The organism is Rhizobium leguminosarum (assembly GCF_010668065.1).
Taxonomy (GTDB): domain Bacteria; phylum Pseudomonadota; class Alphaproteobacteria; order Rhizobiales; family Rhizobiaceae; genus Rhizobium; species Rhizobium leguminosarum_S.
Map to the genome: position 1 here is coordinate 514,417 of NZ_WUEN01000003.1, position 57,671 is coordinate 572,087.

Annotated in this window: 50 protein-coding genes and 2 pseudogenes (1 of these 52 running past the window's edge); 24 read left to right on the forward strand and 28 right to left on the reverse strand. The window is 61.0% G+C overall.

Annotation, left to right across the window (positions count from 1 at the left end; genetic code table 11):
• Positions 1-147: 147 nt before the first annotated feature.
• Together GR198_RS10845 and GR198_RS10850 are read left to right on the forward strand one after the other, a co-directional pair.
• On the forward strand, positions 148-357 hold the full coding sequence (locus tag GR198_RS10845) for a hypothetical protein (protein ID WP_246711085.1): 210 nt from the start codon (positions 148-150) through the stop codon (positions 355-357).
• A gap of 126 nt (positions 358-483) precedes the next feature.
• Positions 484-1,503, forward strand: a complete 1,020-nt coding sequence (locus GR198_RS10850) for a GntR family transcriptional regulator (protein ID WP_164068862.1) — start codon at positions 484-486, stop codon at positions 1,501-1,503.
• 22 nt (positions 1,504-1,525) lie between these two features.
• On the opposite strand, the gene GR198_RS10855 is transcribed toward GR198_RS10850, so the two are convergent.
• Genes GR198_RS10855 through GR198_RS10875 form a run of 5 tightly spaced genes read right to left on the reverse strand, consistent with a single transcriptional unit; the run spans position 1,526 to position 5,782 of the window.
• Positions 1,526-2,497, reverse strand: coding sequence for a biotin-dependent carboxyltransferase family protein (locus tag GR198_RS10855; protein ID WP_164068863.1), 972 nt, complete (start codon positions 2,495-2,497; stop codon positions 1,526-1,528).
• Positions 2,487-3,362, reverse strand: coding sequence for a 5-oxoprolinase subunit B family protein (locus tag GR198_RS10860; RefSeq protein WP_164068864.1), 876 nt, complete (start codon positions 3,360-3,362; stop codon positions 2,487-2,489). Before GR198_RS10860 ends, GR198_RS10855 begins: the two co-directional genes overlap by 11 nt.
• The gene (locus GR198_RS10865) at positions 3,362-4,747 is read right to left on the reverse strand and encodes an acetyl-CoA carboxylase biotin carboxylase subunit (protein ID WP_164068865.1); all 1,386 of its coding nucleotides are present in this window, start codon (positions 4,745-4,747) and stop codon (positions 3,362-3,364) included. Before GR198_RS10865 ends, GR198_RS10860 begins: the two co-directional genes overlap by 1 nt.
• Positions 4,744-4,986, reverse strand: coding sequence for an acetyl-CoA carboxylase (locus GR198_RS10870; RefSeq protein WP_017957430.1), 243 nt, complete (start codon positions 4,984-4,986; stop codon positions 4,744-4,746). The genes GR198_RS10865 and GR198_RS10870 overlap by 4 nt, the downstream gene beginning before the upstream one ends.
• Positions 4,987-5,005: 19 nt before the next feature.
• A complete protein-coding gene (locus GR198_RS10875) occupies positions 5,006-5,782 on the reverse strand; it encodes a 5-oxoprolinase subunit PxpA (protein ID WP_164026930.1) in 777 nt (258 codons plus the stop codon).
• Between the two features lie 251 nt (positions 5,783-6,033).
• On the opposite strand from GR198_RS10875, the gene GR198_RS10880 reads away from it, so the two are divergent.
• Positions 6,034-6,942 carry a LysR family transcriptional regulator gene (locus tag GR198_RS10880; protein ID WP_164068867.1) on the forward strand — a complete coding sequence of 303 codons (909 nt, stop codon included), beginning with the start codon at positions 6,034-6,036 and terminating at the stop codon, positions 6,940-6,942.
• A gap of 350 nt (positions 6,943-7,292) precedes the next feature.
• On the opposite strand, the gene GR198_RS10885 is transcribed toward GR198_RS10880, so the two are convergent.
• From GR198_RS10885 to GR198_RS10920, 8 genes are all read right to left on the reverse strand, one after another.
• The gene (locus GR198_RS10885; protein WP_164068869.1) at positions 7,293-8,231 is read right to left on the reverse strand and encodes a choline/ethanolamine kinase family protein; all 939 of its coding nucleotides are present in this window, start codon (positions 8,229-8,231) and stop codon (positions 7,293-7,295) included.
• Between the two features lie 11 nt (positions 8,232-8,242).
• The gene (locus GR198_RS10890) at positions 8,243-9,211 is read right to left on the reverse strand and encodes a phosphotransferase family protein (RefSeq protein ID WP_164068872.1); all 969 of its coding nucleotides are present in this window, start codon (positions 9,209-9,211) and stop codon (positions 8,243-8,245) included.
• 12 nt (positions 9,212-9,223) lie between these two features.
• Entirely contained in the window at positions 9,224-10,510 is a 1,287-nt protein-coding gene (locus tag GR198_RS10895; RefSeq protein ID WP_164068874.1) for a Zn-dependent hydrolase, read from the reverse strand.
• Positions 10,503-11,267, reverse strand: coding sequence for a DeoR/GlpR family DNA-binding transcription regulator (locus GR198_RS10900; protein WP_029871543.1), 765 nt, complete (start codon positions 11,265-11,267; stop codon positions 10,503-10,505). The genes GR198_RS10895 and GR198_RS10900 overlap by 8 nt, the downstream gene beginning before the upstream one ends.
• A gap of 114 nt (positions 11,268-11,381) precedes the next feature.
• On the reverse strand, positions 11,382-13,205 hold the full coding sequence (locus GR198_RS10905; protein WP_164068875.1) for an ABC transporter ATP-binding protein: 1,824 nt from the start codon (positions 13,203-13,205) through the stop codon (positions 11,382-11,384).
• On the reverse strand, positions 13,202-14,125 hold the full coding sequence (locus GR198_RS10910) for an ABC transporter permease (RefSeq protein WP_029871545.1): 924 nt from the start codon (positions 14,123-14,125) through the stop codon (positions 13,202-13,204). The genes GR198_RS10905 and GR198_RS10910 overlap by 4 nt, the downstream gene beginning before the upstream one ends.
• Positions 14,125-15,105, reverse strand: a complete 981-nt coding sequence (locus GR198_RS10915) for an ABC transporter permease (RefSeq protein WP_164026924.1) — start codon at positions 15,103-15,105, stop codon at positions 14,125-14,127. Before GR198_RS10915 ends, GR198_RS10910 begins: the two co-directional genes overlap by 1 nt.
• Before the next feature lie 131 nt (positions 15,106-15,236).
• A complete protein-coding gene (locus GR198_RS10920; RefSeq protein ID WP_011648952.1) occupies positions 15,237-16,820 on the reverse strand; it encodes an ABC transporter substrate-binding protein in 1,584 nt (527 codons plus the stop codon).
• Positions 16,821-17,124: 304 nt separating this feature from the next.
• On the opposite strand from GR198_RS10920, the gene GR198_RS36105 reads away from it, so the two are divergent.
• Complete coding sequence (locus GR198_RS36105; RefSeq protein WP_164026954.1) at positions 17,125-17,268, forward strand: carboxymuconolactone decarboxylase family protein; 144 nt, start codon at positions 17,125-17,127, stop codon at positions 17,266-17,268.
• A 265-nt stretch (positions 17,269-17,533) separates the two neighbouring features.
• Here GR198_RS36105 and GR198_RS10930 read toward each other — a convergent pair whose 3' ends face one another.
• Together GR198_RS10930 and GR198_RS10935 are read right to left on the reverse strand one after the other, a co-directional pair.
• Positions 17,534-18,544 (reverse strand): Lnb N-terminal periplasmic domain-containing protein, encoded by a 1,011-nt coding sequence (locus tag GR198_RS10930; RefSeq protein ID WP_164068876.1) that lies wholly within the window; start codon positions 18,542-18,544, stop codon positions 17,534-17,536.
• Between the two features lie 405 nt (positions 18,545-18,949).
• Complete coding sequence (locus tag GR198_RS10935; protein ID WP_164027122.1) at positions 18,950-20,131, reverse strand: MFS transporter; 1,182 nt, start codon at positions 20,129-20,131, stop codon at positions 18,950-18,952.
• Positions 20,132-20,289: 158 nt separating this feature from the next.
• On the opposite strand from GR198_RS10935, the gene GR198_RS10940 reads away from it, so the two are divergent.
• Positions 20,290-21,213 (forward strand): LysR substrate-binding domain-containing protein, encoded by a 924-nt coding sequence (locus GR198_RS10940; RefSeq protein WP_164068877.1) that lies wholly within the window; start codon positions 20,290-20,292, stop codon positions 21,211-21,213.
• A gap of 126 nt (positions 21,214-21,339) precedes the next feature.
• Here GR198_RS10940 and GR198_RS10945 read toward each other — a convergent pair whose 3' ends face one another.
• The 5 genes from GR198_RS10945 to GR198_RS10965 all read right to left on the reverse strand — a co-directional run bounded on the left by GR198_RS10945 (position 21,340) and on the right by GR198_RS10965 (position 26,242).
• Positions 21,340-22,140: an ABC transporter permease gene (locus tag GR198_RS10945; RefSeq protein ID WP_011648956.1), complete on the reverse strand. Its 801-nt coding sequence runs from the start codon at positions 22,138-22,140 to the stop codon at positions 21,340-21,342.
• Positions 22,128-22,985: an ABC transporter permease gene (locus GR198_RS10950; RefSeq protein ID WP_029871551.1), complete on the reverse strand. Its 858-nt coding sequence runs from the start codon at positions 22,983-22,985 to the stop codon at positions 22,128-22,130. The genes GR198_RS10945 and GR198_RS10950 overlap by 13 nt, the downstream gene beginning before the upstream one ends.
• The gene (locus GR198_RS10955) at positions 22,982-24,037 is read right to left on the reverse strand and encodes an ABC transporter ATP-binding protein (protein WP_164068878.1); all 1,056 of its coding nucleotides are present in this window, start codon (positions 24,035-24,037) and stop codon (positions 22,982-22,984) included. Before GR198_RS10955 ends, GR198_RS10950 begins: the two co-directional genes overlap by 4 nt.
• 105 nt (positions 24,038-24,142) lie before the next feature.
• Complete coding sequence (locus GR198_RS10960) at positions 24,143-25,180, reverse strand: ABC transporter substrate-binding protein (RefSeq protein WP_130853701.1); 1,038 nt, start codon at positions 25,178-25,180, stop codon at positions 24,143-24,145.
• 87 nt (positions 25,181-25,267) lie between these two features.
• On the reverse strand, positions 25,268-26,242 hold the full coding sequence (locus GR198_RS10965; protein WP_164068879.1) for an isopenicillin N synthase family dioxygenase: 975 nt from the start codon (positions 26,240-26,242) through the stop codon (positions 25,268-25,270).
• Between the two features lie 101 nt (positions 26,243-26,343).
• Here GR198_RS10965 and GR198_RS10970 point away from each other — a divergent pair, with 101 nt between their 5' ends.
• Genes GR198_RS10970 through GR198_RS10985 form a run of 4 tightly spaced genes read left to right on the forward strand, consistent with a single transcriptional unit; the run spans position 26,344 to position 31,363 of the window.
• Positions 26,344-27,456: a carbohydrate kinase gene (locus GR198_RS10970; RefSeq protein WP_026237200.1), complete on the forward strand. Its 1,113-nt coding sequence runs from the start codon at positions 26,344-26,346 to the stop codon at positions 27,454-27,456.
• A gap of 30 nt (positions 27,457-27,486) precedes the next feature.
• The gene (locus tag GR198_RS10975; protein WP_011648962.1) at positions 27,487-28,416 is read left to right on the forward strand and encodes a pseudouridine-5'-phosphate glycosidase; all 930 of its coding nucleotides are present in this window, start codon (positions 27,487-27,489) and stop codon (positions 28,414-28,416) included.
• 21 nt (positions 28,417-28,437) lie between these two features.
• On the forward strand, positions 28,438-29,247 hold the full coding sequence (locus GR198_RS10980) for an enoyl-CoA hydratase/isomerase family protein (RefSeq protein WP_011648963.1): 810 nt from the start codon (positions 28,438-28,440) through the stop codon (positions 29,245-29,247).
• 10 nt (positions 29,248-29,257) lie between these two features.
• Positions 29,258-31,363 (forward strand): acetate--CoA ligase family protein, encoded by a 2,106-nt coding sequence (locus tag GR198_RS10985; RefSeq protein ID WP_164068880.1) that lies wholly within the window; start codon positions 29,258-29,260, stop codon positions 31,361-31,363.
• On the opposite strand, the gene GR198_RS10990 is transcribed toward GR198_RS10985, so the two are convergent.
• Genes GR198_RS10990 through GR198_RS11000 form a run of 3 tightly spaced genes read right to left on the reverse strand, consistent with a single transcriptional unit; the run spans position 31,341 to position 37,249 of the window.
• A complete protein-coding gene (locus GR198_RS10990) occupies positions 31,341-32,339 on the reverse strand; it encodes a nucleoside hydrolase (RefSeq protein WP_164068882.1) in 999 nt (332 codons plus the stop codon). The genes GR198_RS10985 and GR198_RS10990 overlap by 23 nt on opposite strands.
• 26 nt (positions 32,340-32,365) lie before the next feature.
• Positions 32,366-35,836, reverse strand: a complete 3,471-nt coding sequence (locus tag GR198_RS10995) for an indolepyruvate ferredoxin oxidoreductase family protein (protein WP_164068883.1) — start codon at positions 35,834-35,836, stop codon at positions 32,366-32,368.
• Positions 35,837-37,249: an FAD-binding oxidoreductase gene (locus tag GR198_RS11000; RefSeq protein WP_164068885.1), complete on the reverse strand. Its 1,413-nt coding sequence runs from the start codon at positions 37,247-37,249 to the stop codon at positions 35,837-35,839. It abuts the gene before it with no gap.
• Between the two features lie 201 nt (positions 37,250-37,450).
• On the opposite strand from GR198_RS11000, the gene GR198_RS11005 reads away from it, so the two are divergent.
• The 3 genes and pseudogenes from GR198_RS11005 to GR198_RS35760 all read left to right on the forward strand — a co-directional run.
• The gene (locus GR198_RS11005; RefSeq protein WP_164049485.1) at positions 37,451-38,206 is read left to right on the forward strand and encodes a FadR/GntR family transcriptional regulator; all 756 of its coding nucleotides are present in this window, start codon (positions 37,451-37,453) and stop codon (positions 38,204-38,206) included.
• 33 nt (positions 38,207-38,239) lie between these two features.
• On the forward strand, positions 38,240-39,235 hold the full coding sequence (locus GR198_RS11010) for an MDR family oxidoreductase (protein ID WP_028742507.1): 996 nt from the start codon (positions 38,240-38,242) through the stop codon (positions 39,233-39,235).
• Positions 39,236-39,333: 98 nt separating this feature from the next.
• A pseudogene (locus tag GR198_RS35760) lies at positions 39,334-39,466 on the forward strand (LysR family transcriptional regulator); the annotation flags it as partial.
• 167 nt (positions 39,467-39,633) lie between these two features.
• Here GR198_RS35760 and lhpI read toward each other — a convergent pair.
• A complete protein-coding gene (gene lhpI, locus GR198_RS11020; RefSeq protein ID WP_164068887.1) occupies positions 39,634-41,391 on the reverse strand; it encodes a cis-3-hydroxy-L-proline dehydratase in 1,758 nt (585 codons plus the stop codon).
• A 182-nt stretch (positions 41,392-41,573) separates the two neighbouring features.
• Positions 41,574-41,870, reverse strand: coding sequence for a hypothetical protein (locus GR198_RS11025; RefSeq protein WP_164049487.1), 297 nt, complete (start codon positions 41,868-41,870; stop codon positions 41,574-41,576).
• 348 nt (positions 41,871-42,218) lie between these two features.
• Here GR198_RS11025 and GR198_RS11030 point away from each other — a divergent pair, with 348 nt between their 5' ends.
• Positions 42,219-43,403 (forward strand): MFS transporter, encoded by a 1,185-nt coding sequence (locus GR198_RS11030; RefSeq protein WP_164049488.1) that lies wholly within the window; start codon positions 42,219-42,221, stop codon positions 43,401-43,403.
• Between the two features lie 62 nt (positions 43,404-43,465).
• On the opposite strand, the pseudogene GR198_RS35770 reads toward GR198_RS11030, so the two are convergent.
• Positions 43,466-43,671 (reverse strand): annotated as a pseudogene (locus GR198_RS35770) (hypothetical protein); the annotation flags it as partial.
• Positions 43,672-43,864: 193 nt separating this feature from the next.
• Between GR198_RS35770 and GR198_RS35360 the strand changes: the two are divergent.
• Entirely contained in the window at positions 43,865-44,041 is a 177-nt protein-coding gene (locus GR198_RS35360) for a hypothetical protein (protein WP_018071841.1), read from the forward strand.
• A 34-nt stretch (positions 44,042-44,075) separates the two neighbouring features.
• Positions 44,076-45,128 (forward strand): ribosome small subunit-dependent GTPase A, encoded by a 1,053-nt coding sequence (rsgA, locus tag GR198_RS11035; RefSeq protein ID WP_164051321.1) that lies wholly within the window; start codon positions 44,076-44,078, stop codon positions 45,126-45,128.
• 87 nt (positions 45,129-45,215) lie between these two features.
• Here rsgA and GR198_RS11040 read toward each other — a convergent pair whose 3' ends face one another.
• Both GR198_RS11040 and GR198_RS11045 read right to left on the reverse strand, forming a co-directional pair.
• Entirely contained in the window at positions 45,216-45,464 is a 249-nt protein-coding gene (locus GR198_RS11040; protein ID WP_164049490.1) for a hypothetical protein, read from the reverse strand.
• Positions 45,465-45,729: 265 nt separating this feature from the next.
• On the reverse strand, positions 45,730-46,737 hold the full coding sequence (locus tag GR198_RS11045) for a nitroreductase family protein (RefSeq protein ID WP_164049491.1): 1,008 nt from the start codon (positions 46,735-46,737) through the stop codon (positions 45,730-45,732).
• A gap of 338 nt (positions 46,738-47,075) precedes the next feature.
• Between GR198_RS11045 and GR198_RS11050 the strand changes: the two genes are divergently transcribed.
• The 9 genes from GR198_RS11050 to GR198_RS11090 form a co-directional block, all read left to right on the forward strand.
• The gene (locus GR198_RS11050) at positions 47,076-47,846 is read left to right on the forward strand and encodes an aspartate/glutamate racemase family protein (protein ID WP_164068889.1); all 771 of its coding nucleotides are present in this window, start codon (positions 47,076-47,078) and stop codon (positions 47,844-47,846) included.
• Positions 47,847-47,879: 33 nt separating this feature from the next.
• Positions 47,880-48,797 carry an ABC transporter permease gene (locus GR198_RS11055; RefSeq protein ID WP_164049493.1) on the forward strand — a complete coding sequence of 306 codons (918 nt, stop codon included), beginning with the start codon at positions 47,880-47,882 and terminating at the stop codon, positions 48,795-48,797.
• A complete protein-coding gene (locus GR198_RS11060) occupies positions 48,797-49,600 on the forward strand; it encodes an ABC transporter permease (protein ID WP_105008346.1) in 804 nt (267 codons plus the stop codon). Before GR198_RS11055 ends, GR198_RS11060 begins: the two co-directional genes overlap by 1 nt.
• Before the next feature lie 47 nt (positions 49,601-49,647).
• Positions 49,648-50,751 carry an ABC transporter substrate-binding protein gene (locus GR198_RS11065; protein ID WP_033183206.1) on the forward strand — a complete coding sequence of 368 codons (1,104 nt, stop codon included), beginning with the start codon at positions 49,648-49,650 and terminating at the stop codon, positions 50,749-50,751.
• 67 nt (positions 50,752-50,818) lie between these two features.
• Positions 50,819-51,883 carry an ABC transporter ATP-binding protein gene (locus GR198_RS11070; RefSeq protein WP_164049494.1) on the forward strand — a complete coding sequence of 355 codons (1,065 nt, stop codon included), beginning with the start codon at positions 50,819-50,821 and terminating at the stop codon, positions 51,881-51,883.
• Positions 51,884-51,967: 84 nt separating this feature from the next.
• Entirely contained in the window at positions 51,968-53,509 is a 1,542-nt protein-coding gene (locus GR198_RS11075; protein ID WP_164068891.1) for a hydantoinase/oxoprolinase N-terminal domain-containing protein, read from the forward strand.
• 7 nt (positions 53,510-53,516) lie between these two features.
• Positions 53,517-54,605: a DUF917 domain-containing protein gene (locus tag GR198_RS11080; protein WP_003550865.1), complete on the forward strand. Its 1,089-nt coding sequence runs from the start codon at positions 53,517-53,519 to the stop codon at positions 54,603-54,605.
• A gap of 4 nt (positions 54,606-54,609) precedes the next feature.
• A complete protein-coding gene (locus tag GR198_RS11085) occupies positions 54,610-55,698 on the forward strand; it encodes a DUF917 domain-containing protein (protein ID WP_164051324.1) in 1,089 nt (362 codons plus the stop codon).
• 72 nt (positions 55,699-55,770) lie between these two features.
• Positions 55,771-57,671, forward strand: partial view of a helix-turn-helix transcriptional regulator gene (locus tag GR198_RS11090; RefSeq protein WP_164068893.1) — the 5' portion only. Its footprint extends 850 nt past the window's final position; only the first 1,901 of its 2,751 coding nucleotides appear in the window; it begins with the start codon at positions 55,771-55,773; the stop codon falls past the right edge of the window.

Sequence of the window (57,671 nt, forward strand, 5' to 3'; positions counted from 1 at the left end):
TCAAGCACGCGGCGGAAATCGATCGGCAGTCTGACGTTTTTGTCGTTCACCCCAGGAATGCTTCTAGCGGCATTCCTATGCTGAATTGATGACATAAATGGTTTTTGTATTCAATAGGCTTTTTTGGAAACCGTTGAGATTTTGTGCATGGCAACGCGAAGTCATAAAATGATGGCATCGATAGATGGCAAAACTCGAAAAGGAGAGATGAATGCTCCGGCTCGCTATGCGCATTTTTTCGGCGAATACTCGGAAAAAGTCGCATATTTCTGCATCAAATGCGCTTTCCATGCGCAGCTCTCCGCACCGCCAGACCCTTTCGACGAGGAAGCGGCCCAGCGGGACAAAAAAGTGTAGCCCGCTCCCCTTCTCGCAGAAAATGCAATTTCGGTATGCAAAAGACATTTATTTTGACATAGTCCGAAACTGCGAAATACACTAAAGAGAATTTCGATTTTGTTGCCATCCGCGGTTGGATGGAGGATGCCCCGCCCAATGATACGCAATCTCCCAGCACAGACGGCCCAGCGTCGGTACGAGATTGCCGAGCACATCCTGCGCGACAACATCGTCGGCGGGCAGCTGCCGCTGGGTCTGGTCCTGCTGGAGGGGCCGATCGCCGATATTCTCCAAACGTCGCGCGCGCCGGTGCAGCGCGCCCTGCTTCGTCTGGAGGCCGATGGCCTCGTCCACCGCTTCCAGGGGCGTGGCTTTCTGGTCGGCCCTCAGGATGCGGGCCTCACGCCGAACCGAACAGATATCAAGTCCTTTGGCCTCGTCATCGCCCAGCATGCCGACGAGGCGTTGCAGAGCCGGTCGTCCTGGGCGCGCATCTACAACACGGTCGAGCGCGACGTGGCCGGCTGCGTCGTCTTTGGCCAGTACCGCATCATCGAGATCGAACTCGCCAATCATTTCAAGGTCAGCCGCACGGTCGTGCGTGACGTCCTCAGCCGGTTGCAGGAACGCGGCCTCGTCCGGAAGAACCAGAGTTCCCACTGGATCGCTGGCCCGTTGACGGCCCAGACGATCAAGGATCACTTCACGCTTCGACGCATGCTGGAGCCCGCGGCGCTCAAGGCCGGCGCTGCCGCCGTCGATCGCGAACGCCTGACCGAACTCTTCACCCGCTTGGCCGGCCTCGAAGCTTCGCAGCAGGTCGACCACCTCGAAAAGCTCGAGGAACTCCAGGAGCAGATGATCGACATCTGCGTGCTGACGACGGCAAACGAGAAGACGCGGGAACTGATCCGCAACAACCTTTTGCCCGTCAACGCCGCCGAACGGCTGCTGCGTCATCTCGGCCTGCCCGATGATCCGACCGCGATTACCGAGATGCGGCTGATCGTCGAGCTTTTGATGCGCGGCGCCGTCGATGCGGCCGCCGCGATGCTGGAGACCCATCTCGACGCCTCGATGAAGCGCATGATCGCCCAGATGAAGATCGTTGCCATCATCCCCGGCCCGAGCGTGACCGCCGATTACCTGACGCACGTCGAGTGATCGATCGGCCATCGTCGTCACCTCACGACAGGCTTTGGCGGAGGCGGTCGAGCAGTGCTGCCCGATCGGCCCTCGCCTTCAGCGCCTCGTCCATCGTCACCTCGACGAAGCGCGCCGGCGTATGCGGCTGTAACTGGCCGATGAGGTCCATGTCCGCCGAGATTACAGTGCCGACCATGAAATAACCGCCGCCGGAGACCGCGTCGCGATGGAGGATAATCGGCTCCGTCCCGCCCGGTACCTGGATCGAACCGTAGGGGTAGCAGCTGTCGACGATGTTCGACGGATCGGAACCGGCGCCGAAGGGCTGCTTGCGGTCCAGGAAGTCGAGCTTGCGCCCGCCGCGGAAGCGGTAGCCCATGCGGTCGGCCTCAGGCGCCACCTTCCACTCGTCGGCGAAGAAGCTCGCCTTGGCGGCATCCGTCAGCCGGTCCCAGTAGAGCCCCGGCAGCACGCGCAGCTCTGCCGGCGTTCCGGGTCTGCGCCGCAGCTCTTCGGCGACGCTTTTTCCTTCCTCGGCAAGGCCGGCCTTTCCAACCGGCAGTTCGTCGCCGGCTGCCAGCGCCCTGCCCTTGTAGCCGCCGAGCGCGCCGATCGGATAGGTGGAACGGCTGCCGAGTGCTTCCGGCACGTCGATGCCGCCCGCGACCGCGATCAGGATGCGCGCGCCGGATTTCAGGAAGTCGAAGCTCAACACCTGGCCGGCCTTGACCTTGAAAGCCGTCCAGCCGGGCTGCCCCATGCCGTCGACCTTTACCGGCATGTCGGCACCGGTGACGGCCACGAGCCTGTCCTCGGCGAATTCGAGCTTCGGCCCCATGAAGACCGCCTCGAGACCCGCCGCCCCTTCGTCGTTGCCGACGAGCAGATTGGCGGCACGCATGGCGTAGCGGTCCATCGCGCCGCCGATCGGGATGCCGAGGTGGAAATAGCCCGGACGGCCGAGATCCTGGACGCTGGTCGATAGTCCCGGGTGCAGCACCTTAATGGCCATGGAGAACGCCCTCCAGCGCGGCGTTGTAACCGTGGATATCCTTGCTGAATTCGCGAAGATCGAACCGGACCTCGCGGATCGGCGGGCTGAAGAGCCTCTTGTCGACCTCTTCGACTGCCGTGTCGTAACCGTCGCGATCGACTGGCTTGAACTTGACGATATCTCCAGGACGGAAGAACACCATGAAATCGCGCAGGTAACTCGTTTGCTGCGTCGGGTCGAAGATCGGCATCGGCGTGACGCCGAACATCTGGTAGCCGCCGGCGCCGCGCACCGAATAGATGCAGCCGAAGCAGCCACCATGGCCGACCGTCAGTTTGGGCGTATCGGTGCGCGGCCTCAGATATTTCGGCACTTCGATCTGCCGCTGCCGCTCGACCATCTGGTACATGAAGGGCAGTCCGGCCACGAAACCGACCATCGACACGAACCAGGGCGAACCCGCATGCGCGGCGACGAAATCCCCGACACCGCCGTAGCCGTTGATCCGCGCAGCATAATCGAGGTCGGTGCCGCCAGGTTCCTGATGCCGCTCGCGAAAACGCATCAGCGTCTCGTGCGTCCACGGATCATTGTAAAAGACCGGGATCTCGATGATGCGGGTCTTCAGGACCGGCTCGGATTTTTCCGCCACGCCCTCGATAGCCTGGACCTCCCGCAGGATGTCATCAGGCTTGATGAGATCGGGATTGAACTTCACCTGGAACGAGGCGTTGGCCGGGCAGATCTCGGTGACGCCCCTGATCTGGCTTTCCCGAACCGCTGTCGCCATGGACAGGCTCTTGAAGAAGGCTTCGAGCGACATCTCGCTGCTGCATTCGACGAAGAGGTGTTCATCACCTCCGAACGTATATCGCGCAGGCATCAGGCAACCTCCTGGGTCCGGCCGGCCAGAGCGGGAAAATCATGCTCCAGCCATTGTTCGAGAAAGCGGGTATGGAAGGCGCCCTTGCCGACGCTTGCATCGCGGGCGAGCGCCTGATGCAGCGGCACCGTCGTCGGCACGCCTTCGATCGCGAGAGCCGTCAGCGCCGCGGCAAGCTTTTCGAGGCAGGCCTTGCGTGTTTCGGCGTGCACGATCAGCTTGCCGAGTAGGGAATCATAAAAGGGCGGGATCGTGTAGCCCTCGTAGAGCATCGTGTCGAACCGGATGCCCTCGCCTTCCGGAACGGACAGCGACGTGATCGTACCCGGCGATGGCTGGAAGGCTTTGAACGGGTTCTCGGCATTGATGCGGCACTCGATCGCATGGCCGCTGGCCACGATGTCGCGCTGAGCGACCGAAAGGGCTGCACCGCCTGCGACCTTGAACATCTCCTGCACCAGGTCGAACCCGGTGATCATCTCGGAAACAGGATGCTCGACCTGGATGCGGGTGTTGACTTCGATGAAGTAGAAGTCGCCCGTTTCGTCGTCGTAGAGATATTCGACCGTGCCGGCACCGCGATAGCCGACCTCGCGCGCAAGCGCCACGGCGCTGATGCAGAGGCGTTCGCGCATGTCGGCAGGCAGCAGGAAGGCAGGCGCCTCTTCCCATACCTTCTGGCGCCGCCGCTGCAGCGAGCATTCGCGTTCGAAGAAATGCACGAAATTCTGTCCGTCGCCGAAGATCTGCACCTCGACGTGCCGGGCGCGGGCGATGACCTTTTCCAGATAAAGTCCGCCGTCGCCGAAAGCGGCCAGCGCCTCGGCCGAAGCCAGCGGAAACTGCTGTTCGAGCTCGGTGATGCTGTCGACGATCCGGATGCCGCGTCCGCCGCCGCCGGCCGCCGCCTTGATCATCACAGGAAAACCGATCTCGCCTGCGAGCAACCGCGCCTCTTCGAGCCCGGCGACACGCCCGTCGCTGCCGGGCACCGTCGGCACGCCCGCGCGTTTTGCCACCTGCCGCGCCGCCACCTTGTCGCCGAGCGTGCGGATCGCATCGCCGGAAGGACCGATGAAAATCATGCCGGCGTCGCGCACCGCATCGGCGAAATCGCCGTTTTCGGACAGAAAGCCGTAGCCCGGATGCACGGCATCGACACCGGCCGCCTTGGCGGCGGCGATCACCGCCTCGATGTTGAGATAGGATTTCTTCGGCGCCGGCGGGCCGATGTTCACCGCCTCGTCGGCGAGCCGCACCGCCAGCATGTCTGCATCTGCTGCGCTGTGCACCTGCACGGTCCGGATACCGAGCGCCTTCGCCGCCTTGATGATGCGAACGGCGATTTCCCCGCGATTGGCGACGAGCACCGAGCGGATCGTCATGCCTCGACCTCCGCGATGACCTGCCCTGCCATGACAGGCTCCTCATTGTCGACGAGGAAGGTGATCGCCTTGCCGGAAACACCAGCAGGAACTTCCTGGAATGTCTTCATCACCTCGATCACGCCGATCGTTTCGGCCTCGGTGACATCGTCGCCGTCTGCCTTGAAGGGCGGCGCATCCGGCGCCGAAGCCCGGTAGAAGGTGCCCGGCAGGGGCGAACGGATTTCAATCTTGCTCATTGGTCGGTCTCCGCAAAGTCTAATGTCCAAGGATCTGCGACACGGGCACGATCCTAATTCCGGCACCGATCAGGAGCTCGCGCATGCTGAGAACGATGTCGAGCGCACCGAGCGTATCGGAATGAAAGCAAATGGATTCAAATTCGATGTCGATATCGTTGCCCGTGACCGTGCGGACCTTGCCTTCCTGGCAGGCGCGCAGCACTTTCTGCGCCAGCACCATGGGGTCCGGCCGGCCGGCATCGCGGGTAAAGACGATCGAGCCGCTGTCGTCGTAGTCGCGGTCTGCGTAGAACTCGCGCACGACAGGCTGTCCGGCATCGAGTGCCGCCTTGTGCGTCGCCGAGCCACCCATGCAGAAGACAAAGGCGTTGGGCGAGACGATGCGCATATACTGGACAAAGAGCTGCGCGAAGTCCGGATTGACCGCCATCTCCATGTAGAGCGCGCCATGCGGCTTCACATGCTGCACCGGCACGCTGTAGCGGCGGGCGAACTCGCGCAGCGCCCCCACCTGATAGATGATGTCGTTGACCAGCTCCTTGCTGCTGCCGACAATCTTGCGACGGCCGAAGCCCTGAAGGTCATTGTAGCCAGGATGCGCGCCGACCCCGACCCCATGAGCCGCGGCTAGCGCCACGGTCTCGTCGATGAGGTTCGGGTCGCCGGCATGGAAGCCGGTGGCGATATTGGCCGAGCTGATGTGAGAGATCAGCAGCGAATCCTGCGTATCGCCGATCCGCCAGCGACCGAAGGCCTCTCCCATATCGCAGTTGATGTCGACGATATCTTTCAAACTGTCTTCCCGCCGTTGTCATCTGACGAAAACGCTACGCGACGAAACAGGATTTGAAAAATTCATTTTTTGCGGCATCATTATCGAGAAAAGAGATACCTGCGCTTAAATCCCGGGCGAAACTTAATATGTTTATTTCCAATGGCTTGGGTCGATTCCGCCTCAAATTCGTAGAGCACTCGCATAAATTAAAAGCAGTCGATCGGATTTATTGAAGCCGAATTCAGATAATTCGATGGGAAAAACAGATCATGAGCCTCAGTTTCCGGCAGCTCCGCTATTTCGTCGCAACCGCCGAGCAAGGACAGATCTCCTATGCAGCGGCACAGCTCTCGATCTCGCAGTCGGCAGTGACGACCGCCATCAAGGAACTGGAAAAATCGATCGGCGTTGCTCTTTTCACGCGCATGCCTCAGGGCATGGAACTGACCGCCGCTGGCCGGCAGTTTCTCTCCTACGCCTACGAAATCCTCGCGAAGGTCGATGAGGCAACCCATCTGAACTATGTCAGCAGCGACATTGAAGGCGATCTGACTGTCGCGGCGACCTATACCGTCATCGGCTACTTCCTGCCGCTCCACATAGAGCGCATGCGGCGACTCTATCCTAAGCTGCGCATCCAGCTTTACGAGGTAAACCGCGAGTCGATCGAGGAAGGCCTGCTGGTCAATCGGTACGACATTTCGGTACTTCTCACCTCGAATATCCTGAATACCGCGCTCACCACCGAGACGCTTTTGCGTTCCATCCGCAGGCTCTGGGTGGCGGCGCAGCATCCGCTGCTGAAGCATGCGGGCGTCGGCCTGCAGGACATCGCCGAGGAGCCCTACATCATGCTGACGGTGGACGAGGCGGCGTATTCGTCGCTGAAGTACTGGAGCACGACACCCTATCAACCCCGCGTGATGCTGCGCACCTCGTCGATCGAGGCAGTACGCTCCATGGTCGCCAACAACCTCGGCGTCGCGATCCTGTCGGATATGGTACACCGCCCCTGGTCGCTGGAAGGCCGGCGGATCGAGACGATCAACATCAAGGATCAGGTGCCACCGATGGATGTCGGCCTCGCTTGGCGCGCCAACACCGACTTCACTCCAGCCATGCATGCCTTTCGCCGATATTTTCAGCAGGCGTTCGGCCTGCCGGGCACCAATGCATGAATTCGTCTTCGAGCCTCGGCAGGTCAGGAATGGCTGCCGGTACGCGATGTTCCTCCGGACCACCAAAGCGTCCGAGATTTGCGGCAACGACGACTTGCAGGCTGACTGTCGGTAACCGAGACTGCTCGGTATCCCGTTTGGGTTCGTCGACCGCTTTCACTGACGGCTATAGGAGTCCGTGGTAATGTAGCTGCCAGCTGAGATCCCTCCGCACGACGTGATGCAGTGATTGACGAGCCACACTAGAAGAGGGCGGCAGAGTGGCACGCTCATGCGATTATCGCGCACCTAAGAAATGCGCTCGGAATACGAGTCAGGCTTTCCGCCGATCATCTGAAAAATCCACCGGATCAAACGGCCTTGAGATACTCGACCCAGCGCGGATCCTGCATGGCCGCGCGAGCGCGCATGTGTTTCCAGGCGCCATATTTGTAGAAATCAAAATCGAGCGCCGAGACGACATTCTGGACCATGGCCCAAGTCGACCATTTCACATCGGCAAGCGCCCGGTGCACGGCAAGACGGGCCTTCATTCGCGGATCGAAGCGGCCGAAATATTCCTCGATCACTTCTGCCTCCACGGCATCGGAGAAGAACATCTCGCCGCACCAGATGCCGATATCGTAGCAACGGTCGTTGTTGGAGGCATATTCGTAGTCGATCAGCATCAGCGACTTGTCCTCGGCGACCATGAAATTGCCCGCCATGGGATCGTTGAAGCAGGCAACGAGATCGATGCCGGAGGCTTCGAGAGCCGAGCGGGCCAACCGGTATTGCTTGTGAAGCCAGGCAAAATCGATCGGAAAGGCGCCGCCCAGTTCGCGCACCTGCTCGATATGCTCGTCGATCATGTCGAAGATCGTCTTGGTCAGCGGCAGTTTTCCGGAATCGTTGAAGGCGCGGTAGAGCCCGACAACGGCTTTGCGCACCGTCGGATCCTGGAAATCGCGGTTTGTGCAGGCGCGGCGGCCTTCGATGTAATCGGCGATCTCGACGCCCCTGTCGGCGAGATATTCGTAGATCCTCGGACCGATGCCGAGGTTCTGCGCCCGGCGGCTGGCGTCCAGCGCCGCGTTGCGGTCGATGAACATCTCGGTGCCGCGGCCGGGAACCTTGACGAAGAAGCGGCCCTGTTCGCCTGACACCCTGACCCGCCAGTTCGAATTGCTGATACCGCCGTGCACCGGACCGTAGTGGAGTTCGCGTCCCGACCACGGCTCAATCTCACGCAGCAGGGATTCGATCTCCGCTTCCGCCTCGTTTGCCGCTTCTCCCAATCGTTTTTCCATGGCTTGATCTCTCAGAGTGTGCGGAGCATGAATTCGAAACGCGGATTGCGAAGCGCCATCCGGCAGCGCAACAGGCGCCATTGCGCATATTTCAGGAATTCGATACCGCCGCGCGGCGAAACCCTGTCCATCAGCATGCCCCACATGCCCCAGAAGAGATCGTCGGCAATGGCGTAAAGGCGGCAGCGGTTGAGCGATGTTTGGCGAAATTGTCCCTCGAAGATTTCGAGCGCCGGCTGCATTTCGCTGTCGAACTGGAAGGCCTCGTTGAGCAGGATGCCGATGTCGTAGAACGGATCGACATTGCGGGCCTCGTCGAAATCGACCAGTTGCACTCTGCCATCCGGCGCGATCATGATGTTGGAGGCAAGGCCGTCGGCATGGGCTGGTTTTTCATCGAAGCCGGTGGCGATGATCGCCGCTTCGATATCGCCGACGCATTCGCGCATCCACCATCCGTCTGCGGCGACCTCTGCGATGGCTGCATCGGCAAGCGCTTTCTCGACGACGCGGATACGGTCGAACACCGTCCACGTTTCGCCAAGCGGCGTGCCGCCGTGCAGGGTGCTCTTGGCGGCGATGACACTTTCCAGAACATCGCGCTTGCGCAGGTCGTCCATCCTGGCGGTATGCCAGGTTTCCGGCAGGCGGTCGAAAACGACGGCGGACATTTCCGGGCTGTGCCAAAGGGGCGCCGGCGTCAGGCCGAGGGTTGAAGCCTGACGCGCGGCGGTAACGGACCTGTCCAGATCGATGAAATCCGACTGGTCCGCATGGAGAATTTTCAGGAAATAGGTGGCGGGCGCATCTCCCCTGGCAACGAACCAGTTCTGGCTGTCGACGGCGCGGTGCGTCGGCGAGGCGACGCCCGCAATGCCCAGCGCATAACGCATATCGGCGTTTGCCCAGCCCGGAACGGCCCGGATGGCGGCTTCCGCCGCCTTCTCATCCACCGTGGATGCTTGCCCGAGTGCCTTCATCATCCCACTCCTTCAGTCCGTGGTTTTCAGGATGTTGCCGTCGAGGCAGAATTTCCACAGCATGGCGCTGAGGATTTCCGCGCCCAGCAACCGGTCTTCCGGCGTGGTAAATTCCGTCGGGTGGTGGATGACGCCGCCCACACTCGGCACGGCGATGACGACTGCCGGGGAAACGGCCGTCGTGCTGACCGCATCATGTCCGCCGATCGTGTCAAGCAACAGTGTTTCGAGGCCGAATTCGGCCGCGGTATCCTGGGCCAGGGCAACCAGCCCTTCATCCATGTTCCCGGCGCGGCGGCGGTCGATCGAGCGGACCTCGAAGCCGACATCCGCTTTCTTGGCGCAGAGGTCAGCCTTCTCGTTGAGCTGTGCTTCCGCCCGGGCAAGCACATCGGGCTTGGCGGAGCGCAGTTCGATGAACATCACCGCCTCGCCGGGCACCACATTGGGGGAATTCGGATAGACCTCGAGACGGCCGCAGGACGTGTGCAGGTCGATCCCGGCCTGATCGGCAAAGCCCTTCAACTCGGCGATCAGGTAAGCCGCGGCGAGAAGCGCGTCGTGGCGCTCGGCCATCGGCGTCGGGCCGGTGTGCGCCTGGCGGCCGATGAAGGCGAGCCGGTATTTAACGTTGCCCCAGAAACGGTTGAAGACGGCAAAGCGCATGCCTTTCTTTTCCAGCTCGGCGGAACCCTCGATATGCAGCTCGATCAGCGCATCGGGAATAACGGGGCCGAAGGTGCCCGCATAACCAATGTCATCAAGAGCCTGCCTGACGGAAATGCCGTCGCCATCCTTGCGGGCGAGCGCGAAATCGAGTGTCAGTTCGCCGGCGTTGACGCCGCTGCCGAGAAGGCTCGGCTGGAAGCGGGCGCCTTCCTCGTTGGTCCAGTTGACGATGCAGAAATTGACCTTTGGGACGATGCCGGTCCTCGCAACGTGTTTGCGAATGGCGTCGATGGCCGCGCAGGCGGCAATCACGCCATAGGCGCCATCGAAACGGCCGCCGTTCGGCTGGCTGTCGAGGTGCGACCCGCTCATGACCAGAGGCGCATCCGGCCCGGCCCAGTCGAGGAAGCCGTACATGTTGCCCATGGGATCGGTCTCGAGACGCAGGCCCGAATTCTTCAGCCAGTTCGCCAGCCAGTCGCGTGCCGCCTTGTCTTCCCGTGACAAGGTCAGCCGCGTCATCGCACCACCCGGCCCGCCGCCAAAGACGGAGACTTCCTCCATCATCCGGTGCAGGGCTTCGGCATCGACCTCAGGCAGGGATGCCGGCTCGTTGCGGGTTTCAAGCATAAATCACCTTCACTTGCGCCTCCTCAAGCTTTTCAAGGAAATCTGCCCGCGGAGGCGCGTCGGTAATGAGCAGATCAACGTCACGAAAATTATAGGTGCAGAAATTGCCCTGGCGGCCGAACTTGCTGCTGTCGGCGAGCATTACGACCTGCTTGGCATGGCGGCGCAACGCCCGGCGCACCAGCGCCTCGTCCTCGCCGAGGTCCATGAAACCGAGATTGACATCGACCGTCACCGCGCTGACGAAGGCGATATCGAAGAGATGTTCGCGGATCACGTTGAGCGTATCGGTGCCGAGAAACGCCCGGTAGCTCGGCCGTAGAACGCCGCCGACGGCGACCACGTTATTGGATTCCACCCCCGACAAGGTCTGGATGATATCAAGCGAGTTGGTGTAGATGTTGATCAGCGGCCGATCGACAAGATAGCGCGACAGCGCCAGCATCGTCGTGCCGCTGTCGAGGAAGATCTTGGAATGGTCGCGCAGCTCCCTGGCAGCGAGGGTTGCGATTTTTGCCTTTTCACGGGCATTGACGCGCATGCGTTGCGAGATCGGCTGGTCGGCATCCCGACGCGGCGTCACGCCGCCGCCATAGATGCAGCGCAGGTGCCCTTCCATCTCCAGCTGCTTCAGGTCGCGGCGCACGGTTTCCGGGCTGACGGAAAACTCCGCTGCCAGTTCCTTGACCGTGACCCGGCCATGCTTGGCCAGTTCTTCGAGAATGTGTTGCAGACGTGCCTGGGGATGGTCGGTCATGAGGGCTTTCCCGGTCACAAGCCCATGGGCAAGTCTGTCGAGCAGGCGTGTCCCGCCGCAGTTGCTGTTTCTTTCATCCTCTGATCCCCCCGGGTTTCGATGCAATTTGCGGTTTCAAGCTGCGGCATGGGAAAGCGTGTTTTCCACCAAAAAGCAAGCAGCCAGATCCTTGTTGCCGCGGGCGGTCAGGACCGGGCTTTGCTTGTGACAGCGGCCGAATGCGTTCGGGCAGCGGCTGGCGAAACTGCAACCGGGCGGCAGGTCGATCGGGCTTGGCGGCTCTCCTTCCAGCAGACACTCTTCCGGCTTGTAGCGGCGCTCCTCCAGCGTCGGCACGGCGCTGAGCAAGGCCTTGGTGTAGGGATGGCCTGGATCGAAGAACAGCCGGCTGTTGTCGGCGATCTCGACGACTTCGCCGAGATACATGACGGCAACGCGGTTGCAGACACGCCGTACCATCGCGAGGTCGTGGGAAATGTAGACATAGGTCAGGCCGTGTTGGGCCTGCAACTGCTCGAACAGCTTCAGCAATTTGAACTGCTCGGTCTGGTCGAGCGACGACAGCGTCTCGTCCATGATCAACACCTTCGGCTCCAGCACCATGGCGCGGGCGACGTTGACGCGCTGGCGCTGGCCGGCACTCAAACCCAGCGGAAGCTCATCGTAGAGCGTACCGGACAGGCCGACCTCACGCATCACGGAGAGCACGCGGTCACGCAACTCCGCGCCCCTGACGATGCCGTGCGTCTTCAGCGGCTCCTCGATGATGGCGCCGATGGCGGTGCGTGGCGGCAGCGAATTGAAGGGATCCTGCAGCACCAGCTGAAAATCGCGCCGGAACTTCAAAAGTCCCTTGCCGGCAAGCCTGGTGATATCCTGCCCGTCGCAGAGGACCTGGCCGCTATCGGGCCGTTCCAGCCGGCTGAGCAGACGCATGAGAGTGGACTTGCCGCAGCCGGATTCGCCGACGATACCGAAGTTCTCGCCCGGAAAGACGTCGAAGGTGACGTTGCGCACGGCGCGCACGGTGCTGTAGCTGGCAAAGGTGCCGCGCTTGCGCACCCGGTAGGACCGGGTGGCATCGCGAATGCTGATGATCGGCTCGCGGGTCTCAGCCGGCAGGTCTATGGTAACAGCTTCGCTCGTCCAGATCTTCGGGATCTGGCTGATCAGTTCGCGGGTATAGGGATGCTCCGGCGTCTCGACGAGCGCCTTCGTTGCCTGCCGCTCCACGACCCTGCCTTCGGCCAGAACCAGGATCTGATCGGCGGCGTCACTCACCAGCGGCAACGACGAGGATATGAAGACGATCGCCGTGTCGAAACGGGTCGTCAACTCCCGCATCAGGCGCAGCACCTGGGCAGCGACCGTAACATCAAGCGGCTGGGTGACATTATCGGCGACGAGGAAAGCCGGATTGCTGACCAGCGCATCGACGATCAGGGCGCGCTGCATCATGCCGCCGCTGAATTGCGATGGATATTCGTGGTAGCGCATCTGCGGCGAGGGGATGCGCACCGCGCCAAGCAGATCGATGACCCGCTTCCTGGCTTCCTCATGCGCAATCTCCGGTGCGACCGCGCGCAGTTTCTCGACGATCTGCTGGCCGACCGGCAGGGTCGGATCGAGCGCCCCGGCCGGATTGGCGCCGACATAGGCGATCTCGCGGCGCAGCATGCGCAGCTTTTGTGCCGGCAAATCGAGGATGTTTTGGGATTTGTAGACCACCGATCCGGAGGTAACCTTTAGTGGCGGATCGATCCAGTTGACCAGTGCACGCGAGAGCACGGTCTTGCCGGCGCCGCTCGCCCCGATGATGCCGAGAATTTCGCGCGGGGCCAGATCGAAGCCGATGTCGGAAATGATCGGACGTATGCCGCCGCCCGTTTCCAGGCCGACGCTCAGATCGCGAACCTTCAGAAGCGGTGTGCCAGTCACGATTTGCCTCCATAGATACGATTGCGAGCCCGTTCGAGCGATGCGCCCATCAGGTTGATGCTGGTCAGGCACAGGCACAGGAACACGCCCGGCATGGTGGCGATCCACCAGGCATTGAGCAGATACTTGCGGCCGTCGGCGATGATGTTGCCGAAGGTCGGCGTCGGTGGTTGAACGCCCAGCCCGATGAAGCCGAGGATGGATTCGAAGATCATCATCCGGGCGACATCGAGCACCGACACGAAGATGATCGGCGGCAGCACCAGCGGCGCCAGCAGGCGCACCATGATGCGGAAATCCGATGCACCATAGATTTCGGCGGCGCGCACATACTCCCGCTTGCGCTCGGTCATCACGACGCTGCGGGTGACGCGGGCATAGACCGGCCAGCTCGACAGGCCGAGGACGAGGATGATCGCCGGGATCGTCGGACGCGAGACGCCAAGCACGGTGATGGCCAGAATGATCATCGGGATCGACAGCTGGGCATCGGTCAGGCGCATGATCACCATGTCGACGCGGCCGCCATAGTAGCCGGCGATCGTGCCGAGCGAACAGCCGATGATCAGCATGACGAGAACGGTGGAAAGCCCGATCAGCAACGAGTAACGCAGGCCCACAAGGCTGCGCACCAGCATGTCGCGGCCGATCTGGTCGGTGCCGAGCGGCGCCGTCCAGCTCCATTTTTCGCCCATGAACGGCGGCGCATGCAAGCGCGTGGCGACACTCATCTTCGTGGGATCGATACCGCTCAATTCCGGATAAAGCAGGGCCGCCAGAACCAGCACGATGAAAATGGCAGCGCCGACACGAAATTCGTTGGAGGCAAGGGCAACCCGCCAGATACGCCGCGCCACCGAAGCGCCGCGTTGCGTTGCCGGAACCGGGACTGCCGGGATGTCTGTCTCTGTCACGCTCATCAATATTCCAACCTTGGATCGATCATGGTGGCAATCAGGTCGACTGCGATGTTGATGAAGACGAAGATCGCGCTGGTGACGATGGCGATCCCCTGGATCAGCGGGAAGTCACGCTGCAACACGGCGTTGATGGTCAAAAGTCCGAGACCCGGATAATCGAAGATGAATTCGACGACGAGGACGCCGCCCAGCAGGCCGCTGATCTGGATGCCGATCAGGTTGAGCAGCGGAACGGACGCATTGCGCAGCGCATGGGCGACGATGATGCGGCTGCGGCTCAGGCCGCGTACGTTTCCAACGGCAATGAAGGGCTCCATCATCACGGTGGCCACGGATCCAGTCAGGGTGCGGATCAGTACCGGCGCCAGTTCGACGGCCAGAACGATCGCTGGCAGGATGGTATAGGCAAAGCCGGCATAACCAATGGCCGGCAGCCAGCCGAGTTTGACCGACAAAAGCATGGCAAGGACGATGCCGAGCCAGAAATTCGGCAACGATATGAAGATCGAGGAAATGTAGAAGGCCACGCGATCCGGCCATCGTCCGGGCGCCAGTCCGCCGGGAATGCCGACCAGAAAGGAGAAGACCAAGGCGAAGAATATTGCCAGGCCGCCGAGTTGCAGCGTCATCGGCAGGGTGTCACCGATCAGGGTCAGCACTTCGGCGCGTTCGCCGCGGGTGGAATCGCCGAAACTGGAACCGCCTGTGGAAGCACCGCTTGCAGGCCGCACGAAGGATTGTCCGAGATCGCCCCTGACGACGCCGCTCATGTAGCGGCCAAACTGAACCAGTATGGGATCGCGCAGGCCCATGTCCTTGGCGATCTGCTCGATCAGCGCTTCAGGCGCCATGCCGCCGGCCATCAGCCGGACCGGATCGCCGGGAACCACACGCAGCAGCGTGAAGATCAGCAGCGTCACCAGAAAGACGATCAATGCGCCTTGCGCCAGCCGTCGAACCAGAAAACTGAGAATGAACATGTCATATCCTGGCAGCAATCGGAGCGAACCGTCCTGAGCGGTGACGGTCGCGGTCGTTTGTTGACATCATGAGCGAAACGAAAACCTCCGCGGCACCGGCCCTCCAGCGCCGCGGAAAACGCAAGCTAGCATCAGCTGAATGCGGCCTTCGAGGCGTCCATGGATCCGTCAGGATAGATGAAGAGACCGGCCAGCGACTTGTCCATCGCGTGGATCATCACCGAAGTGAACAGTGACAGGGCCGGCACCTTTTCGGCAAGCATGGGCATGGTTTCGGTCTGCAGGATTTTCTTGCGCTCATCGAGCGACGGGGCACTGCGCTCCTTGTCGAGTGTCGCGTCGAGTTCCTTGTCGACGATGCCGGTGATGCGCTTCGAGGTCGAATGGAAATGCGTGCGCAGCACGAGGTCGGGCTCGGGCGAACCGGTGGACCAGCCGCAATCGACCATATGGCCGGGGCCGCCGCCTGGACGGTCGTAGAGACGTTCGTTCCAGGCGGCGATTTCCAGAACGGAGAGCGACACCTGAAAACCCTGTTCCTGCAGCATGGCGGTGATGACCTCGCCGTATTCCTTGGTCTTCGGGTAGAAGCCGACGGAGGTGATGTATTCCAGCGGCGGCAGGCCCTCGCCCTTCGGGAAGCCGGCCTCGGCCAGCAGCGCCTGGCATTTTTCCGGGCTGTATTCCGGATAATTCGGCAGGTCGATATAGCCGAACTTCACCGGCGACACGTAATTGGACGAAGCATGGCCGGCCGAGCCCAGAATTTCGACGATCATCGAGCGGTCGATCGCGTGGCAGGCCGCCTTGCGGATGAGCGGGTTGTCGAACGGCGCCTTCGAGCAGCGGAACCAGAGATACTTGTTCTCGACCGAAACGACGCTGCTGATGGCGATCTTGTCGTTGCCCTGGAGCGAAGTCACCTGTTCCGGTTCCAGACGCTCGACGATCGAGGCCTGGCCGTTGAGCAGGGACAGCATGCGCGTCGTGCTGTCGCCGACGAAATTGAAGCTGATGCCAGGAATCTTCGGCGTACCGAGGAAATAATCAGGATAGGCTTCGAGGATCGTGGCATTCCCTTCCTGCTTGACGAATTTGAACGGGCCGGTGCCGTTCAGGCGCTGCGTCAGTGGGCCGGTCGGGCCACCGGCGACATCGGTCGCCGACATGATCGGCAGGTATGAGGCGAGGAAGATGAACAGATGGGCCGGATATCCGCCCTTGGAGGTATCGACGATGACCGTATAGTCGTCAGGGGTGGTGATAACAAGCGTCTCGGTCGGGCCGGGATAGAATTGGGCCGGGCGGTCCGGCCCGGAGCCGTATTCGAAGGTCGCCTTGACGTCTTCGGCCTTGAAGGGTTTGCCGTCGTGGAATTTGACGCCTTCGCGCAGCTTGATCTCGAGCTTGTTCGGATCGAGCAGCTTGATGCTGGTGGCCAGTTCATAGACCACTTCATCGGGCTTTTCGACAGTCATCGGCGTCCGCGTCAGGAAGCCCATGACGAAGCCTTCGATATTCTTCTGCGACAGCGTCGTGTGGCCGGTCGGGTCCCAGTTGCCCGTAATATTTTCCGCCGACAGGAACACCACCGTCTTGCCCGATTGGGCAAAGGCCGAGGAGAACAGAAAATCCGGGTTGATCTGCAGGAGACCGGCACCCGTGCCAGCCGCACCAAGCCCGGCGAGGAAATTGCGTCTGCTGATGTCATTCATAAGCTGCTTCCCTTTTTTGTGGTTTTGTGTGGCTTTCTTATTATTCCACGATATCGGGCATTTTTTCCTTTTTCAATGGGCTCTCGTAAATTAGAAAACCGCAATGCCATGTTCCCGTCGTAAGCCGGCTCCGACGATTTGTATTCTGTTGATTATAAGTGCAATTTCGAAAAGTTCGATCGATGCGGTGCCAGCTGAGATCTCAAGAATGGCGAATTTTTCAGCATTTATCTATTGTGCAGGCAGAATAAGCGGGTCAGATATTTTTATAAATATCACAAAATCACATTTTGACGCTTAAAAAATACGCAGGGAAAGGCAACGCGCAAATCTCGCCATCTCCACTGACAACAGCTGCTTCTTTTGCGCCCATTCCCACACGGCCCCCGCCAAGGCGCGTGGGAGGACGGAGGCGCAGCATGCCGAACTCCTTTCGGTCATCCGTTGAGCATTGCCGGTCTTGAAGGGATTCGAACCGCCGATCACATCCAATCCGCGCTGTTTGCGTTAGGCTGCTGGGGTTTATATGCGACCCGCCGGACTCCCACGTAAGGCAAACCACCACCGGGGTGTCTCAGTCGTGCGATAAGAACGCCTATGGCGCTGAGCCGAATACGAAAAGCCGCAGAAAGCGGCGAGAATCATCGTCAAAATCTCGGGACGCATTATGTTGCCTGCTTAGCCGTTTTGCTTGATCAACAGTTCGGTGGAGGTCATAACGCGTCCTGCGGCGACGGGACGCCGACGCGAATGGCCTGCGAAAAATTCGGCGAAACACCGTCCTCGTGCGCCCTGGCAGCGATGTGTGCGGCAGACCGCAGTTGCGACAAGGGAACCGAGATGTCCAGCGCGCCACGGTCATAGGCGTATTCCGGCAGGTATCCGTTGACGACGAGGCGCCAGTCCGTCGGCACGGCGTCGCCTGCGACGCGCATCATCTTGACGATCGTCGTCGTGCAGTTGGTCGTCAGCGAATTGTAGAAGGCGGGCGTGGCCGCGAGCGCGTTTGCGTCGGAGACGTACTCGCGCAGAAGAAGTCTCGCAGCCGCCGGCGTCGCCCTCAGGCGGTAGATCTGGACGTCCTCACCGCGAAAATTGGAGCGGAGACCGATCACATCTCTTTCATCTGCGGCGAGGATGACCAGAGGACTGTTTTTGAAGAGGTCCGCCAGCGGTGAGAACGAACCTCCGGAAAGGCGACGCACTTCGATAGACCACGCCAGATAGCGGCCATCGTCGAAGCCGAAGCTCATGATGACATGCGCGATGGTCGGACCTGCCCAGTACGACATGAACATGTCGACGCTCTTCAGCTTGTTCAGGTCGTAACTGCGCGTCGTCCATCGTTCCGTGAAGTCGGTGGCACTGCGCCACTCGAAATCGCGGACATTTGTCAGCGTCAACAGATCACCGTCGAATTCGCCGGTGACCTGACGAGCGACGTCCGGAGCCCACGCGCCATTTGCCGGCGGCTCGATCGTGCTCCACCAGACGAAGACAAGGACGAACGCGGCCGCAAACGCGAGGACCGCACGAAAGCGCCTCCTGCCGAAGAGCGCCACGATGACCCAGGCGCCAAAAAGCCCGAACAAGATGGCGCTGGCTTGCCTGCCGACCTCGGGCAATGGCAAGCGGTACCAAAGCGCGAGCGACGACCAGGCCGACGCAAGGGCGACAAGCAACACAAGCACTGCAATGACGATCGCACGGACCGGTCGAACCATTTTGCTTTTCCAAGCGCGTTTGAAGTGTCCGTCCTGATCGTGGACCCTATCGGTTTCTGGACTCGAAGCCCAGAAGCTATCCGAAGCGATGGGTCTCCGGATCCTCCATCTTGGTATGGCTTGCATTCCGCTGGCGTGACCGACGTTGCCAACAGGCGTGACAAGACCAGGTAATCCTCTGCGAAATCTTTCTTCTCCCTCCATAGCGTAGAGGACGAAGGGGAAGGCCCCCAACACGACGAATTATCGCAGCTACCTGTCTTCGATTTTTCAATGCGCGGCGCGGCGGCCATCAACTGTCCGACCCGATTTGTCTCCAGCCTTGGATCGAACCGGCACGCTGCTTTTCCTTGATTTTCCGAAAGAAAAGGAAGGCCACCATAATGAGGACGGGCCTGGCAGGCGTCACGCGACCCTGAGGGACGGGGTTGCGCGGCGGTCGAGGACGCCGCTCCAGATGGTCAGGAGCAGGGCGACGGCGACTAGGATTGCCCCAATCCAGGGGGTCGAAGCGAGACCCAGCGGCGATTCGACGACCAGGCCACCAAGCCATGCGCCGATGGCGATGCCGAGATTGAAGGCCGCGATGTTGAGCGCGGAGGCGACATCGACAGCGCCGGGACGGTGTTCCTTGGCCAGTTGCACGACATAGAGCTGCAGGCCCGGAACGTTGGCGAAGGACAGGAAGCCGAGCGCCGCCAGCGTGATCAGGGTCAGTACCGGCGAGACGGCGGTGAAGGAAAACACCAGCAGTACGATTGCCTGAGCCAGGAAGAGGCCGACCAGCGCCTTGACCGGGTTACGGTTGGCAATCTTGCCGCCGCCGATGTTGCCGGCCGCGATGGCGATGCCATAGAGCACGAGGATCAGGCTGACACTGGATTGGGAGAAGCCGGTAACGTCCTGAAGGATCGGCGCAAGAAAGGTAAAGGCGACGAAGGTGCCACCATAACCGAGCGCGGTCATGGCGAAGACGATGAGCAGGCGGCCAGAACCGAGCACGCGGACCTGATCGAGAATGCTTGCCGGCGGGGCCTTCTTCAGCGTGTTCGGCAAAAGGGCGGCGATAGCGACAAAGGCGATGACACCGAGAGCGGCAACGGCCCAGAACGTTGCACGCCAACCGTAGATCTGGCCGATATATGTGCCAAGCGGAACGCCGGTGACGATGGCGACGGTCAGGCCCATGAACATCATGGCGATAGCCGAGGCGCGGCGGTTTTCCGGCACGAGGTCGGCGGCGATCGTTGCGCCGACCGAAAAGAAGACGCCGTGAGCGAAGGCGGCAATCACGCGGGCAACGAGCAGCATCTCATAGCTGGGCGACAGCGCCGCAATGGTGTTGCCGATAACGAACAAGGTCATCAGGCCAAGCAGCAGCGGCTTTCGTTCGATCTTGCCGGTCAAGGCGGTGAGTATGGGCGCGCCGAAGGTGACGCCGAGCGCGTAGACGCTGACGATCAAACCGGCGAGCGGCAGGGTAATGTGCAGATCAGTGGCGACCGTCGGCAAAAGCCCGACAATCACGAACTCGGTGGTGCCGATCGCGTAGGCCGCGATCGTCAAGGCAAAAATGGCTAAGGGCATGACAAGTTCCTTTCCGCCCCACGGTTCGAGTGAGGGGTGCTGAGACAGCAGAGCTGCTGGTGAACGATTGCTGTGTTGCAATATGGGCGGAGAGAACTTGAATGATAATCGGGAGTATTGGATAAATACCTGTGAATTACTTTCATAGGCGAAAGACAATGGATAACCGAACAGGCGAAATGGAAGTCTTTGTAATAGCAGCCGAATTGCAGAGCTTTTCCGCCGCTGGACGGCGGCTCAAAATATCTCCGTCTGCCGTCAGCAAACTCGTGACGCGCATCGAAGATCGTCTCGGGACACGCCTGCTGGTGCGCTCGACCCGGACAATGACATTAACACCGGAGGGTGAAGTATATCTCTCTCGAGCGCGGCGTATCCTGACCGATATAACAGAGACAGAACAGATTGTGGCTGGCGGAGGCAAAATGATCCCGCGCGGACTGCTTCGCGTTAATGCGTCCGTGGGCTTTGGAGAACGACACCTCCTCGCACTCATACCTGCTTTTCTCGAACGTTATCCTGAAGTGCAGCTCGACATTTCGCTGACGGACGGCATCATTGGTCTGATTGAGGAACGCACAGATATAGCAATTCGATCTGGAGCAATGGATGACTCGTCCCTGAAGGCGCGCAAGCTTCTCGAAAGTCGACGGGTCATTGTTGCGTCCCCCGCCTATCTAGACGCAAAGGGCATACCGAAAACTCCACAGGACCTCGCCAACCACAACTGTTTCAGCTTCAATTTCCGGCGTTCCCTGAACGAATGGCCATTCCGGAACCCTGGGACGTCGGAGGTCTATCGCCTTCCCGTAACGGGTAATACCGCGGTCAACAGCGGCATGATCATGCGCCGACTTTGCCTTTCCGGCAGTGGATTGGGCAGGGTGGGCCAATTCCATGTTCAGCCGGATATCGACGCAGGGAAGCTGATCTCGTTGCTAGAGGAATACAATCCTCACGACATGGAACAGATTCATGCAGTGTTTGCTGGACATGAGCATCTTGCCGCTCGCATTCGCGCGTTCATCGACTTTCTGGCGGAGCACCTCAGTGACGAAGGAATATCGGAGCCGCTGCCGTGAAACCACCATCGAGCGGTTTTCTGACGGCTCGGAAACATCAGCCGGTAGCACTGAGGTAACGATGACGATCGCATCCGAAAGAGATGATGCGTGACTGGCTACTACAAAAACGCTTCAGATGCCCGATCAGAACCGATGAATGCGCAAGCCAAGTATCTTCTCACAAACGACCACCACGATGAGTGTCAAAATAATCGAGCAAGTCGAGACCGCTGCCGCCTCCGGCGTAAAATTGGTGCGCAGGTAATCGAACAACTGGATCGGCAGCGTCGATGTGCCGACATTCTTCAGCATGAAGGAAATGGTGAAGACGTCAAATGAGACGATGAAGGCGAACAGGCAGCCGCCGATGACACCGGGTTTGATCAGTGGCAGCATGATCCGCCGGAAACGGGTGAAACGGCCGGCCCCGAGACTTTGCGCCGCCAAGCTCCAGGACGGATCATAGCTTTCCATCGACGCCGAGACGTTGATGAATACGAAGGGCAGCGTGATCAGCACGTGGCCGAGGAGCAGACCAACGATCGTCTGCGTGCCGATACCGATCGAATAGACGAAAAACAGCAGCGAGATCGCAGTCAGGACTTCCGGCAACAGCAGCGGCGCCAGCATGGCGATCCGCACCGTGTCCTTGAACTTACCAGCATACTGCACATAGAACATCGCCGCCATCGTGCCGATGATGCCGGAGATTATCGTGGTCAGCGTCGCGATCCACAAGGAAGTGCGGATTGCCCGCATGAACACTTCGTTGTTGAAGAACACCAGATACCAGCGAAATGACAACCCCTGCGGTGGGAAGGTGAGGAAGGCGCCGGCATTGAACGACGCCCCGACGACGACCAAGATCGGCGCCAGGAGAAAGGCGTAGATGACCAGGCAGTAGACCGTGAGGAAGGGTTTCGACATGTCTTTTATGCCTTCCATTTCATGACGGTCAGCCGCCCGAAGATGACCACCACGATCGCGCCTGTGACCGACAACATCAGCGCCAGCGCGGAACCGAACGGCCATTGGAACGTGTCGATCAGGGCATCGACCACCGTCACCGCCATGGTTTTGACCCGAAGGCCGCCGATCAGCGAAGGCGTCACATAGGCACTTAGCGACAGCACGAATACCAGGATGCAGCCGGCCTGAATGCCGGGCAGCGACAACGGCAGTGTGATGCGCCGGAAGGCCTTGAACTTGGAGGCACCGAGCGAACGAGCGGCCGATTCCAGCGAGGGATCGATGCCCTGGATCGCGCTCATTATCGGCAGGATCATGAAGGGCAGGAATACATGCACCAGCGCAATGACGATTCCGAGGGCGTTGTACATCAGCGGCAGCGGCCCATCGATCAGGCCCCAGCCAGCCAGCGCCCGGTTGATAAGGCCGTTATTGCCGAGCAGGATCGTCCAGCCGTAGCTGCGAATCACGATGCCGACCAGAAGTGGTGAGAGCACCAGTCCGTAACCGAGGGAGCGGATCGCAGATGTGCCCCGTGCCAGCTGCCAGGCCACCGGATAGCCGAGAACCAGACAGGCAAACGTGGTGACGAAGCCGATCCACAGCGTGTTGACCATCTGGCTGATATAGAAGATGTCCGAGAAGAACTTGCTGTAATTGCCGGTGGTAAAGCCCGGCGCATAGGGCGTGCCCTGCCCAGGCACACGAAAGCTCATCACGATGATATTGAGATAGGGCAGCACGAGAAAGAAGCCGAGCAGGATCGCGGCGGGCGCGATCAACAGCAGCGGCCCCAACCGCTTTTTGGCGCCTGCGTTCATGCCGCGGATCCAAGCGGCCAGAAGCGGTCTGAAGGTGCACGCAACAGCACCTCCTCGCCATCGGCGAATCGTATCCGCGGAAACGTCTGGACGTTGACGACCGCGCCGTCCGCCAACTGCAGCCGGTAATCGACGAGGCTACCGGAATAATAGCTGGACAGAACTTTGGCGGGCACGCCCGCCCCCTTGGAGGATATCGGCAGCAGCTCGACCGCTTCCGGGCGCAGCGCCAAAACAAGTTCGGTATCGTCGGCATAGTCGTCGGCAACTTCGACCTCGCCGAACACGGTGGAGACCACCGTGCGGCCAGCGGCCTTGCTGACCTTGCCGCGGACGATATTCACCTGACCGACGAATTCCGCCACTTCCAGATTTGCCGGACGCTCGTAGATATCGGAGGGCGTTCCGATCTGGGCGATACGGCCGCTGAACATCACCACCACCCGGTCGGACATGGTCATGGCTTCTGCCTGGTCATGGGTGACGTAGACGGTGGTAATTCCGACGCGGCGCTGCAGATCGCGGATGAATATCCGCATCTCCTCGCGCAGCTTGGCATCGAGATTGGCGAGCGGTTCGTCGAGCAGCAGGATTTTAGGCTCGATGACGAGCGCACGCGCCAGCGCCACCCGCTGCTGCTGACCGCCGGAAAGCTGGCGCGGATATCGGTCGGCATAGCCGGCAAGCTGCACCATATCCAGCACGTCGGATATGCGGGCGCGGATCTCGCCCTTCGGTATCCTGCGCATTTCCAGCCCGAAGGCGAGATTCTTTTCCACAGTCATATGCGGGAAAAGCGCATAGTTCTGAAACACCATGCCGATATCGCGTTTCTCGACCGGCATATGCACGACATCGCGCCCGTCGAAGCGGATCGCTCCATGGGTCGCGTCCTCGAACCCGGCGATCATCTTCAATGTCGTCGTCTTGCCGCATCCGGACGGGCCGAGCAGCGAGATGAACTCACCCTCGGCAATCTTGATGGAAATGCCGTTGACTGCGAGACCCTGCCCGTAGTCCTTGGTCAGCTTTTCAATGCTAACCTCTGTCATGAATTGTCACTTTCCAATTGCCTGGAGCCAACGGTCCAAAGATCCTCCGCAAAAAACCGATCATGGCTCCGCCACAGGGGTGGGCCATGATCGCAGCGGGGGAAATCACTTTATGGTCTTCGCCCAGCGTTCGGCGAGCTCGCCTTGCTTTTCGTTGACGAAGTTCCAGTCCCAGGTGAGGATCTTGTCCATGTCGGCGCCGGAGACCGGCACGCTGGCCTTGAGATCAGCCGGCACCATGACCTTGGAATTGGTCGGCGAGATGAAGAACTGTCTCATCATCATCGTCTGCACGTCGGGCGACAGCAGGAAGTTGGCATACTGGTAGGCCAGTTCCTTCTCCGGGCCATTGGCAAGGATGTTGATGGTTTGGTCGAACATGAACATCCCTTCTTCCGGGACGATACAATCGACCGGCAGTCCCTGAGCCTTCAGGCGGGCAATTTCGCCGAAATCGAACGGTGCGACGACGATTTCGCCTGACGCGAGACCGGTGGAAAGGTTGAAGTCCACCTGGATGACCGAGCCAAGCTTTTCGAGCGCGGCAAAGCCGGCGTCGACATCATACTGGTCCTTGCCAAAAATCTTCGAAAACAGCAGCAACTCCATCTTGCCGGCGCTGTTGGCAAAATTGTAGAGGCCGATCTTGCCTTTGAATTCCGGGTTGGTCCAAAGATCCTTCCAACTTTTTGGCGGTGTCTTCACTAGGTCCGTGCGGTAGCCGATGCCGATCGGGGAAACGGCGCCGATCGCGCCCCAGCCGTCGGTCTTCTTGGCCAGCGGATAAAGGTCGGCATAATTCGACAGCTTCGTCAGGTCGAGCTTCTCGAAGAAACCTTCCTTGCGCAGCCCCGAGGCGAAGACCTCGTTGGTCATCACGATCGAATAGGGCGGCTTGGCAACGCCGGCGGCCCGCAGATTCGCCCCGAACACGCGGCCGTTTCCAACGTCCAGCGTCACGGCTGCCCCGCTCTGCTTGGTGAATTCCGGCGCCACCGTCGAGCGCCAGTACTGTTCCCATACCCCACCCAGCGTCGGCACGATCAGCGTCTTAGATTGTGCACGGGCCGGAAGTCCCATGAGACCGGCGGCAGCGAATGCTCCCATTCCGGCAAGCGTCTGCCGCCTTGTCAAATCCATCATTTTCCAGTTCCCCTTAGTTGCGATCCTTGATCGTTGTGCCGGCGGTTTTCCGCTTCTGCGCACGAGTCAGTCGACTTCAGTCACTCATCAGCCTTTCGAGAAAGCCTGTTTCGTCTTCAAGTCGATATATTCACCGTAGGTAATCGGCTCGTATTTCGCGCCGCTCTTTAAGAAAGGCGGCAGGCACTCGATCACCGTGTCCTTCGACGGGTTGAGGAAGAACGGGATCGACTGGCGGCGCGCCGTACCCTTGAAGCCGCTCGGCGGATTGGCGACCCGATGCGGGGTCGAGACCCACTCGTCGTTGCTCCAGCGCATAAACGCATCGGCGATGTTGATGACATAGGCACCCTCGATCGATGGCGCGTCAAGCCAGTCGCCATTGCGGTTGCGCACTTGCAAACCGCCTGCCGACGCTTCCGAGCGCAAGATGGTCATGAAGCCGTAATCGGTGTGGACGCCGGCGCGCATCTGGCCCGGCAGCGGTGCTTCGTCCTGTTCGGGATAGTTGATGACGCGCAGTGCCGAGAGGTGGTTCTCGAAGGACGGCTCGAAATAATCCTGGTCAAGCCCGATCGCCTGGCAGAAGATCCGGCGCATGTGCTTGGCCAGGATTTCCATTTCCTTGAAATAGTCGCGGAAGGCCTGCTCGATCCCTTCCGGCCTGTTGGGCCACGTATCGCCCGGCAGGTTCTGGCCGAAGTTCAGACTTTCCTTGTAGTCGCCGGGCGTCTTGATACCGAGCGTCGCGGCCAGCGCCTCTTCGGCGAGGGGCGAGAAGGCGACGCCGCCCATCACGCCCGTGCCGCGCCCTTGCGTCGTCTTCCAGTCTTGCGGGTAATCGAAAAAGGCTCGGGCGAGTTGATAGAGCCGCGAGGTGACGTCCAGCGAAACACCATGGCCGGTGACAAGGAAGAAGCCGGTGTCGCGACAGGCGGCCTCGATCGCCGTCACCACATCGGCGCTGCCCACCTCACTACGGATGAAAGGCCCCACATCGATGACGGGAATGCCGGCCCCGACACCGTTGGACGACCCGGTATTGGCGTTCGATACGGACATAAGCCTACCTCCAAACTCGACTGACAAACAGATGTTGACAAAAACATCTGTTGTTGTCCATATCAAAAATAACGAAACTTCAACCCAGTGAACTAGACAAGATGGATGACCTTGCCCCCCAGGAAGCGGCCGTCCTGGCAATCATTAAGGACAACCCTTTCGCAGGGCAGCAGGAAATCGCGTCGATGCTCGGCCTGGCCCGCTCGACCGTGGCTGCCCACATCGTCCAGCTGATGCAGAAGGGCTATATTCTCGGCCGCGGTTATGTGATGCCGGCCAGAACGCGGGCCGTTTGCATCGGTGGCGCCGTGCTCGACCACAAGTACCGCGCCAAGGAAGCACTTGTGTTCGAAACCTCCAACCCGGTGGATGGCATTCGCAGTCTCGGCGGCGTTGCCCGCAACGTTGCGGAAAACCTTGCACTGCTGGGTACCTCGACGAGCTTCGTCTCGATCGTCGGCGATGACGAAGGCGGAAGGGCGATCCTGAAGCATATGCGCGACCGCGGCATCGATGTGAGCCAGGTCGTCACCACCTCAGAACGCCCGACAGCCGAATATGCTGCGATCCTCGATCCACAGGGCGAACTTGTTCTCGGCATTGCCGACATGGGCATTTTCGACCTGCTTCTGCCGAACCATATCGAGCGGATTTGGCCGCATCTGGCCGCCGCCAGCTGGGTGTTTTCCGACTGTAACCCGCCCGCCGAAATGCTGGCAGCCCTGATCGCCAAGCGCCAGGGCGGCGCCCGCTTCAAGCTAGCGATCGACGCGGTCTCGACCCCCAAGGCTGCTCGCCTGCCGAAAAATCTGACCGGCATTGACCTCCTGTTCATGAATATCGACGAGGCGAATTCGATCCTGAAGCGCCAGGGCCACGAAACGATCGAGGATGCCCGCGAAGCCGCGCTTGCGCTGCAGGCAGCCGGCGCACGGGAAGCGATCGTCACCATGGCTGCACGTGGCATTGCAGTTGCCGGGATCGAAGGCGCCAAGACGTTTCCGGCGGTCACTGCCCGGCCGATCGACATTACCGGCGCGGGCGATGCCATGATTGCTGGTACGCTTCACAGCATTCTGAACGGCGAAAACACCTATGCCGCGGCTCGCACCGGCGCGCTGCTCGCCACGCTGACGACGGAAAGCACCGCCAGCGTCCACACCGAATTGTCCGAACGCTTCCTCGAAGCGAACATGCACCGGCTTGTCGGCTAACCTCGCCGGCTGAATCAAGGAATTGTCACAATGACCCTCATGAAGCCCCGACTGAGCCGCGAAATGGCCGAAGCCATTGCAGCCGGCAGCCCGGTCGTAGCGCTTGAATCCACCATCATCACCCATGGCATGCCTTATCCGGCCAACCTCGAAACGGCCCTGGGCGTGGAAACGGTGATCCGTGAAAACGGCGCCATTCCGGCCACGATCGCTGTCGTCAAGGGCGAACTGCGCGTTGGCCTTGAGCACGATGAGCTGGAAGAGCTGGCGCAGTCAAAGGGCATCGTGAAGGCCTCTGGCCGCGACCTGGCCGTCGCCATGATACGCGGTCAGTCGGCCGGCACGACGGTTTCGGCCACCATGCTGATGGCAGACCTCGCCGGCATCGACGTCTTTGCGACCGGCGGTGTCGGCGGCGTGCATCGCGGCGCCGAGCAGACCTTCGACATCTCCGCCGACCTGACGGAATTGGGCAGAACGAAAACCGCTGTCGTCTGCGCCGGCGTAAAATCGATCCTCGACATCGCCAAGACGCTCGAATATCTCGAAACTCAGCGAGTGCCGGTGATCGCCTACGGCACCGAGGATTTCCCGGCTTTCTTCACGCGCAGGAGCGGCTTCAAGGCCGACCATCGGCTCGACACGCCGGAAGAGATCGCCAAGGCGATGTGGTTGCACCATCAACTCGGCACGGGCACCGGCCTTTTGATCGCCAACCCGATCCCGGAAGCGTCAGCGCTGGCGCCAGACTTCATCGACGGCACGATTGCCGATGCGGTGCGCGATGCCGACGAGCGTGGCATCGACCGCAAGGAGCTGACCCCTTTCCTGCTCGCCCGCATCAACGAATTGACGAAGGGCGAAAGCCTCAAGGCCAATATTGAACTGGTGAAGAACAATGCCCGCCTCGCCGCCAGGATAGCGGTCGCCTATGCGCCGCTGAAGAAGGCCCGCAACTGACTATCAAACAGGGGAACTGCCATGAGCTACGAGACGATCCTTTACGAGAAGGATGCCAGCGACAAGTTCGCGACGATCACCATCAATCGCCCAGACAAGATGAATGCGATGAACAAGGTGGTGATCCGCGAGATCGATGCGGCCGTGGCTGCAGCCGTTGCAGATCCCGATATCAACGCGCTGGTCATCACCGGCGCCGGCCGCGCCTTCTCCTCCGGTTACGATCTGCAGGGCGGCGATTTCGACGTCGATATCGATTTTTGGCGCGAGGACATGTCGGAGAATGCCGAAGCGCTGCTTAACATCTGGCGCGCGCCGATTCCGGTCATCGCCTCGGTCAACGGCTATGCCCTGGCTGGCGCGCTGGAACTGATGATGTGCTGCGATCTGGCGATTGCCGCCGACAATGCCAAGTTCGGCGAACCGGAAGTGCGCCACAATTCCGGTCCTCCGGCGCTGATGATGCCTTGGTTGCTTGCCACTCGCGACGTCCGCTGGCTGATGTTCACCGGCGACATGGTGGATGCGCAAGAGGCGCTGCGCATGCATCTGATCAATAAGATCGTGCCCGCCGATCAGCTCAAGGAAAAAACCGAGAACCTGGCCCGTAAGCTGGCCCGTATGCCGCTGCCTGCGCTGAGATACACCAAGGCCTCGATCAATAACCAGCAGATGGTTGCCGGCCTGATGCCGTCCTTCCAGTACAATATCGAGGCGATCGCGGCCCTACACGTGACCAAGGCGGGTCGTGACTGGATGGCCAACCTCGCAAAGATGTCGCTGAAGGAATATCTCGCTTTCCGCGACAATCCGTTCAAGGGCCTCGACTGAGGTCCTGGCCATGCCCGCAAACACGATCGATGCCATGCGGGCTTTGATGGCGCCGCGCTCCGTCGCGGTCGTCGGTGCGACCGAGCGCGCCGACGCCTCCTCAAGCTACGTGATGAAGAACCTGATGCGCTTCGGGTACCAGGGAAAGATCATCCCTGTGCATCCTAAGGCGGAGGCAGTCTTCGGTTATCGCACTGCCCCTTCCCTGCGCGCACTCGACGCCGCCCCGGACGTTGCCGTGATCGGCATCGCCGCCGACAAGGTGATCGCAGCGCTGGAAGAGGCAGGCAGCACCGGCGTCAAAGCCGCCGTCGTTTTGGCCTCCGGTTTTGCCGAATTGGACGAAGCCGGCCGCGAACGCCAGCGACAACTGGTCGAGATCGCCGGGCGCTACGGCATGGCCATCTGCGGCCCCAATTGCCTTGGTCTTTTCAATCTCACATCAGGCGCGGCCCTTTATTCCTCCAGTCTTTCGGCCAATCTCCAGAAGGGCCGTTTTGCGATCCTCTCCCATTCTGGCGCCAGCGCCATCGCGCTCGGCAATACCGCCCGCTTCGGCCTCAGCCACATCGTCTCCTCCGGCAATAGCGCTGCAACCGACATTCCCGCCTATCTCGAATTTCTGGCAAGCGACGAAGACACCGGCACGGTCGGTATCGTCATCGAAGCCATCCGCGCGCCGGAGGAACTGGCAGCGGCCATGGAAAAAATGCACGCGGCCAACAAACCAGTCATTGCGCTGCGTGCTGGCCGCTCCAGCCGCGGCGCCCAGGCGACGGCTGCCCACACCGGCTCACTCGCTGGCAGCAACGATGCCTACCGCGCTTTCTTCCGCCGCACCGGCATCATAGAAGTGCCGGACATGGACGGCTTCATGGAAACGGCAACGCTATGCCTGACGTTGAAGACACGCCCGGTAAAACCCGGTGTCGCGATCGTCGGCGTATCCGGCGGTGGTGTCGCGCATGTCTCCGACATTGCCGATGAGGCCGGCCTTTCGATGCCGGACCTGCGGCCCGAGACGGTCGCGAAGATGAAGACACTGCTGCCGCCCTTCGCCACGCCTCAGAACCCGCTCGATACGACCGGCATCGTTTTTGCCGACGGCCAAATCTACCGCGACGTGCTGACCGCCCTGTCCGAAGATCCATCGATCGGGCTGATCGTCGCCTCGCAGGATGCCCCGGTCGGGTTAGACGACTTCTGCGCCTGCGAATATCTCGGCATCGCCCAGGCGGTGTCGGATTATGCCGAAGCGGGCAAGGCGCCGATCGTGTTCATGAGCAACCTCTCCTCAGGCCACCATCCGGCCGTCGAAGGGAAGCTGTCGAACGTGCCTGTCCTGCGCGGCACGAAAAACGCCTTGACCGCTATCAACAGTCTGATCGATCAGAACCGGCTTGTATCTTGGCCCGGAACCGCAACCTCCGACAGGAAATCCTTGCCTGCCGGTGCTTTGACCGAACGCCAAGCCAAGAACCTGCTGGCTGCGGAAGGCCTGCCTGTTCCGCAACAGCACCTCGTCACCAGCGCCGATGAAGCCGCCAGCGCGGCCGCAAAACTCAGCTTCCCGGTGGTGATGAAGATCGAGTCGCCGGATATCCAGCATAAGACCGAGGCCGGCGGCGTAAAACTCGGCATCGCCTCGGAACCGGAGGTTCGGCAAGCCTTCGATGCGATCATGGCAAGCGCCCGGGCCTACGCCCCGGATGCCGATCTGCGTGGCGTATCGGTGCAGGAAATGGTGACTGGCGGCGTGGAAGCGCTGGTCGGGCTTGTTCGCCACGAGCCCTTCGGTTTCGGCCTTGTCGTCGGCATCGGTGGCGTGCTGGTGGAACTGGTCAAGGATAGTGCCTTCGACCTTCTGCCTATCGATCTCGCCCGCGCCGACGCTATGATCGGCAAAACCAAGCTCGCTTCACTGCTGGAGGGCTATCGCGGCTCACCAAGGGCCGATCGCCAGGCGCTGGCAAAATTGCTGGTCAAGCTTTCGGATTTCGCCGCCCGTTATGGCGACGATATCGAGGCTGTCGACCTCAATCCGGTCGCCGTTCTGCCGGATGGCGAGGGCGTGCGCATTCTCGACGCGCTGATCATCGCGCGCGCGAAGACGTGACGAGCAGACCCGGCGCAGCTTCGACTGCCGTATCCGCGCGACCGAGCCAGGAGAGCCGTTCCGTCAGCAGCGCATAAAAGCCGTCGGCGTCGACGTCGCGCATGAACAGCGCATTTTTCGGCCGCCCCGAGACATCCCACCAGTCGGCGACGGTCATGCCCTTGGTGAGCTCGGACTCCGTCTCGATCTCCACATTGCAGAAACGACCGGAATAAAGTTCCGGCTTCAGGAGATAGGCGATCACGTTGGGATCGTGCAGCGGCCCACCGTCGCTTCCATATTTAGCGACGTCGAAGCGTTCGAAATAATGAAGCCATCCGACCACGGCATCGCTGAGCGGAGTTCCAAGAGCCTGGATTGCAGCGACACGTACCCGTGTCGTCAGCGTCTTGTGCGTGACGTCGAGCGGCATCATCACGATCGGCACGCCCGATCCGAAGACGACCGCTGCAGCCGGCGGATCGACGTAGATATTGAATTCGGCGGCGGGCGTAATGTTGCCGCCCTCGAACAGTCCGCCGCCCATCAGCACGAGCTGTTTGATCCGGCCGGCGATCTCCGGCGCCCGGGTCAGCGCCTTGCCGAAATTGGTAAGTGGCCCAAGCGTGCAGACGGTGACTGCGCCGGCCGGTTCGCTCTGCAGGGTGTCGATGATGAAATCGACGCCGTGCTGTTCCTGCATCGGCATGCTCGGTTCAGGAAGATCCGCGCCATCCATGCCGGTTGCGCCATGCACGTGCTCGGCGGTCACCAGCGGTCCGGTCATCGGCCGATCGCAGCCGGCAAACACCTTGATGTCTGGACGGCCGGCGAGTTCGCAGATCTTGCGGATGTTTCTGGACGTCAGCGACAGCGGCACATTGCCGGCAGCGCCAACGATGCCGAGAACGTCGATTTCCGGGCTCGCTAGGGCCAGGAGTATGGCCAGCGCATCGTCTTGCCCCGGATCCGTGTCGATGATGATCTTTTGTGCCATTTGGGGCTCACTCTCGGAAACAAAATTTAGGCGACATGGGTGAGCGGTTCGCTTGCCCGCCATTTCGCCAGGAGATCGTTCTTGCGCTTTTCGAAGCGCTGGATGGATGCGAGTTTGACATGCCCGAAACCGCGGATCATGTCCGGCAGGCCGGCAAGCTCGGTAGCAACCGACGGATTGCCGTCATCGAGCGACTGGCTTAGCTCGATGACGAGCGTGACATAATCCCCGATCAGCTGGCGCTCCAGCCGACGCTCGGCAGTGCGGCCAAACGGATCGAGCCACGTGCCCCGCAGGAACTTCAGCTTTTCCAGCACTGCGAAGGCCGGTCGAATCCAGGCGCCGAAGGCGATCTTGGCCGGATGGCCGGTACGCCGGTCGATCTTCGAAATCATCGGCGGCGCCAGATGATGCTTGATCTTGAAATCACCTTCGAACTGTTCGGACAGTTTTTTTTCGAAACTGCGGTCGCGGTGCAGTCGGGCGACCTCGTATTCGTCCTTGTAGGCCATCAGCCTGAAGGCACTTTTGGCAACCGCTTCTGCAAAACCCGTCTGGCCACCCAGCCGGGCCTCGGCGGATGCAGCAACCCCCACCAGATCCGTATACCGCTTTGCATAGGCCGCACTCTGGTAATCGGTGAGGAAGGCGACACGCTTGGCGACAATCTCATCCAGCGTTTCGGCCTTGGGTTCGGCCTTGACGAAACGGGCCTCACGGGCCACGGCCTCGATATCCACCGCAGCGCGACGGCCCCAGCCGAAGGCGGCGCGGTTCATGGCGATGCCGGTACCGTTGAGTTCGATCGCCTTGTCGATGGCGGCAAGGTTGATCGGCACCAGGCCACGCTGCCATGCATGGCCGAGCAAGAACATGTTGGCAGCGATTGCATCACCCATCAGCGCAGTTGCCAGATCCGTCGCGGCAACCGTCTCGACGGCGTTGTCCCCAGCCGCGCGGCGCAGCGACTTCAACGTGGCCTCCTGCCGGAAATCGATCGTCGTGTCCTTCACGAAGGACGCCGTCGGCGCAAAGTGGTCGTCGATCACCGCCCGCGTCTTGTTCTTCGCAAACGAGGTCAGCGAATTCTTCTGGGCGGCCACGACAATGTCGAAGCCGAGAACGAGATCGCTTTCGCCAGGACCGACCCGCGCCGCGTGGATCTGGCCCGGATCCTTCGCCAGCCGGATATGCGACACCACCGAGCCGTTCTTCTGAGCAAGTCCTGTCTGGTCAAGCGTGGTCAGGGCTAGGCCATCGAGAAGTGCCGCCTGGGCGAGGATGGCGCTGACCGTTATGACGCCGGTGCCGCCGATACCGGCAAGCAGCATGCTGTAGGGCGTCGCTAACGTCGCGGTAAAAACCGGCAGCGGCAGGTCGTCGGTCGTGACCGATTTCGACTTCGCCGCCGGCTTGCGGATACTGCCGCCTTCGACGGTCACGAAGCTCGGGCAGAATCCCTTGATGCAGGAAAGGTCGGTGTTGCAGCTTGACTGGTTGATCCGGCGCTTGCGGCCAAACTCGGTTTCCTGCGGCTCGATCGAGATGCAGTTCGACACGGCGGAACAGTCGCCGCAGCCCTCGCAGACCAGTTCATTGATAAAGGCGCGTTTGTCGGACACCGGATACGCACCGCGCTTGCGGCGACGGCGTTTTTCGGCGGCGCAGACTTGGTCGTAGATCAGCACCGTGACGCCCGGGATATCTCGCAGCTCCCGCTGCACCGCATCGAGTTCATCGCGATGATGCACGGAAACCGCGCGTGGAAGGTTGCCCTGCCACACATCCGGCCGTTCAGCGACCACGACGACACGGGTCGCGCCCTCCGCCAGCATCTGGGAAACGATGCCCGGCACGGTGACGTCACCGTCATGTTTCTGGCCGCCGGTCATCGCGACTGCATCGTTAAAGAGGATCTTGTAGGTGGCGTTGACCTTGGCCGCAATGGCGGCGCGGATGGCGAGGACACCGGAATGGAAATAGGTGCCGTCGCCCATGTTGACGAAGATATGCTTCTCGTCTGTGAATGGCGAAAGGCCGATCCACGAACCGCCCTCGCCGCCCATCTGGGTGAAGGTTGACGTATTGCGATCCTCGTTGCCGATGATCATCATGTGGCAGCCGATGCCGGTGGAAGCGCGGCTTCCCTCCGGCAGGCGGGTGGACACGCTGTGCGGACAGCCGGAACAGAAATAGGCCTCGCGCTTCAAGGCCGTCGCCTCGATCTCCATGGCGAGCGCCATTTCATCGACGAAACGGGCCTTGGCCTGCAAGGTCGCATCGAAATCGCCAAGCCGCGACAGGATTGCCTTCGCTACGGAGAGCGTGCCGATCTCGCCGATCGCCTGCAGCAGAGGCGCACCGTTTTCGCCGGCCTTGCCGAACACGCGCGGACGCCGATCAGCAGGCAGGTTGAACAGCTGCGCCTTGATCTGGTCTTCGAGGATCGAGCGTTTTTCTTCGATCACGAGCAGTTCGTCGACCCGCGCGGCGAACTCGGCGATCCCCTGCGGCTCGAGCGGCCAGACCATGCCGACCTTGTAGAGCGCAATCCCGAGGTCGGCGGCGCGGGCCTGGTCGATGCCGAGCAGGGCCAGCGCGCCCAACATGTCGAGCCAGGATTTCCCTGTCGAGACGATCCCGAGCCTTGCACGTCCAGTCGCACCCCAGACCGCGCGATCGAGATGGTTGGCGCGGGCAAAAGCCTGGACGGCCAGCATCTTGCGCTCCAGCCGCAGTTCCATTGCATGCGGCCCGTCCGGCCAGCGCAGGGATAGGCCGTCCGGCGCAAACACGTCGTCGGGCATGACGATCAGTGGTCGGTCCGGATCGAGATCGACGGTTGCCGAACATTCGACGATTTCCGTCTGGCACTTGAAGCCGACCCAGGCCCCGGAGTACCGGCTCATCGCCCAGCCGATGAGGCCGTAGTCGATATATTCGCCGATCCCCGCCGGCGAGAGCATCGGCACCATGGCCGAAATAAGATTGTGCTCACTTTGATGCGGAAGCGTCGAGGAGACCGCACCATGGTCGTCGCCGACCAATAGCAGCACGCCACCGTTCGCGTTGGTACCGATGGCATTGGCGTGGCGGATGACATCCATGCTACGGTCGACGCCCGGACCCTTGCCATACCACATGGCAAACACGCCGTCGTAGCGCAGGCCCTGAAACATGCCGGTCTGCTGCGTGCCCCAGACGGCGGTCGCCGCCATGTCCTCATTGAGGCCTGGCTGGAATTTCACATGTGCCGCATCGAGAAACTTTTTGGCGCGCGCCATCTCGCGATCGAAACCGGCAAGCGGCGATCCGCGATATCCCGAAACATATCCCGCGGTATTGAGCCCGCGCGCTAGATCCCGCTGACGCTGGATCATCGGCAGGCGCACCAGCGCCTGCGTCCCGGAGACGAGGATACGACCCCTTTCGCGGGTGTAACGGTCGTCCAGGCTGATTTCCGGTTCCGGGATATCCGGTTGGCTGTGGATCGACATCTATGCCCGCTCCATCTGGGCAACCGAAACCGGCGCCGCAAAGACCCGACCGCGATTGAGGATGGCGTTCGGATCAAAAGCGGCTTTCAGCCGGCGCATGGTGGAGATCTCGGCCTCGCTGCGGGCATAATTCAGATAGCCCACCTTGTCGGTGCCGATGCCGTGCTCGGCGGATACGCCGCCGCCGACCTGCTCGATCCCGGAAAATACCGCCTTTGCGACGTCCTTTTCGCGGCTCGTGACCATGCAATAATGCAGATTTCCATCGCCGAGATGACCGAAGATGAACGACACCGCGCCAGGATCCACAATCGATATCGAATGGGCCGTTGCGTCGAGAAACTCCTGTATGCGGCCAAGTGGCACTGAAATATCGTAACCGGCGTTTTGACCACAGGCGGTGAGAAATCCGTTGATGCCGTCCCGGATCGCCCAGAGTGTCTGAAATTCACGAACGGAATTGGAGAGCACGACGTCGCTCGCCAGCCCGTCCTCGACCGCAGCAGCAAGTGCAGTCTCGAAGCGCTCATTGTCTTGATCCGGCGCCTGCCCCTGGATCTCGACCATGGCATACATGCCGGCACAAGGCGCCACCGGCGGGCGGATGCCCAAATGCGCGACGGTGCCCTCATAGACATTGGGGAAAATCACTTCGAAAGCGGAAAGGAGCCCGGCAAGCTCGACCCGCAGTTTCGATAACAGATCCTGCGTGGCGGCCAGCGACGGAAGCGCCAAGAACGCATTGCGCTCAATCTTCGGCTTGGGATGCAATTTCAAACAGGCGCGGGTAATGATGCCGAGCGTGCCTTCGCTACCGATGAACAGCTGATTGAGGTCGTAGCCGGAATTGTCCTTCGGCAGGCCCTTGAGCGAGGTCAGCACCGTTCCGTCTGCGAGCACGGCTTCGAGACCCATGACCTGCGCCCGGTACATGCCGTAACGCAGCACGCGAATGCCGCCGGCATTGGTGCCGATATTGCCGCCGACCGTGGCGCTGCCGCGTGCGCCGATATCGACACCGAAGAACAGGCCCGCATCGCTTGCCGCCTGCTGCACGACCTGCATCGGAGTGCCCGCGCCGGCGATCAGCGTCTGTGCCACCGTGTCGATGGATTCGATGCTGCTCATCCGCTCCAGCGAAAGCGATACTTCATCGGCGACAGGCCGAGAGCCGCCTGAAAGACCTGTACGCCCGCCCTGGACGACAAGCGGCTGGCCAAGATCATTGGCGGCAGAAAGAATGGCGGAAACATCTGCGCTATTGCGGGGCCGCAGAACGGCAAGTGGCCGCTGGCCCTGCGCCGCTGCGTCGGCGCAATAGGCATCGGGGACGGCATCGCCGCTTAGGATTGCGGCTGCATCAAGCCGGTTTTCCAGGCGGGCGAGAAGACGGCTCAACCGGTCAGACGGCACGGGCGCCCTCCCCTGGAAACTCTACGGTCCGGCCGTGCACCCCAGGGTCGGCCAAATGCGATTGCGCCCATTCCTTTACCCCTTAATCCGGGGGGTGAGGTTAGTCCCATTCCTCTATTTGTCAAACCTATATTTAAAAAGAAGTAGCCTTTTGAATTCGCCCATGTCATCACTGTTGGCCAGAGATCGGGAAGGGGCGACATGATCCTCAAATACGACGAGGTTGTCCGCACGGGCATCGCCAAACAGGTGGCCGACAACATCCGTTCGGCCATTATGGACGGCCGGTTAAAGATCGACGAGCGCCTTCCAACCGAGGAGGATCTCGCCAAGAGTTTCGGCATTTCCCGCCCGACAGTGCGCGAGGCGCTGAAGCGTCTTGCGGCCCAGAATCTCATCCGCTCCAAGCGCGGCCCGGCTGGCGGCAATTTCGTCAAGCGGCCGGATCCCGAGGGTCTATCGAAGGCCATCACCGGGGCGGCGACACTCCTGGTCGGCATCGGCGCCTTCGATATCGAAGAAATCATCACGGCGCGGTTAGAAACCGAAACCGTCTGCTGCCGACTGGCGGCCGCAAACCGCGACGAAAGCCATCTCGCCGCCATGGAGGCGGAGATTGCAGTCCAGCTCGATCCGACGATCAGCGACGAGGGTTTCTGCGCCTCGGACGTACGTTTTCACCGTGCGCTGGTGGAATCGACCGGCAACGGTCCGTTGAAGCTGATGATGTATACCGTGATCGAAGCCTTCATTCCGATCACCAACATGATCGTTTTCCGGGTCCGCGAGCGGCGCCACGTCGCCTCGCTGCATCAGGAGATCGTCCATGCCGTGCGCGCCCGCGACAATGCGAAGGCAACGGATGCGTTGGCGCGGCTTCTCGCCTACGTGCGCGAAAGCTATGCGGCCGTCCTGAACGCCCGCGCCGGACGCGATGCCGCGCAAGTTTCGGCTTGAATCCTTAAGAAATCAAAGACCGGGAGGCACGAAATGACCGAGACCTTCACCGCGATGGTGATCGACACCGTTGACGGCAAGCCGAAAGGTGCGTTCAGGCAACTCTCGATCGCCGATCTGCCGGACAATGACGTGCTGGTCGAAATCGCCTATTCGACGCTCAACTACAAGGACGGCCTCGCGATCTCCGGTAAGGGCCGCATCGCTCGCCGCATGCCGATGGTCGGCGGCATCGATCTCTCCGGCACCGTGATCGAATCCCGATCGCTGGAATGGAAGCCGGGCGACAAGGTGGTGCTGAACGGCTGGGGCCTTTCGGAGACCGAATGGGGCGCCTATGGCCGTTACCAGCGCGTCAAGTCGGAGTGGCTGATCCCCCTGCCCGAGGCCTTCTCGTTGGAACAGGCGATGGCGATCGGCACCGCCGGTTACACCGCCGCGCTCTGCGTCGATGCCCTTGAAAAATGGGGTTCGATCAAGCCGGGCGAAGGCGAAGTCCTGGTCACCGGCGCAGCCGGCGGCGTCGGTTCGGTGGCTATCGCCCTGCTTGCCGCGCGTGGCTACAACGTCACGGCGTCCACGGGCCGTCCGGAGACCCATGATTATCTCGCCTTTCTGGGCGCCACCACCTTCATCGACCGCGCGACGCTTGCCGAAAAGGGTGGCCCGTTACAAAGGGAACGCTGGACCGGCGGTATCGACAGTGTTGGTTCGACGACGCTCGCCAATGCACTGTCTCAGACGGTTCACGGCTGCGCAATCGCGTGCTGCGGCCTCGCCGGCGGTGCCGATCTTCCGGCCACTGTGCTGCCGCATATCCTGCGCGCCGTAACCTTGATTGGCATCGATTCCGTGATCGCCACCCGCCAACAGCGGCTTTCCGCCTGGGCGCGGCTTGCCCGCGATATGGATAAGGGCAAGCTCGACAGCATGACGACTGTTGAGCCTATGTCCAAGCTGCCGCAACTCGCTGAAGACATTGTCGCGGGCAAAATTCGCGGCCGGGCCGTCATCGATGTGAATGGTTAAGCTGAAGAAGATCGCGAAACAACGTTAAAAGGGGCAGGAACGAGAACTGCCGAAAATCATGCGGTCGTGACCTGAACCCTTCAAACTTTGGCGGGGTGATCAAGACATCACGCTCCATGGTCGCCAACAACCTCGGCGTGGCGATCCTGTCCGATATGGTGCAACTGCCCCTGGTCGCTAAAAGGCCGGCGGATCGAAACGATCAACATCAGGGATCCGGTGCCACCGATGGCACGTGCGTAAGACGGCTTGTCTGCGTATAGTTTAAGGGACTTGATCTTCATTCTTAGCTCAATCCCATCATCGGCTGATCCCTCCCTGCGGGCGTGCCAGGGCGCCTTCCCGTGCCGGCGTTTCTCGCCCTCGAAGCGGAAAAATGATTTGCTCCAGCGGTAACGCTAGGCCCGCCGCAACCAGCGGGGCGCCGCCTTGCTATGCATCCCACTACATGCAGCCGCAACGCATGCGGCAATGCCACCGAAATAGAAGCGTCGGCCGGTTATCCCTGGCCCGTAATGGGCATATTTGCCCGAGTTCGTCAGTATGGTTTTCGCAAGGGCAGGAATAATCGGATCAGTGATCATGCACCAGCATGTGTCCGTCACGAACTGCACCCCGAAATGTTCGAGGGCTGGTATCAGCCCGGCTTCGTTGGCCTTATCGTGTGTTGCGCGCCCGCAGGTAACGACCACCGCCACATCCACATGCTTCTTTCGCCCGCTACACAGGGACGCCAGCCTCTCGATTTCGCTGAGCGAGAAATGCGGATTGCCGAGCGAGACGAGATCGACGCGCTCTTCGCCTGCACTGTTGAGTTCGTCCCAACTCGACGCAAGTTCCTCGAGCCGAAGATCGATCGAAGGAACGCTGATGCCTGCGGGCACAACGGCATCCAGCGTCTTTGCCTCAGGCGTCACCCCCACGATGTGAAACATCGGTGCACTGGAAACGGTCGCAAACGCTGCACCGAACGCCTTGAGATCATCATTGGTTGGACCGGCCTGATCGAGACCGGTGACAGCAGGGATAAGGTTCGATGCCAGAGCGCCAATGTGATAGCCGAGCAGCGGATAGAAGGAATCGTCGATGTCCTCGATATTGCCGACGCTGACGACGAGCCCGGCTTTTCGATTGATGTCGATGTGTGGACCTGCCAGCGGCGCGCGGCCGGTGAGTGCGATGCAAATGTCGAGAAAGTCCGGATATTTCATTGTCCGCGCGCCAAGAACGCTGTTGGCGTAGATGACGGCATTCGATTCTGCCCAGGCCACCTGCTCGCCGATCTTGGGAGCTGTCTCGAGCAGATAGGGCGCGCAGGTGAAGGTCGGCCGCGCACCCATCTCGACATAGACCTCACCCAGCTTGCTGGCCGGCTCGCCCAGGACGGGATCAATACCTTGCGAGCGCCAGCGTCGATGATCGACCGAAATCGAGTTGAGGGTTGTCGGCACCACGACACGCCCGCCCAGATCCCGCAGCTTTTCGGCAAACGAAAGCGAGCCTGGTCCGGTGTAGATGCAGCCATCGACGTGGACCTGTGAGACATCCATCAGTTGAGCGGCGCCCTGCAGCTTCGCCATTCGCAGGATGATGCGGATCGCCGATTGCGCAGCCTTCCCGTGGTCACCAGCCAGATAAGCTCTATCCAGCTCCGACAATTCGACGTCACCGAAAAGATGGCCAGAGTGCTGGCTGTGCGCTGAAATGGCGTCCGTTGCTAACCCGTCGGCCGAACAGGAGACCACGTTTCCTTCGATTTCGACAAATGCCGAACGCACCACTTTGCGAAAATTCTCGGGCGTGAGCGTCACAACGGGAATGGATTGACCGAATACTTCCTCGGCGATGACGACACCGAGCGTGAGGATATCCTCCTCTCGCTCGAACAGCATCGCTTTAGGACCTTTGCCATTCAGCAAAAGCTCCAACATCACGCCACTTCCAGAGCAGGATCCCCTACCCCCGGGGATCGCGAGGATATGGTCTTTGAGACAGCGGCCACTCAAGGGGTGATGCCGATCGATCACCTCGCCGGTCCAGGGATCGACCCCGCCCCAGAAACTTAGTTCAAGATCGCTTGCAACAACATCGCCCGAAGCCTTGCCGCGCACGTACGCGGTACCAGAGAAAATCCATCCGTCAACAAGGTTGACCATCTGTGAGCCTTTCAAGCTGGGTGACTTTGCAAGCAAGCACATCCAGATAGAGACCGGTATCCAGGAACAGAGGCCCTCCGATTGCCGGTCCCTTAGCAACCCATGGAAGATCTTCGTCGGGCCTACGCTCGATCGTCGCGACGTGCCTCTGGGGCTTTAGTGACCGGAGGGTTTCAGAGAGATCAAATCCCAAGATCGATATCCGTCGGGATGCGGCCCTTGCGGCCCACCAGACGCGGACCAAAGTCGTCTTCGAGAGCCAGCCGTGAAAGCGCCAATTCCAGCAGCTCGGTGTCCGAGGTAACACGGGCACACTTCTTGGCTGCCTCGATCAACTCCGACGGCACGCGCCCCGACAAGCGGGTATTCTTCGCCGTGCCAAGGAGACCGACGGCCTTCGCTTGCTCGAGTAAGAGCTTATTGCGAGTCAATGCGACTTTCGCTTCGCTTTCCGCAGCAGTGGGTGGTTGGGTACCCATAAGATTCTCCTGTGTTGAACGGAATATAGATTTCGTTGAACGGGAAGGCAAAGTTCAATAGCGGTAGGCAGGTTGCGATCCAGGCGTTCGCGGCAAACCATCATGGGAATGACGACGGGGGCATTGGGAGATTCTCCGGGGCCGTCGGCTCGGCGGCGGCGAGCTTGCAAGCTTGATCAAACGGCACGCGCACGTCACCGCGGCTAGGCAAATCGCGCCGGTCCCTAAGATCACCTTCTCCGACGCATTCCCTCAGAAACTAGTTTCGATCTTGGGCCCTGTGAGATAGACATCACCGGTCCATAAGCGCGTGTTTTGCTTCGACGCGTCAATCCCCGGAGTTGCATGATGAAAATCGCGCCGCAGCAGCGGATCTATGTCTGCTTCTTTCTCTTCGCTGTGTCGCTGGGGGCGCTGCTGTCGAGGATGCCGGATTTGCAGGTTGCGCTGGGCGTCAATAAGTCCGAGCTTGGGTTGACGCTGATAGGGGCTGCGATCGGCGCCTTGATTTCGTTGACTTTATCTTCGCCCTTGATCGCCCGGCTCGGCGCGCGTACCACGGCATTCATTACTGTTCTCGGCACGTCTGCGCTGCTGTCGCTGGTGCCGTGGATCGGTGCGGCGCCGGTCGTGTTCTGTGTGCTCTTCGTCGAGGGGCTGCTCGCCGGGGCGCTGGAGATCAATCTCAATGTTGAGATCGACCGCATCGAAGCGCAGCTAGGACGCGGCGTGATGAACAGGGCGCATGGTTTCTGGAGCCTCGGCTTCTTCGTCACAGCACTTGTCTCCTCGGTCGTCCGCCAAGCGGGCATTTCGATGGAACTCCATCTCGCCGCGACCTTTGTCACGGTTGTTGTCATCGGCATCTGGGCGATTTCCGGCATGCGGAATGCGCCGGCGCGGATCGCGTTGCATGAAGACAAGGCACCGCTGGTAGCGCTTCCCACCTGGGGCCTCATGCCGCTCTGCGTGATCGGCATCGCGGCCTTTCTCGTCGAAGGTGCCGGGATCGACTGGTCGGCGATCTATATGCGCGATGTGTTTTCGGTCGAGCCCTTCATTGGCGGACTGGGATTGACGCTCTTTACCTTCTGCATGGCGCTGGCGCGCCTGTTCGTCGATCCGCTGGTCGATCGGTTTGGCGCGCGGGCCGTCGCCACGATGTTGCTTGTTCTTTCGGCGATCGGCATCTGCGCCGTGTCGGGGGCGCCGCATCCCTATGTCGCGCTGGCGGGCTTTGCCTTGATGGGCGCCGGCTGCAGCGCCGTCTATCCTCTCGCTGTCTCGGCGGCGGCCCAACGCACAGATCGCGCGGCGTATCTCAACGTCGCCGCCCTCGGCCAAATGAGCTTTGTCGTCTTTTTCCTGGCGCCGCCGCTGCTCGGTTTCATTGCCGAACATGCTGGCATCCGGACATCCTATCTCGTTTGCCTTCCACTGATCATTTACGCGCTCTTTTCGGCCAAGGCGCTTGCTTCGCGCCGGGCTGCCGGCGGTGGTAGCGCTGCGACTGCTCGGAGCGTCAACGGCTAACGGATTGTGCTGCCGGTTTCCGGCCGCGCGATTGGTTCGGCGAAACCCCGAACGAGCACGTATTAATGGCCTGCTCGGTGCTCTCCTAAGCAATACGGCTGGCACTGCAGGTCGAAGTAGATCGCCTTGCGAGATTGAAGGTCAGTCGCGCGTCTGGTCGAGGGAAATACGGACGCAGGCGCGAGGCCACTTGCTTGCCGCCGAGTTTGTTCACGGCAAAGGTATCTGAGCCGGTGGGCTCGACCACGTCGATTAGGCGATCGCCCTCGCCATCGTGCCCCATTGATCACCTGTAAACCAGCCTGGCGGTGACTCTTTGTCGAATTTGCAGACGAACGGTGGTCTGAACGGAATCGAACCGGCGTTGGCTAATCGTGAAGCACCTGATAGGTCATAGACCGCCGAGTATGAGGTCTTGGCACCCTTTAGAGACAACCTCGGACCGGACTGGAGAGCTTTTGATGGGCTGGAAAACACCGAAGATTGAATACGTGAATGGCTATAAGATCGTTGAAGTTGAAGGGCCTAGCTTCAAAGTCTACGATGGCGACCGTCAGCTCGGGGACGATTTCCCCTACCCCGGCGAAGCTGCTGCTTACGCAACCTCGTTGCCAAAACGGGATCATCCACGCAGCTAGGCGAAAGCCGCGGAAGATCATTCAAAAACCCTTTATGGCAGCCTTACCGAAAGTGGAACAAGATTTGACCAGCTCCCAACTTTCTTCACCGCTGGAACTGCTTGGGTGGTCTGAATTCTTCGCGGACCAGGTCCAGCCCAGCGAAGCGGACTTGATCCCCCGACGCATCGCTTCAGTTCACCGGGCACGCATCGAGGCAATCGATGTCACCGGGCCGGTCGGACTGGAATTTCCATCCAATACCAGTACTGGTGACTACGCGGTGGGCGACTGGGTTCTTGCCGATGCACTGACTGACATGCTCATCAGACGTCTCGATCGAAAAAGCGTCTTTCAACGACGCCTGGAAGGCGGGCGTGGCCAGCAACTTGTTGCCGCCAACATCGACACCCTGTTGATCGTGACCTCGTGCAATGCCGATTTTAATCTTGCTCGGCTGGAACGTTACCTGATCATGGCCAACCAGGCCGGGAGCAATCCGGTGATTGTGCTGACGAAGGCTGACACCGCGGAAGATGCCGGCATATTCCAAGCGCAAGCCGAGGCTTTGCAGCGCGATCTGCCTGTCATTGCCTTGAATGGGCGCTCCGCGGACGCCGTTTCCCTGTTGAGGCCCTGGTGCGGCGTTGGCCAGACGGTTGCGTTGGTGGGATCTTCTGGTGTCGGAAAATCAACGCTGGTGAACACCATGACCGGGCCTGAATCCGACGCAAAGCAAAAGACAGGCACCATTCGCGAATATGACGCGCAGGGCCGCCACACAACCACGGCGCGATCCCTGCATGCAATTTCAGGCGGCGGCTGGGTCATCGATACGCCGGGAATAAGAACGCTTTACGTGAGTGATGGTGCCGAAGGTATAGACACCCTCTTTGCTGAAATAACTGAACTGGCGCCGCTTTGCCGCTTTCGCGATTGCACGCATGCCCATGAACCTGGGTGCGCGGTCCAGGCAGCTGTCGCAAGCGGTGCTCTGGTCGCCGATCGCCTGGAACGCTGGCGGAACCTGCTTGCCGAAAACCGCGACCGAACGCCGGTCGTGAGCGGACCCCGCGGCAACAAGATCGTTCGCAAGAAGAAATATTGAAAGTGTTGAATGTCTGCGACGGTGCTCATCGGCATCAGCTCATGATCCGCCACCTGAATTGGCTGGGCTGGGGGATAGCGTGAGTGCTCAATGATTGGGATTGCGGTCACGAAGAAGACCCTGCAAGCGGCCGCTCCCGCTTGTGAGGGATATATCTTTGAACAACCGCGATACGAGGCGCGGTCGCAATCCTTGCCTCTCATCGATGAGGAGGAATGACATCCTCTTTATCTCGATCGTGATCACGCCTGCATTGTCATGGCGACGATAATTCCCAGAATCCATCGCATGGAATCCATTTTCCACCGCCCAGGCGGCTATCATATCCGCGTTCATCAAGGTCCTGCTTTAGGAGATGCGGACGCGCTGTCTCTAGCTGTCCCGCTCGCGCAAATCGCTTCGCAGTCCTACGGATACCGTAACTGAATCGCTCTAATCCAGCCAAATCCGTCCAAGATTACAGTTCCCGCTCAGGTGTTGCGAGAAAGACTCGAAGCAGTCGTTGTAAATCGGTACGATTCAGCCGAGGCCCCCCTGACGTTCTGTCTCAACGCGATCTTGCCGAGGGTGGCGAGCGCTGCGATCGCTCGACGATTGAGGCTTATCGAAGCGACGGTTCGTGCGTCAGGACCATGTCGATCGGCTTTCGGGCCGATACCGGCACGCGGAATTCATCGCGCATGTGGCCGAAGCCGATCAGTGTGATGATGATTTCGTTGTCGGGGATGCCGACGCAGGTCCGCATCTTGATATCCTGCTCGCGCGCAGCACTCCAGTTCAGCATGCAGGCGCCCAGCCCCTCCGCGTGGAGGCCGAGCGCCAGCGTCATGGCGAACATGCCGCCGTCCACCCATCCCTGGTTTCGTTCGCCGACCGTATTCCAGTGCGACAGGTCGACCGTCACGACGAATACGCCGCCGAGCTGTTCGCCGAAGCCGCGATTGCCGTCGTGATGGGCGAGAACGCGGGCGATCGACGGCTTCTCGGTGAAGGCGTAGACGCGGCATGTCTGTCGGTTGCAGCTCGAAGGCGATTGCTGGGCCGCACGGATGGCTCTTTCGATCTTCTCGAACGCAACTGTCCTGCTGCTGTCATACTGGCGCACGCTATGGCGTGCCTCCATGAAGGAGACGAAATCCATCCGCGCGTGCCTGACGATCTCGGCGGCACTGACCGCCTCGCTGCCGCCGGGCCGGATATTGTGCCCGGCGCCGGCGACGACGAGCAGATCGTCCAGCAGTGCCTGTGCCTCGCTGACATCGCCCTGCTCCGCATTGAAGGCGACATAGGCCGAGAGCACGGAAAGGCTGATATCGGCCGAGGCGTCGCGGCCGTGCTGCTCGATATAGCCGCGCGTCTCTGCCGCCAGCAGCCGCACCTTGTCCATGCCGAAGCCATTGCGCGGATTGGAAAGCGACATGCCGTATTCCAGCATATGCGCCAGGAGATGGATATGTGCCCGCCGGTTTTCGCGCGACTGTGCGCCATCGATGAAGGAGGCGCGGCGGAAACGGCGATAGTCATAGGCGAAATTCGCAAACAGGCGCCACGCCGTTCTGGCGCGGTTCTGGAAGGATGATGCGGAAGGCGCGGCTTTGGCCGAAGGCATGGCACGATTCCCCGGTGATGAGCAGGCGGTCTTGAACCTGCTGTCGTCGATGCAGGGTTATTCGTCTGTTCGGCCTCGTCAAACCCCCTGCCTGCAGCGGATTTTCATGCCGGGATGCGATGCTTCTAAAATCAGGCTATCGACAAGCATTTGTTTTAAAATTGCTTTTTCTAGAGCACCCTATCCATTCGGATAGGTTCGCTGCCATCCGTGCTGGCGGATGACCCATCCGAATCACTTCCGCACCTACTCATTTCCGAACTTCCAAGCCGGGGCGGACTGCGGCACCGTAAGCCCATGAATTGCCCAGAGCGAATTGCGCATCAAGGAGGCCGGCCGTGCAGGATAGCGTCGTAGAAATTCGCGTGGTGTCACCGATCGTCACCAAAGGATTTCGCAAAGTCGCCGATCTCCGGGCGCTGGAATATCCCGGCATCAAGGTCAGCCACGCGCAGATTACGGCCGGGCCGGGATCGATCGAGAGCGAATTCGAGGCTGCCCTCTCGGTGCCGGGAACGATCGCCGAAGCGATCAAGGCGCAGAATGAAGGCGTCCATGCCATCATCATCGACTGCATGGGCGATCCGGGTCTCAGGCCGTCGCGGGAAGCCGTGACGATCCCGGTGCTCGGACCCTGCGAGACCGGCATGCACATTGCGGCGATGCTCGGCCATCGGTTTTCCGTCCTCACCGTCATGCGCCGGCTGCGGGCATCCTTCGAAAATACCGCGGCAGTCGCCGGCCTTTCGACCAAGCTCGCCTCGGTGCGCAGCGTCGATATTCCCGTTCTGGAACTCGAGGAGGACCTCGACCGGACGAAGGCGATGCTGATCAAGGAAGGCATCCGGGCCGTCGAGGAAGATGGCGCCGAGGCGCTCGTCTTCGGCTGCACCGGCCTGATGGGCTGCGCCTTCGCTCTGCGCGAGGGGCTTCTGGCGCATGGCATCGACGTGCCTGTCATCGACCCTATCCCTGCCGCCGTTTCCGTTGCCGCAGCGTTGGTGCGTTCGAACCTTTCCCACAGCAAGCTGACCTTCCCGCAGCCGCCCGAAAAACAGTTGCTTGGCTACGACTATATTCATCTGCCCATGCCGCTTGCGGCCGAATGAGAGAACGCTGGACGTTCCATTGAGAGGACAGAGATGGCGATTGCGCAAACGGACACCATGACACAAACGGAAAAGCGGAAAGGATCGACCACCGCCCTTCAGGATTTCCGCCTGTGGTGGCTGGTCATCCCGGCGTTCCTCGTCTTCCTTGTCTTCTTCGTGATCCCGACCGCATCACTGTTCGGGCTCGCCTTCAACAAGTCCGTCGCCGGCGTCATCGCCCTCAACAGCCAGATCACCTTCGACAATTTCGTCCGCATCTTCACACGGGCGAGCTATTATGAATCGATCCTGCGCTCGATCTGGATTTCCGCCATCGTCGGCGCCGCTTGCCTGTTCTTCGGCTATCCCCTCGCCTACGTCATCGCAAAAACCGTGAAGCCGAGCCGCGCCACGCTGTTGATGATCCTCGTGCTCTCCTCCATGCAGCTCGACATGGTGATCCGCATGTACGGGCTGATGGTGCTGCTCGGCGATAACGGCCTCATCAATGGATTTCTCCTGAGGGTCGGGGCAATAACGACGCCGCTGCCGCTGATGTACAACGTCTTCGGCGTCATCGTCGGGCTGGTGCAGATCACCCTGCCCTTCATGGTGCTGTCGCTGATCGGCATCATCAAAGCGATCCATCCTTCGCTGGAGGAGGCGGCGCGCAGCCTCGGCGCCTCGCGCTGGCACGCCTTCGTCACCATCGTGCTGCCGCTCTCCATGCCCGGAATCCTCGCCGGCACGCTTCTGGTCTTTGCGCTTTCGATCAGCTCCTACGTCGTCCCCGCTTTGATGGGCGGCTGGAAGGTGATGGTGCTGCCTATCCATATCTACCAGCAGATCGCCGAGGTCGGGCGCTGGCAGTTCGGCGCCGCCATCGCCGTCGTGCTCTTCGTGACGAGCATCGCAGCCGTTGCAGTCTATCACCAGGCCGCGGTCAGAACCTCGGGAGGGCGCACCTGATGCGTGAAGAATCCGCCATCCCCTTTGCCTTCAAGGCCATTTCGCTGCTGTCGTTGGCGATCCTGCTGGTTCCGGTCTTCATCGTGGTGCTTGCCGGCCTGAACTCGGGCGACTACCTGACCTTTCCGCCGGAGGGCCTGTCGCTGCGCTGGATACAGGCGTTCCTGACCTCGCCGGTGTTCCTCTCGGCCTATGGTGTCAGTTTCATGATCGCATTGGTCTCGACGCTGATCTCGACCGTGATCGGCACGATGGCGGCGATCTATTTGACACGCTCGCAGAGCCGTACCTCCAGCATCCTGCGCGGCTTCTTCATGCTGCCGATCGTGCTGCCCGGCGTGGTGCTGGGCCTTGCCCTCTATGTCTTCTACGTGACCACCGGCATCGGCCTTGCGCGCACCATGCCGGGGCTGATCATCGGCCACGTGATCGTCACCTGCCCCTTCGTCATCGCGACGGTGACGGCGGCGCTGGTCGGCTTCGACCGCTCGCTGGAAGAGGCCGCCCGCAGCCTTGGCGCGTCGCCCTTCACCGCCTTCCGGCTGGTGACGCTGAAGATCATCGGACCGGCGATCTCGGCGGGCACGATCTTCGCCTTCATCGTTTCGTTCGGCCAGTTCGAAGTCACGCTGTTCCTGTCGACGCCGAACCTGCAGACGCTGCCGATCGCGATGTATGTTTCCATGCGCTACCAGTTCGAGCCGACGGCTGCCGCCGCGGGCATCTTCGCCATCGCGCTCGTCATTCTCTCCACCGTCCTAACCTCACGACTGGTCAACCTGAAACGCACCTTCGGGGGATGAATACCGCTACGCCTTCACATCAACGATAGAGCAAAAAGGGGAACTTCATGACTGAGAAAACGACAGGGCATACCCGCCGCACGATCCTGAAGATGGGCGTCGCTGCCACAACACTGCCCCTGTTCAACATCAATCACGCCTGGTCGCAGGATGTCGCCTTCGACGGCAAGGTCTTTGATGCCGGCGGCGCGGTGCTGCGCGTCGGCGAATGGGGTGGCCCCTGGGGTGAGCTGGTCAACAAATATCTGCTGACCGACTTCCAGAAGGAGTTCAACTGCAAGATCGAGTATGACTCGACCTGGCCCTGGTTCCCGAAATTCGTCGCCGGCGGCGCCGAGAAGCCGCCGCTCGACATCACCAACTGGAACCTGCCGGAGATGTTCAAGACGGCAAAGGCCGGCGATTTCTTCTTGAAACTCGACGAACTGCTGCCGAACGTACCGAACGCCAAGAACCTGTGGCCCTTCGCCACCGCCAACGGCGTCGGCGTCACCTGGGCCTTCAACCAGTATGGTTATGCCTATCGCACCGATCTGGTTTCGCCGCCGCCCTCGTCGTTCAAGGATCTCTGGAAGCCGGAATTCGCCGGCAAGCGCGGCACCTACATCACCTCGAACACGCTGCAGATGGACTTCTTCCTCGTCGCCTGCGGTATTTTCGGCAAGGATCAGTACGATCTTGACGCCGGCTACGAAGCGATGAAGGCACTGATGCCGGCCAAGATCTCCGATTTCACCGGCAACATGCAGACGCTGATGGACCGCGGCGAAGTAATAGTCGCCGTGCTCGACGATGCCGAGCCGATGCAGGCCCGCGACAAGGGCGCCCCCTTCGCCTTCTGGTATTGGACCGAACAGCAGCCGATCCTGACGCAGACCTATACGATCAGCCGCTACGCCGAACCGATGCAGAAGAAGCTCGCCTTCGCGCTTCTTGACCGCGCCCTCGATCCAACCTTCATCGGCAATATGGGCAAGGAATTCTACCTGCGCCCGACGGTCAGCAACGCGGTCCTGCCCGACAACCTCGCCAAGGCCGGCGTAGTCAACAGCGCCGACGCCATCAAGGGTTTCTGGGTGCCGGACTGGAATTCCTACCTCGAAAACGAAGACGACATCGTCGAAACGGTCAACGGCATTTTCGCCAGCTGATACAGCGGCAGCGGACGGCTTCTACGCCGCCCGCTGCTCATCTTCATAACAGGAGAGCCCTCGCCGCATGTCCGATATCCATCTGAAAAAGCTCGCCAAATCCTACGGCGATAGCGTCGCGGTCGCCGGCATCGACCTGCACATCGCCGAAGGAGAGTTCTTTTCTCTTCTCGGCCCATCTGGATGCGGAAAATCGACGACGCTCCGGATGATCGCTGGTTTCGTGCCGCCGAGCGGCGGCGAGATTCTCATCGGCCGCGACGACGTGACGAGATTGCCGCCGGAGAAGCGCGACATCGGCATCGTGTTCCAGAACTACGCGATCTTCCCCCACATGAACGTTGCCGACAACATCGCCTTCGGCCTGAAGCTTCGGAAGCTGCCGAAGGAGGAGATCCGCAAGCGTGTCACCGCCGCGCTGCGCCAGGTCGGGCTTTCGGGATATGAGGAGCGTTTCCAGCGTCAGCTGTCGGGCGGCGAGCAGCAGCGTGTCGCCCTTGCCCGCGTGCTGGTGACGGAGCCCCGCATCCTCCTTCTCGACGAGCCGCTGTCGGCGCTCGACAAAAGCCTCAGGGAGGAAATGAAATACTGGATCAAGGATCTGCAAAAGAAGCTCGGCATCACCACCGTCTATGTGACCCACGACCAAGACGAGGCCTTGACGATGTCCGACCGCATCGGCGTCATGCAGAAGGCGCACATCGTTCAGGTCGGAACGCCCGAGGAAATCTACGAACGGCCGAAGACGCTGTTTGTCACCACCTTTATTGGTCATTCGAACGTGATCGATGTCACGGTCGGCGTCAATGACGGGCAAGGCATGACGGTGCTGCTAGAGGGAAGCGTGTTGCCGACGCGCGGTCCCCAGGGACTTGCCGCCGGACAGGCGGCAAAGCTGGTGGTTCGCCCCGAGAACGTCATCATCGGTCCGGACAGCTCATCCGGCGTCAGCCTTCCCGCAACCGTTCTCAGCGAGACGTACCAGGGTGCGCTGGTACGCTACCGGCTGGCAGTCGGCTCGCAGGAGATCGTCGCCGAGCGCCAGAACCAGTCCCGCACCGAACGATTTTCCCCAGGCGCTGCAGTCACGGTCGGGTGGGACCCCGACCGATCCGAGGCGCTTGTCGCCTGAAGCAACACGGAAACAACGATCATCGCCAGCACCGGAGCCATCCGCTCCGGCGCCACGGCCAGGCATATTCTCACGGAGGTCATGATGCGTATTGGAATAGATGTGGGCGGCACGAATACCGATGCTGCCCTGATGGACGGCCCGCTGGTGCTCGGCGCTTGCAAGAGCCCGACCACCAGCGATGTCGGTTCCGGCATTGTCGCCGTGCTGAAGCAAGTGCTGTCGATGACTGGCGTTTCGGTTGCGGAAATCCAAGCGGTGATGATCGGCACGACGCATTTCACTAATGCCGTCGTCGAGCGCAAGCGGCTGCTCGAAGTCGCGGCTATCAGGCTTGGCCTGCCGGCGACCAAGGCACTGCCGCCGATGACCGACTGGCCGAAGGATCTAGCCGACACGCTCGGCCGCCACACTTTCATGGTGCGCGGCGGCAACGAATTCGACGGCCGCAAGATCGCGCCGCTCGATGAGCCCGAAATCCTGCGCGTCGCGGGTGAAATCCGCAGCCGCGGCCTCACGGCGGCCTCGATCACCTCGGTGTTCTCGCCGGTCACACCCGACATGGAACTGCGGGCAGCCGAGATTCTCGGTAACGAGATCCCCGGCTTGTCGATATCGCTCAGCCACGAAGTCGGTCGGGTCGGTTTCCTCGAACGCGAAAACGCCTCGGTGATGAATGCATCGCTCGCCGACCTGTCGCGCAAGGTCGTCAACTCCTTCCGCAACGCGCTGAAGGAGCTGGCGATCAATGCACCCTTCTATATCAGCCAGAACGACGGCACACTGATGGTGCCTGATTACGTCGAGCGTTATCCGGTGCTGACATTCGCCTCCGGCCCGACCAATTCGATGCGTGGCGCAGCGATGCTTGCCGGCGAGAAGGAGGCGATGGTCGTCGATATCGGTGGGACCACGTCGGATGTCGGCATGCTGATGCAGGGCTTCCCGCGCGAATCCGCCGTCGCCGTCGATATCGGCGGGGTCAGAACCAATTTCCGCATGCCCGACGTGCTCGCCATCGGTCTCGGCGGCGGCTCGATCGTGCGCGACGACGGCGCCCGCATCGGCCCGGATTCGGTCGGCTACGAAATCACCTCCCGCGCCCTGATCTTCGGCGGCGATACCCTGACCACGACAGACATCATCGTCGCGGCCGGCCTGGAGGATATCGGCGACCGTTCGCGTGTCGCTCATATCCCGGCAAGGACGATCGAGACGGCGCTCAATACCATCCACCGCATGGCCGACGAGGCCGTCGACCGGATGAAGACGAGCGCCGAACCCCTGCCTGTCATTCTGGTTGGTGGTGGCTCGATCCTGATCTCGCGCGACCTACCCTCCGCGTCGCGCGTCATCCGTCCTGAGAACGCCTCCGTTGCCAATGCGATCGGCGCTGCGATCGCGCAGGTCGGCGGCGAGGTCGACCGCATCTTCTCGCTCGAAGGTACCTCCCGCGACATCGTGCTCGGCGGCGCCAAGAGGGAGGCCGAGGAGCGCGCAGTCAAGGCGGGTGCAGAGGCCGGAACGGTCAAGATCATGGATATCGAGGAGGTGCCGCTCGCCTATTTGCCGGGCAGTGCGACGCGCATCCGCGTCAAAGCCATCGGCGATCTCGTGATCGGATGAGGACCCTATGAAGCTCAACAGTCAACAACTCTGCGACCTCGCCGTCGGCGCGGCATTTCTCGGGACCGGCGGCGGCGGCGATCCCTATGTCGGCCGGCTGATGGTCCAGCAATGCCTCGACGAAGGGCTCGAGGTGAACATCATCGACCCCAAGGAACTGGCCGACGATATGCTGGTCATTCCAACTGCGATGATGGGGGCGCCGACCGTGCTGGTCGAGAAGATACCGAGCGGCGAGGAGGCGATGTTTTCGCTACAGCGGCTCGAACGCCATCTCGGTCGCAAGGCGCAGGCGACCATGCCGATCGAGATCGGCGGCATCAACTCGACGATCCCGCTCGTCGTCGGCGCCCGCCTCGGCCTGCCGATCGTCGATGGAGACGGCATGGGACGCGCCTTTCCCTTTCTCGAAATGGAAACCTTCGGCGTCTACGGCGTATCCGGCAGCCCGATGGCCGTCAGCGACGAATATGGCGATTGTGCCGTCATCGAAGCGGTCGATAACCGCCAGATGGAATGGCTTTCGCGCGCCGTCGCCATCCGCATGGGTGGCTGCGCCTATATCGCCGAATATGCGATGTCGGGCGCCGACGTCAAACGCACCGCCATCCCGAACACGCTGAGTCTTGCCATCCGCATCGGCGAAGTCCTGCGCAAGGCGAAGTCCTCGCACGAGAACCCGATCGAGGCGCTGCTCGGCTTTCTGCCTTCGACGCTCTATCGCTACGGGCGCATCATCTTCGGCGGCAAGATCACCGATGTCATGCGCGAGACCAAGGCAGGATTTTCGATCGGCCGCGTCACGATCGGCGGGCTGCCGCCCTTCGGCTCGACGATGGAGATCGAGATCCAGAACGAGAACCTGATCGCCCGCGTCGACGGCAAGGTGAAGGCGATCGTGCCCGATCTCATCTGCATCATGAACACGGAAACGGCCGAACCCATCACCAGCGAAAACCTGCGCTACGGACAGCGCGTCACCGTGCTTGCCGTTTCCGTTCCCGAAATCATGCGGACACCGGAGGCGCTCGATGTCTTCGGCCCTGCCTGCTTCGGGCTGAAGGAACCCTTCATTTCCATCGAAGAGATCGGCTGAACACATGGCAATCATCACCAACGAGGATATCGACGATCTAGCGGTCGGCGCGGCCCTTCTCGGCACCGGCGGCGGCGGCGATCCCTATATCGGCAAACTCATGGCGAAAGCGGCGATCGAACGCCACGGTCCTGTCGATCTTCTGCCGCTCGACGATGTGCCTGACGGCATCGAGGTCGCCGCTTGCGGCGCGATGGGGGCGCCAACGATCCTGATCGAGAAGATGCCGAGCGGCGAAGAGATCGGGCTTGCGCTCAGGGCTTACGAGAAACGTGTCGGCAAGGCGATGGGGGCCATCATCCCCTTCGAGGCCGGCGGCATCAACTCAATGGTGCCGATCATGCTGGCGGCGGAATGCCGGCTCCCGGTTATCGACGCGGACGGCATGGGCCGTGCCTTTCCACAGCTCGAAATGGAGACCTTCAACGTCTACGGCGTGCCTGCCGCACCCGTGACCGTCGCCGACGAGCAGGGCAACGTCGTCATCATCGAGACGGAAAGTGCGGCCAAGGCGGAATGGCTCGCTCGCGGCGTGACGATCCGCATGGGCGGCCAGTCCTACATCGTCAATTACGGCATGGATGGCCGCACGACCCGTCGCGTATCCGTTCCCGGAACGATGTCGCTTGCCATCGGCATCGGGCGTACCATCCGGCTGGCGCTTGCCGCGCATCGCGATCCGCTCGCCGACCTGATCGAATTCTTCTCCGGAACGCATTACGAGACCGCGCGCCTTCTGGCCTCGGGAAAGGTGGTCGACGTCTCGCGGCGCGAGCAGAACGGCTGGTCGGTCGGCGTCGTGACGATCGAACCTTTCGACACAAGCCGCAGGCCGGTGCGCATCCAGATCCAGAACGAGAATCTGGTAGCCGAGGAAGACGGCAGGGTGCTGGCGATCGTGCCGGATCTCATCTGCATCCTCGAAGCCGATACTGCCGAACCGATAACCACCGAACGCCTGCGTTATGGCCAGCGGGTCAACGTGCTTGGCGTCAAAGTGCCGCCGATCATGCGCACACCGGAGGCATTGGCCGTCTTCGGCCCCGCCGCCTTCGGCCTGACGCAGAATTACGCACCGCTCGAGGCCGGTTAGATCTGGGCTGGCACGGGATATGCTTCTTAATGCTCGCTAGTCAGGATGGTCGAATGAGCGAGGCGTTTTTGGATGCATCACAGTCGTTCCGAAGGCAAAACTGCAAGTCGCCCCGGCGGCGGCGAACTGAAGACGCTAGGTTCCCGTTTTCGCCCGCCGCGCATGCTGTTCACGGCCATCGATCGTCCCTTTCCCCTTTCGAAGATCCGCGACGGTCTGGCGCGCCAGATCGTCGTCGTCCATGCACCGTCTGGCTTCGGCAAGACGGCGCTGCTCAAGGCAGGATATGAGGCAGTTACTTCCGGCTCCGATTATTTTCAGTCGCTGTTCGATGGCGGCGTCGGTCATTGCGGCTGGATCACACTGGACTCCGCGCATGGCCGGCCTGCCGAACTGCTAGTCGATCTTTGCCTGGCGCTCGGCATACGCGCTCCACAGCCTCCCGCCTCCCTGCGGGAGCTGTTCGACATCGTCGCCGACCGGGAAAGCGGCGCAATCCTGTTTATCGACGAGCTCGATATCGCTTCCTCACCCGACGCGCAGGCTTTCCTCGACGGATTTTTCCTAGCCGCCCCCGACAATCTGAGGATCGTCTGCGCATCGCAGCAGAAACTGCCGCTGCCGCTCGCCCGCCTCAGGGTGCGCGGCCTTGTCACGGAGATCAACGCCGTCGACCTCGCCTTCAGCCGCAACGAGATCCGCAGCCTGTTTCCACGCAACATCAACGCCGGCGACGTCGCAAACTTCGTACGCGCCACCCGTGGATGGCCGGCCTTGACCCAGATCGCGCTCGGCGTGATGGAGAGCGGCGGTACAGACGAGCGCGCCAGGCTGCTGGCCGGCGAGCATCCCGATCTTTTCCGCCATATCGAAGAAGCGATCCTGCGTCCGCTGTCGCCGGCGCTTCGCCGAACGCTATGCGTCACGTCGATCCTGGAGGAATTCCCGCTGGAGCTGGCAAGCCATCTTTCCGGCACCGATCTGCAGGCAGATGACCTTCGGCTGCTCGAGGATATGAGCCCGCTGATCGAAAAGAGCCAGACCGGTGCGGCCTGGTACAGGCTTCATCCGATCGTGCGGAGGTGCCTGACGACCGAGCTTGCCGGCGATCCCCAGACCGACGAGGCAACGCTTCACTCCATGGCAGCGATCTGGTTTGCCGAGCGCGGGTTCCTGGAAAGGGCCGTTTCGCATGCGGCGCGCGCCGGCAACTTTTCTCTCGCTGCGCAGACGATCCGGCAGGCCGGTGGCGTTAATCTCTTCATCCGCGCCGGCCACACGGTGCTCGAACATCTGATCGACGACCTGCCCGCCGGCGTCATCCACGAATCTCCGAGCCTGTCACTGTGTTACGTGCTGGTCCTCGCGAAGAAGGGGCACATCAAGGCGGCTCGCGAGCGGATGGAAGCAATCAAGCAAGGCCGGGCCTTGCATGGCGATGAGTTCCTGACGATCGAGGCATCGACGCTCGATCACATCGACGGGCTGGTCGATATCTATGAGGATCTTCATCTCGACGATGCGCAGATCCTGCATCTCGAACGAATGGCCTCGGGTTTCTCGCCGCAATCGACCTGGGAGCTCGGCTGGATCTACAACCATCTGTGCATCGCCTATACCAGGCGCGGCAATCTAGACCTCGCCCGGCTGAGTGCCTTGAAGGCATTGGCCTATTACCGCGAGGAAAAGACGGCCTATGCCCAGATCTTCATGCTGATCCATTTGGGGCTGGTCAATACGCTCGCCGGCAATTTCTCGGCGGCGCTGACTTTCTGCCGGGAGGCGCAGGACCTGATCCAGAGCGCGCAGTGGACCGACGTCAATCTCGAAGCGATCTGCCGCGTGGCGACGGCGGATGTTCTCTACCTCCAGGGCGAGATAGCGCTGGTCGAAAGGAGCCTTGGTGAAGCCGTCAATGCCGTGGTCCAGGGCGAGGGCTGGGTCGATATCTATTCCCGGATGTTTTCGCTGCT

Bases quoted from the DNA above. Each gene is read 5' to 3' on its own strand.
- GR198_RS10900 (WP_029871543.1), bottom strand. From the start codon at position 11,267: ATGACCGACCATCCCCAGGCACGTCTGCAACACATTCTCGAAGAACTG.
- GR198_RS11085 (WP_164051324.1), top strand. From the start codon at position 54,610: ATGGCAATCATCACCAACGAGGATATCGACGATCTAGCGGTCGGCGCG.
- GR198_RS10880 (WP_164068867.1), top strand. From the start codon at position 6,034: ATGAGCCTCAGTTTCCGGCAGCTCCGCTATTTCGTCGCAACCGCCGAG.
- GR198_RS11080 (WP_003550865.1), top strand. From the start codon at position 53,517: ATGAAGCTCAACAGTCAACAACTCTGCGACCTCGCCGTCGGCGCGGCA.
- rsgA (WP_164051321.1), top strand. From the start codon at position 44,076: ATGGCAGCCTTACCGAAAGTGGAACAAGATTTGACCAGCTCCCAACTT.
- GR198_RS11070 (WP_164049494.1), top strand. From the start codon at position 50,819: ATGTCCGATATCCATCTGAAAAAGCTCGCCAAATCCTACGGCGATAGC.
- GR198_RS10980 (WP_011648963.1), top strand. From the start codon at position 28,438: ATGAGCTACGAGACGATCCTTTACGAGAAGGATGCCAGCGACAAGTTC.
- GR198_RS10890 (WP_164068872.1), bottom strand. From the start codon at position 9,211: ATGAAGGCACTCGGGCAAGCATCCACGGTGGATGAGAAGGCGGCGGAA.
- GR198_RS10865 (WP_164068865.1), bottom strand. From the start codon at position 4,747: ATGACGATCCGCTCGGTGCTCGTCGCCAATCGCGGGGAAATCGCCGTT.
- GR198_RS11055 (WP_164049493.1), top strand. From the start codon at position 47,880: ATGGCGATTGCGCAAACGGACACCATGACACAAACGGAAAAGCGGAAA.
- GR198_RS10940 (WP_164068877.1), top strand. From the start codon at position 20,290: ATGGATAACCGAACAGGCGAAATGGAAGTCTTTGTAATAGCAGCCGAA.
- GR198_RS10995 (WP_164068883.1), bottom strand. From the start codon at position 35,836: ATGTCGATCCACAGCCAACCGGATATCCCGGAACCGGAAATCAGCCTG.
- lhpI (WP_164068887.1), bottom strand. From the start codon at position 41,391: ATGGTCAACCTTGTTGACGGATGGATTTTCTCTGGTACCGCGTACGTG.
- GR198_RS35360 (WP_018071841.1), top strand. From the start codon at position 43,865: ATGGGCTGGAAAACACCGAAGATTGAATACGTGAATGGCTATAAGATC.
- GR198_RS10975 (WP_011648962.1), top strand. From the start codon at position 27,487: ATGACCCTCATGAAGCCCCGACTGAGCCGCGAAATGGCCGAAGCCATT.
- GR198_RS10855 (WP_164068863.1), bottom strand. From the start codon at position 2,497: ATGGCCATTAAGGTGCTGCACCCGGGACTATCGACCAGCGTCCAGGAT.
- GR198_RS10955 (WP_164068878.1), bottom strand. From the start codon at position 24,037: ATGACAGAGGTTAGCATTGAAAAGCTGACCAAGGACTACGGGCAGGGT.
- GR198_RS10930 (WP_164068876.1), bottom strand. From the start codon at position 18,544: ATGGTTCGACCGGTCCGTGCGATCGTCATTGCAGTGCTTGTGTTGCTT.
- GR198_RS10950 (WP_029871551.1), bottom strand. From the start codon at position 22,985: ATGAACGCAGGCGCCAAAAAGCGGTTGGGGCCGCTGCTGTTGATCGCG.
- GR198_RS11030 (WP_164049488.1), top strand. From the start codon at position 42,219: ATGAAAATCGCGCCGCAGCAGCGGATCTATGTCTGCTTCTTTCTCTTC.
- GR198_RS10990 (WP_164068882.1), bottom strand. From the start codon at position 32,339: ATGGCACAAAAGATCATCATCGACACGGATCCGGGGCAAGACGATGCG.
- GR198_RS10895 (WP_164068874.1), bottom strand. From the start codon at position 10,510: ATGCTTGAAACCCGCAACGAGCCGGCATCCCTGCCTGAGGTCGATGCC.
- GR198_RS10935 (WP_164027122.1), bottom strand. From the start codon at position 20,131: ATGCCCTTAGCCATTTTTGCCTTGACGATCGCGGCCTACGCGATCGGC.
- GR198_RS10970 (WP_026237200.1), top strand. From the start codon at position 26,344: ATGGATGACCTTGCCCCCCAGGAAGCGGCCGTCCTGGCAATCATTAAG.
- GR198_RS11065 (WP_033183206.1), top strand. From the start codon at position 49,648: ATGACTGAGAAAACGACAGGGCATACCCGCCGCACGATCCTGAAGATG.
- GR198_RS11005 (WP_164049485.1), top strand. From the start codon at position 37,451: ATGATCCTCAAATACGACGAGGTTGTCCGCACGGGCATCGCCAAACAG.
- GR198_RS10945 (WP_011648956.1), bottom strand. From the start codon at position 22,140: ATGGAAGGCATAAAAGACATGTCGAAACCCTTCCTCACGGTCTACTGC.
- GR198_RS10885 (WP_164068869.1), bottom strand. From the start codon at position 8,231: ATGGAAAAACGATTGGGAGAAGCGGCAAACGAGGCGGAAGCGGAGATC.
- GR198_RS10850 (WP_164068862.1), top strand. From the start codon at position 484: ATGCCCCGCCCAATGATACGCAATCTCCCAGCACAGACGGCCCAGCGT.
- GR198_RS10960 (WP_130853701.1), bottom strand. From the start codon at position 25,180: ATGATGGATTTGACAAGGCGGCAGACGCTTGCCGGAATGGGAGCATTC.
- GR198_RS10920 (WP_011648952.1), bottom strand. From the start codon at position 16,820: ATGAATGACATCAGCAGACGCAATTTCCTCGCCGGGCTTGGTGCGGCT.
- GR198_RS10965 (WP_164068879.1), bottom strand. From the start codon at position 26,242: ATGTCCGTATCGAACGCCAATACCGGGTCGTCCAACGGTGTCGGGGCC.
- GR198_RS10985 (WP_164068880.1), top strand. From the start codon at position 29,258: ATGCCCGCAAACACGATCGATGCCATGCGGGCTTTGATGGCGCCGCGC.
- GR198_RS11010 (WP_028742507.1), top strand. From the start codon at position 38,240: ATGACCGAGACCTTCACCGCGATGGTGATCGACACCGTTGACGGCAAG.
- GR198_RS10910 (WP_029871545.1), bottom strand. From the start codon at position 14,125: ATGAGCGTGACAGAGACAGACATCCCGGCAGTCCCGGTTCCGGCAACG.
- GR198_RS11045 (WP_164049491.1), bottom strand. From the start codon at position 46,737: ATGCCTTCGGCCAAAGCCGCGCCTTCCGCATCATCCTTCCAGAACCGC.
- GR198_RS10870 (WP_017957430.1), bottom strand. From the start codon at position 4,986: ATGAGCAAGATTGAAATCCGTTCGCCCCTGCCGGGCACCTTCTACCGG.
- GR198_RS10915 (WP_164026924.1), bottom strand. From the start codon at position 15,105: ATGTTCATTCTCAGTTTTCTGGTTCGACGGCTGGCGCAAGGCGCATTG.
- GR198_RS11025 (WP_164049487.1), bottom strand. From the start codon at position 41,870: ATGGGTACCCAACCACCCACTGCTGCGGAAAGCGAAGCGAAAGTCGCA.
- GR198_RS10845 (WP_246711085.1), top strand. From the start codon at position 148: ATGGCAACGCGAAGTCATAAAATGATGGCATCGATAGATGGCAAAACT.
- GR198_RS11040 (WP_164049490.1), bottom strand. From the start codon at position 45,464: ATGAACGCGGATATGATAGCCGCCTGGGCGGTGGAAAATGGATTCCAT.
- GR198_RS10860 (WP_164068864.1), bottom strand. From the start codon at position 3,362: ATGCCTGCGCGATATACGTTCGGAGGTGATGAACACCTCTTCGTCGAA.
- GR198_RS11075 (WP_164068891.1), top strand. From the start codon at position 51,968: ATGCGTATTGGAATAGATGTGGGCGGCACGAATACCGATGCTGCCCTG.
- GR198_RS11060 (WP_105008346.1), top strand. From the start codon at position 48,797: ATGCGTGAAGAATCCGCCATCCCCTTTGCCTTCAAGGCCATTTCGCTG.